The organism is Streptomyces sp. NPDC050549, assembly GCF_040655035.1.
Lineage (GTDB): Bacteria > Actinomycetota > Actinomycetes > Streptomycetales > Streptomycetaceae > Streptomyces.
Genome location: NZ_JBFAJD010000004.1, coordinates 57672 through 111328, shown reverse-complemented (window position 1 = coordinate 111328; position 53657 = coordinate 57672). Strand labels below are relative to the sequence as shown.

66 protein-coding genes (1 of these 66 only partly in view) are annotated in these 53657 nt (G+C 67.6%); 49 read left to right on the top strand and 17 right to left on the bottom strand.

Going from position 1 to position 53657, the window contains the following annotated elements; translation table 11 throughout:
* Positions 1 to 81: 81 nt before the first annotated feature.
* The 6 genes from rpsL to AB0I51_RS08410 all read left to right on the top strand — a co-directional run bounded on the left by rpsL (position 82) and on the right by AB0I51_RS08410 (position 8470).
* On the top strand, positions 82 to 453 hold the full coding sequence (rpsL, locus tag AB0I51_RS08435) for a 30S ribosomal protein S12 (protein WP_003948652.1): 372 nt from the start codon (positions 82 to 84) through the stop codon (positions 451 to 453).
* Positions 454 to 456: 3 nt separating this feature from the next.
* Entirely contained in the window at positions 457 to 927 is a 471-nt protein-coding gene (rpsG, locus tag AB0I51_RS08430) for a 30S ribosomal protein S7 (RefSeq protein ID WP_005481264.1), read from the top strand.
* Positions 928 to 966: 39 nt separating this feature from the next.
* Complete coding sequence (fusA, locus tag AB0I51_RS08425) at positions 967 to 3096, top strand: elongation factor G (protein ID WP_362972684.1); 2130 nt, start codon at positions 967 to 969, stop codon at positions 3094 to 3096.
* Positions 3097 to 3239: 143 nt separating this feature from the next.
* Positions 3240 to 4433, top strand: coding sequence for an elongation factor Tu (gene tuf / locus AB0I51_RS08420; RefSeq protein ID WP_019072299.1), 1194 nt, complete (start codon positions 3240 to 3242; stop codon positions 4431 to 4433).
* A gap of 182 nt (positions 4434 to 4615) precedes the next feature.
* Positions 4616 to 7687: a glycosyl hydrolase 115 family protein gene (locus AB0I51_RS08415; RefSeq protein WP_362972682.1), complete on the top strand. Its 3072-nt coding sequence runs from the start codon at positions 4616 to 4618 to the stop codon at positions 7685 to 7687.
* 312 nt (positions 7688 to 7999) lie between these two features.
* Positions 8000 to 8470, top strand: a complete 471-nt coding sequence (locus AB0I51_RS08410) for a hypothetical protein (protein ID WP_362972680.1) — start codon at positions 8000 to 8002, stop codon at positions 8468 to 8470.
* Between the two features lie 181 nt (positions 8471 to 8651).
* Here AB0I51_RS08410 and AB0I51_RS08405 read toward each other — a convergent pair whose 3' ends face one another.
* The 4 genes from AB0I51_RS08405 to AB0I51_RS08390 form a co-directional block, all read right to left on the bottom strand.
* The gene (locus AB0I51_RS08405; RefSeq protein WP_362972678.1) at positions 8652 to 8786 is read right to left on the bottom strand and encodes a hypothetical protein; all 135 of its coding nucleotides are present in this window, start codon (positions 8784 to 8786) and stop codon (positions 8652 to 8654) included.
* A 43-nt stretch (positions 8787 to 8829) separates the two neighbouring features.
* The gene (locus AB0I51_RS08400) at positions 8830 to 9441 is read right to left on the bottom strand and encodes a Uma2 family endonuclease (protein ID WP_362972676.1); all 612 of its coding nucleotides are present in this window, start codon (positions 9439 to 9441) and stop codon (positions 8830 to 8832) included.
* Positions 9442 to 9493: 52 nt separating this feature from the next.
* Entirely contained in the window at positions 9494 to 10354 is an 861-nt protein-coding gene (locus AB0I51_RS08395) for a helix-turn-helix domain-containing protein (protein WP_362972674.1), read from the bottom strand.
* 206 nt (positions 10355 to 10560) lie between these two features.
* The gene (locus AB0I51_RS08390) at positions 10561 to 11052 is read right to left on the bottom strand and encodes an ATP-binding protein (RefSeq protein WP_362972672.1); all 492 of its coding nucleotides are present in this window, start codon (positions 11050 to 11052) and stop codon (positions 10561 to 10563) included.
* 140 nt (positions 11053 to 11192) lie between these two features.
* Here AB0I51_RS08390 and AB0I51_RS08385 point away from each other — a divergent pair, with 140 nt between their 5' ends.
* Together AB0I51_RS08385 and AB0I51_RS08380 are read left to right on the top strand one after the other, a co-directional pair.
* Positions 11193 to 12062, top strand: coding sequence for a helix-turn-helix transcriptional regulator (locus tag AB0I51_RS08385; protein ID WP_362972670.1), 870 nt, complete (start codon positions 11193 to 11195; stop codon positions 12060 to 12062).
* Entirely contained in the window at positions 12059 to 12244 is a 186-nt protein-coding gene (locus tag AB0I51_RS08380; protein ID WP_362972668.1) for a DUF397 domain-containing protein, read from the top strand. The genes AB0I51_RS08385 and AB0I51_RS08380 overlap by 4 nt, the downstream gene beginning before the upstream one ends.
* 57 nt (positions 12245 to 12301) lie before the next feature.
* On the opposite strand, the gene AB0I51_RS08375 is transcribed toward AB0I51_RS08380, so the two are convergent.
* Positions 12302 to 13474, bottom strand: coding sequence for a right-handed parallel beta-helix repeat-containing protein (locus tag AB0I51_RS08375; RefSeq protein WP_362972666.1), 1173 nt, complete (start codon positions 13472 to 13474; stop codon positions 12302 to 12304).
* Between the two features lie 596 nt (positions 13475 to 14070).
* Between AB0I51_RS08375 and rpsJ the strand changes: the two genes are divergently transcribed.
* The 31 genes from rpsJ (at position 14071) to truA (ending at position 31309) form a co-directional block, all read left to right on the top strand.
* Entirely contained in the window at positions 14071 to 14379 is a 309-nt protein-coding gene (gene rpsJ / locus AB0I51_RS08370) for a 30S ribosomal protein S10 (protein WP_003948644.1), read from the top strand.
* Positions 14380 to 14396: 17 nt separating this feature from the next.
* Positions 14397 to 15041, top strand: coding sequence for a 50S ribosomal protein L3 (gene rplC, locus AB0I51_RS08365; protein WP_019072287.1), 645 nt, complete (start codon positions 14397 to 14399; stop codon positions 15039 to 15041).
* 5 nt (positions 15042 to 15046) lie between these two features.
* Complete coding sequence (gene rplD, locus AB0I51_RS08360; RefSeq protein ID WP_037747970.1) at positions 15047 to 15703, top strand: 50S ribosomal protein L4; 657 nt, start codon at positions 15047 to 15049, stop codon at positions 15701 to 15703.
* The gene (gene rplW, locus AB0I51_RS08355; RefSeq protein ID WP_200681734.1) at positions 15703 to 16122 is read left to right on the top strand and encodes a 50S ribosomal protein L23; all 420 of its coding nucleotides are present in this window, start codon (positions 15703 to 15705) and stop codon (positions 16120 to 16122) included. Before rplD ends, rplW begins: the two co-directional genes overlap by 1 nt.
* 38 nt (positions 16123 to 16160) lie before the next feature.
* Complete coding sequence (gene rplB / locus AB0I51_RS08350; protein WP_007384068.1) at positions 16161 to 16997, top strand: 50S ribosomal protein L2; 837 nt, start codon at positions 16161 to 16163, stop codon at positions 16995 to 16997.
* Between the two features lie 12 nt (positions 16998 to 17009).
* Positions 17010 to 17291, top strand: coding sequence for a 30S ribosomal protein S19 (gene rpsS, locus AB0I51_RS08345; protein WP_019072284.1), 282 nt, complete (start codon positions 17010 to 17012; stop codon positions 17289 to 17291).
* Positions 17292 to 17331: 40 nt separating this feature from the next.
* On the top strand, positions 17332 to 17679 hold the full coding sequence (gene rplV, locus AB0I51_RS08340) for a 50S ribosomal protein L22 (RefSeq protein ID WP_003974262.1): 348 nt from the start codon (positions 17332 to 17334) through the stop codon (positions 17677 to 17679).
* Positions 17679 to 18530 (top strand): 30S ribosomal protein S3, encoded by an 852-nt coding sequence (gene rpsC / locus AB0I51_RS08335; protein WP_019072283.1) that lies wholly within the window; start codon positions 17679 to 17681, stop codon positions 18528 to 18530. Before rplV ends, rpsC begins: the two co-directional genes overlap by 1 nt.
* Positions 18531 to 18535: 5 nt before the next feature.
* Positions 18536 to 18955 carry a 50S ribosomal protein L16 gene (gene rplP / locus AB0I51_RS08330; RefSeq protein ID WP_010986348.1) on the top strand — a complete coding sequence of 140 codons (420 nt, stop codon included), beginning with the start codon at positions 18536 to 18538 and terminating at the stop codon, positions 18953 to 18955.
* Positions 18955 to 19179, top strand: coding sequence for a 50S ribosomal protein L29 (gene rpmC, locus AB0I51_RS08325; protein WP_003998824.1), 225 nt, complete (start codon positions 18955 to 18957; stop codon positions 19177 to 19179). The genes rplP and rpmC overlap by 1 nt, the downstream gene beginning before the upstream one ends.
* The gene (gene rpsQ / locus AB0I51_RS08320) at positions 19179 to 19466 is read left to right on the top strand and encodes a 30S ribosomal protein S17 (protein ID WP_019072282.1); all 288 of its coding nucleotides are present in this window, start codon (positions 19179 to 19181) and stop codon (positions 19464 to 19466) included. The genes rpmC and rpsQ overlap by 1 nt, the downstream gene beginning before the upstream one ends.
* Before the next feature lie 98 nt (positions 19467 to 19564).
* Entirely contained in the window at positions 19565 to 19933 is a 369-nt protein-coding gene (rplN, locus tag AB0I51_RS08315) for a 50S ribosomal protein L14 (RefSeq protein WP_003998823.1), read from the top strand.
* A gap of 2 nt (positions 19934 to 19935) precedes the next feature.
* Positions 19936 to 20259, top strand: coding sequence for a 50S ribosomal protein L24 (gene rplX, locus AB0I51_RS08310; RefSeq protein ID WP_019072281.1), 324 nt, complete (start codon positions 19936 to 19938; stop codon positions 20257 to 20259).
* Positions 20259 to 20816, top strand: a complete 558-nt coding sequence (rplE, locus tag AB0I51_RS08305; RefSeq protein ID WP_019072280.1) for a 50S ribosomal protein L5 — start codon at positions 20259 to 20261, stop codon at positions 20814 to 20816. The genes rplX and rplE overlap by 1 nt, the downstream gene beginning before the upstream one ends.
* A gap of 5 nt (positions 20817 to 20821) precedes the next feature.
* Positions 20822 to 21007: a type Z 30S ribosomal protein S14 gene (locus AB0I51_RS08300; RefSeq protein ID WP_003948630.1), complete on the top strand. Its 186-nt coding sequence runs from the start codon at positions 20822 to 20824 to the stop codon at positions 21005 to 21007.
* A gap of 213 nt (positions 21008 to 21220) precedes the next feature.
* A complete protein-coding gene (gene rpsH, locus AB0I51_RS08295) occupies positions 21221 to 21619 on the top strand; it encodes a 30S ribosomal protein S8 (protein ID WP_013001411.1) in 399 nt (132 codons plus the stop codon).
* 22 nt (positions 21620 to 21641) lie between these two features.
* Positions 21642 to 22181, top strand: coding sequence for a 50S ribosomal protein L6 (rplF, locus tag AB0I51_RS08290; RefSeq protein ID WP_019072279.1), 540 nt, complete (start codon positions 21642 to 21644; stop codon positions 22179 to 22181).
* A 3-nt stretch (positions 22182 to 22184) separates the two neighbouring features.
* Positions 22185 to 22568: a 50S ribosomal protein L18 gene (rplR, locus tag AB0I51_RS08285; protein WP_019055526.1), complete on the top strand. Its 384-nt coding sequence runs from the start codon at positions 22185 to 22187 to the stop codon at positions 22566 to 22568.
* A 37-nt stretch (positions 22569 to 22605) separates the two neighbouring features.
* Positions 22606 to 23211: a 30S ribosomal protein S5 gene (gene rpsE, locus AB0I51_RS08280; RefSeq protein WP_006376045.1), complete on the top strand. Its 606-nt coding sequence runs from the start codon at positions 22606 to 22608 to the stop codon at positions 23209 to 23211.
* Positions 23211 to 23393, top strand: coding sequence for a 50S ribosomal protein L30 (rpmD, locus tag AB0I51_RS08275; protein ID WP_006376032.1), 183 nt, complete (start codon positions 23211 to 23213; stop codon positions 23391 to 23393). Before rpsE ends, rpmD begins: the two co-directional genes overlap by 1 nt.
* A 2-nt stretch (positions 23394 to 23395) precedes the next feature.
* Positions 23396 to 23851 (top strand): 50S ribosomal protein L15, encoded by a 456-nt coding sequence (gene rplO / locus AB0I51_RS08270; RefSeq protein ID WP_043676833.1) that lies wholly within the window; start codon positions 23396 to 23398, stop codon positions 23849 to 23851.
* Between the two features lie 168 nt (positions 23852 to 24019).
* Complete coding sequence (gene secY / locus AB0I51_RS08265; RefSeq protein WP_019072277.1) at positions 24020 to 25333, top strand: preprotein translocase subunit SecY; 1314 nt, start codon at positions 24020 to 24022, stop codon at positions 25331 to 25333.
* Entirely contained in the window at positions 25333 to 25992 is a 660-nt protein-coding gene (locus tag AB0I51_RS08260) for an adenylate kinase (RefSeq protein WP_026179094.1), read from the top strand. Before secY ends, AB0I51_RS08260 begins: the two co-directional genes overlap by 1 nt.
* A gap of 102 nt (positions 25993 to 26094) precedes the next feature.
* Complete coding sequence (map, locus tag AB0I51_RS08255) at positions 26095 to 26931, top strand: type I methionyl aminopeptidase (RefSeq protein WP_362972657.1); 837 nt, start codon at positions 26095 to 26097, stop codon at positions 26929 to 26931.
* A 228-nt stretch (positions 26932 to 27159) separates the two neighbouring features.
* Positions 27160 to 27381 carry a translation initiation factor IF-1 gene (gene infA, locus AB0I51_RS08250; protein WP_003948620.1) on the top strand — a complete coding sequence of 74 codons (222 nt, stop codon included), beginning with the start codon at positions 27160 to 27162 and terminating at the stop codon, positions 27379 to 27381.
* Between the two features lie 59 nt (positions 27382 to 27440).
* Positions 27441 to 27554: a 50S ribosomal protein L36 gene (rpmJ, locus tag AB0I51_RS08245; protein ID WP_003998809.1), complete on the top strand. Its 114-nt coding sequence runs from the start codon at positions 27441 to 27443 to the stop codon at positions 27552 to 27554.
* A gap of 207 nt (positions 27555 to 27761) precedes the next feature.
* Positions 27762 to 28142, top strand: a complete 381-nt coding sequence (gene rpsM / locus AB0I51_RS08240; protein WP_019055531.1) for a 30S ribosomal protein S13 — start codon at positions 27762 to 27764, stop codon at positions 28140 to 28142.
* Between the two features lie 69 nt (positions 28143 to 28211).
* Positions 28212 to 28616, top strand: a complete 405-nt coding sequence (rpsK, locus tag AB0I51_RS08235; RefSeq protein ID WP_003956432.1) for a 30S ribosomal protein S11 — start codon at positions 28212 to 28214, stop codon at positions 28614 to 28616.
* A 116-nt stretch (positions 28617 to 28732) separates the two neighbouring features.
* On the top strand, positions 28733 to 29755 hold the full coding sequence (locus AB0I51_RS08230; RefSeq protein WP_019055532.1) for a DNA-directed RNA polymerase subunit alpha: 1023 nt from the start codon (positions 28733 to 28735) through the stop codon (positions 29753 to 29755).
* Positions 29756 to 29838: 83 nt separating this feature from the next.
* The gene (gene rplQ, locus AB0I51_RS08225; protein ID WP_362972654.1) at positions 29839 to 30339 is read left to right on the top strand and encodes a 50S ribosomal protein L17; all 501 of its coding nucleotides are present in this window, start codon (positions 29839 to 29841) and stop codon (positions 30337 to 30339) included.
* 130 nt (positions 30340 to 30469) lie between these two features.
* Complete coding sequence (truA, locus tag AB0I51_RS08220) at positions 30470 to 31309, top strand: tRNA pseudouridine(38-40) synthase TruA (RefSeq protein ID WP_362972652.1); 840 nt, start codon at positions 30470 to 30472, stop codon at positions 31307 to 31309.
* Between the two features lie 61 nt (positions 31310 to 31370).
* Here truA and AB0I51_RS08215 read toward each other — a convergent pair whose 3' ends face one another.
* The 6 genes from AB0I51_RS08215 to AB0I51_RS08190 all read right to left on the bottom strand — a co-directional run bounded on the left by AB0I51_RS08215 (position 31371) and on the right by AB0I51_RS08190 (position 39890).
* A complete protein-coding gene (locus tag AB0I51_RS08215) occupies positions 31371 to 33404 on the bottom strand; it encodes an acyltransferase family protein (protein ID WP_362972650.1) in 2034 nt (677 codons plus the stop codon).
* A 50-nt stretch (positions 33405 to 33454) separates the two neighbouring features.
* Positions 33455 to 34555: an NDP-sugar synthase gene (locus tag AB0I51_RS08210; RefSeq protein WP_362972648.1), complete on the bottom strand. Its 1101-nt coding sequence runs from the start codon at positions 34553 to 34555 to the stop codon at positions 33455 to 33457.
* A gap of 15 nt (positions 34556 to 34570) precedes the next feature.
* Positions 34571 to 35809: a hypothetical protein gene (locus AB0I51_RS08205; RefSeq protein ID WP_362972646.1), complete on the bottom strand. Its 1239-nt coding sequence runs from the start codon at positions 35807 to 35809 to the stop codon at positions 34571 to 34573.
* A gap of 20 nt (positions 35810 to 35829) precedes the next feature.
* Entirely contained in the window at positions 35830 to 37281 is a 1452-nt protein-coding gene (locus AB0I51_RS08200) for a glycosyltransferase family 2 protein (protein WP_362972644.1), read from the bottom strand.
* Between the two features lie 232 nt (positions 37282 to 37513).
* Positions 37514 to 38887 (bottom strand): glycosyl hydrolase, encoded by a 1374-nt coding sequence (locus tag AB0I51_RS08195; protein ID WP_362972642.1) that lies wholly within the window; start codon positions 38885 to 38887, stop codon positions 37514 to 37516.
* 121 nt (positions 38888 to 39008) lie between these two features.
* Positions 39009 to 39890 carry a hypothetical protein gene (locus tag AB0I51_RS08190; RefSeq protein WP_362972640.1) on the bottom strand — a complete coding sequence of 294 codons (882 nt, stop codon included), beginning with the start codon at positions 39888 to 39890 and terminating at the stop codon, positions 39009 to 39011.
* A gap of 344 nt (positions 39891 to 40234) precedes the next feature.
* Here AB0I51_RS08190 and rplM point away from each other — a divergent pair, with 344 nt between their 5' ends.
* The 3 genes from rplM (at position 40235) to glmM (ending at position 42802) form a co-directional block, all read left to right on the top strand.
* Positions 40235 to 40678, top strand: coding sequence for a 50S ribosomal protein L13 (gene rplM, locus AB0I51_RS08185; protein ID WP_013001400.1), 444 nt, complete (start codon positions 40235 to 40237; stop codon positions 40676 to 40678).
* A 44-nt stretch (positions 40679 to 40722) separates the two neighbouring features.
* A complete protein-coding gene (gene rpsI / locus AB0I51_RS08180; RefSeq protein ID WP_093627302.1) occupies positions 40723 to 41250 on the top strand; it encodes a 30S ribosomal protein S9 in 528 nt (175 codons plus the stop codon).
* 193 nt (positions 41251 to 41443) lie between these two features.
* Positions 41444 to 42802: a phosphoglucosamine mutase gene (gene glmM / locus AB0I51_RS08175; RefSeq protein WP_362972637.1), complete on the top strand. Its 1359-nt coding sequence runs from the start codon at positions 41444 to 41446 to the stop codon at positions 42800 to 42802.
* A 21-nt stretch (positions 42803 to 42823) separates the two neighbouring features.
* Here glmM and AB0I51_RS08170 read toward each other — a convergent pair whose 3' ends face one another.
* The gene (locus tag AB0I51_RS08170) at positions 42824 to 43768 is read right to left on the bottom strand and encodes a DUF389 domain-containing protein (protein ID WP_362972635.1); all 945 of its coding nucleotides are present in this window, start codon (positions 43766 to 43768) and stop codon (positions 42824 to 42826) included.
* Positions 43769 to 43790: 22 nt separating this feature from the next.
* A complete protein-coding gene (coaA, locus tag AB0I51_RS08165) occupies positions 43791 to 44759 on the bottom strand; it encodes a type I pantothenate kinase (protein WP_362972633.1) in 969 nt (322 codons plus the stop codon).
* Between the two features lie 178 nt (positions 44760 to 44937).
* Here coaA and glmS point away from each other — a divergent pair, with 178 nt between their 5' ends.
* Positions 44938 to 46785 (top strand): glutamine--fructose-6-phosphate transaminase (isomerizing), encoded by a 1848-nt coding sequence (gene glmS / locus AB0I51_RS08160; protein ID WP_362972631.1) that lies wholly within the window; start codon positions 44938 to 44940, stop codon positions 46783 to 46785.
* 7 nt (positions 46786 to 46792) lie between these two features.
* Here glmS and AB0I51_RS08155 read toward each other — a convergent pair whose 3' ends face one another.
* The gene (locus AB0I51_RS08155; RefSeq protein ID WP_362972629.1) at positions 46793 to 47152 is read right to left on the bottom strand and encodes a hypothetical protein; all 360 of its coding nucleotides are present in this window, start codon (positions 47150 to 47152) and stop codon (positions 46793 to 46795) included.
* Positions 47153 to 47384: 232 nt separating this feature from the next.
* On the opposite strand from AB0I51_RS08155, the gene AB0I51_RS08150 reads away from it, so the two are divergent.
* Positions 47385 to 47798 carry a hypothetical protein gene (locus tag AB0I51_RS08150; RefSeq protein WP_362972627.1) on the top strand — a complete coding sequence of 138 codons (414 nt, stop codon included), beginning with the start codon at positions 47385 to 47387 and terminating at the stop codon, positions 47796 to 47798.
* A 95-nt stretch (positions 47799 to 47893) separates the two neighbouring features.
* Positions 47894 to 48373 carry a hypothetical protein gene (locus tag AB0I51_RS08145; protein ID WP_362972625.1) on the top strand — a complete coding sequence of 160 codons (480 nt, stop codon included), beginning with the start codon at positions 47894 to 47896 and terminating at the stop codon, positions 48371 to 48373.
* Between the two features lie 9 nt (positions 48374 to 48382).
* Here the strand turns inward: AB0I51_RS08145 and AB0I51_RS08140 are convergent, their stop codons facing one another.
* The 3 genes from AB0I51_RS08140 to AB0I51_RS08130 all read right to left on the bottom strand — a co-directional run bounded on the left by AB0I51_RS08140 (position 48383) and on the right by AB0I51_RS08130 (position 51246).
* Positions 48383 to 49171: a DUF5995 family protein gene (locus AB0I51_RS08140; protein WP_362972623.1), complete on the bottom strand. Its 789-nt coding sequence runs from the start codon at positions 49169 to 49171 to the stop codon at positions 48383 to 48385.
* Positions 49172 to 49280: 109 nt separating this feature from the next.
* Entirely contained in the window at positions 49281 to 50198 is a 918-nt protein-coding gene (locus tag AB0I51_RS08135; protein ID WP_362972621.1) for a phosphotransferase, read from the bottom strand.
* Positions 50199 to 50361: 163 nt separating this feature from the next.
* Positions 50362 to 51246 carry an RNA polymerase sigma factor SigF gene (locus AB0I51_RS08130; RefSeq protein ID WP_362973124.1) on the bottom strand — a complete coding sequence of 295 codons (885 nt, stop codon included), beginning with the start codon at positions 51244 to 51246 and terminating at the stop codon, positions 50362 to 50364.
* Between the two features lie 300 nt (positions 51247 to 51546).
* Between AB0I51_RS08130 and AB0I51_RS08125 the strand changes: the two genes are divergently transcribed.
* From AB0I51_RS08125 to AB0I51_RS08110, 4 genes are all read left to right on the top strand, one after another.
* Positions 51547 to 51918, top strand: coding sequence for an STAS domain-containing protein (locus AB0I51_RS08125; protein WP_019072255.1), 372 nt, complete (start codon positions 51547 to 51549; stop codon positions 51916 to 51918).
* Positions 51919 to 52069: 151 nt separating this feature from the next.
* Positions 52070 to 52597: an ATP-binding protein gene (locus tag AB0I51_RS08120; RefSeq protein WP_362972619.1), complete on the top strand. Its 528-nt coding sequence runs from the start codon at positions 52070 to 52072 to the stop codon at positions 52595 to 52597.
* Between the two features lie 161 nt (positions 52598 to 52758).
* Positions 52759 to 53460, top strand: coding sequence for an LPXTG cell wall anchor domain-containing protein (locus AB0I51_RS08115; RefSeq protein ID WP_362972617.1), 702 nt, complete (start codon positions 52759 to 52761; stop codon positions 53458 to 53460).
* Positions 53461 to 53491: 31 nt separating this feature from the next.
* Positions 53492 to 53657, top strand: partial view of a hypothetical protein gene (locus AB0I51_RS08110; RefSeq protein WP_362972615.1) — the beginning only. 701 nt of this gene lie beyond the right edge of the window; the window shows 166 of its 867 coding nt (coding positions 1-166); its start codon is at positions 53492 to 53494; its stop codon lies off the right edge, out of view.

Here is a 53657-nt window from a genome sequence, read left to right as displayed (position 1 = left end):
CGGGATTCGACACACCCGACCGCGTGGGTCGGCGACGTTCCAGGTTAGCTTCACCATCGGCACACAGAAACCGGAGAAGTAGTGCCTACGATCCAGCAGCTGGTCCGGAAGGGCCGGCAGGACAAGGTCGAGAAGAACAAGACGCCCGCACTCGAGGGTTCCCCTCAGCGTCGCGGCGTCTGCACGCGTGTGTTCACGACCACCCCGAAGAAGCCGAACTCGGCCCTGCGTAAGGTCGCGCGTGTGCGTCTGACCAGCGGGATCGAGGTCACCGCTTACATTCCGGGTGAGGGACACAACCTGCAGGAGCACTCCATCGTGCTCGTGCGTGGCGGTCGTGTGAAGGACCTGCCCGGTGTTCGCTACAAGATCATCCGCGGCTCCCTTGACACCCAGGGTGTCAAGAACCGCAAGCAGGCCCGCAGCCGCTACGGCGCCAAGAAGGAGAAGTAGAAAATGCCTCGTAAGGGCCCCGCCCCGAAGCGCCCGGTCATCATCGACCCGGTCTACGGTTCTCCTCTTGTCACCTCCCTGATCAACAAGGTGCTGCTGAACGGCAAGCGCTCCACCGCCGAGCGCATCGTGTACGGCGCCATGGAGGGCCTGCGCGAGAAGACCAGCAACGACCCGGTCATCACGCTGAAGCGCGCGCTGGAGAACATCAAGCCCACGCTTGAGGTCAAGTCCCGCCGTGTCGGTGGTGCGACGTACCAGGTTCCGATCGAGGTCAAGCCCGGTCGCGCCAACACGCTCGCGCTGCGCTGGCTGGTCGGTTACTCCCGCGCCCGTCGCGAGAAGACCATGACCGAGCGTCTGCTCAACGAACTTCTCGACGCTTCGAACGGCCTCGGCGCGGCCGTCAAGAAGCGCGAGGACACCCACAAGATGGCCGAGTCCAACAAGGCCTTCGCGCACTACCGCTGGTAGTCGCAGACCCCATCGAGACCGAGAGAAGACTGAAGCCTTATGGCTACCACTTCACTTGACCTGGCCAAGGTCCGCAACATCGGGATCATGGCCCACATCGACGCGGGCAAGACGACCACCACTGAGCGGATCCTCTTCTACACCGGCGTCAGCTACAAGATCGGTGAGGTCCACGACGGCGCCGCCACCATGGACTGGATGGAGCAGGAGCAGGAGCGTGGCATCACGATCACCTCTGCTGCCACCACCTGTCACTGGCCGCTTGAGGACAACGACTACACGATCAACATCATCGACACCCCGGGGCACGTCGACTTCACCGTCGAGGTGGAGCGCTCGCTGCGCGTCCTCGACGGTGCCGTCACGGTGTTCGACGGTGTCGCCGGTGTCGAGCCGCAGTCCGAGACGGTGTGGCGTCAGGCCGACCGTTACGGCGTGCCGCGCATCTGCTTCGTGAACAAGCTGGACCGTACCGGCGCCGAGTTCCACCGCTGTGTGGACATGATCTCGGACCGCCTGGGCGCCCAGCCGCTCGTCATGCAGCTGCCGATCGGCGCCGAGATGGACTTCAAGGGCGTTGTGGACCTGGTCCGCATGAAGGCGCTCGTGTGGTCCGCCGAGGCTGCGAAGGGCGAGATGTACGACGTCGTCGACATCCCGGCCACGCACACCGAGGCCGCCGAGGAGTGGCACAACAAGCTCGTCGAGGCCGTCGCGGAGAACGACGAAGAGATCATGGAGCTGTACCTGGAGGGCGTCGAGCCCACCGAGGAGCAGCTGTACGCCGCGATCCGTCGTATCACCATCGCGTCCGGCAAGTCCAAGGACACCACGGTCACCCCGGTGTTCTGCGGTACCGCGTTCAAGAACAAGGGCGTCCAGCCCCTGCTCGACGCGGTCGTGCGCTACCTGCCGACTCCCCTGGACGTCGAGGCCATCGAGGGCCACGACGTGAAGGACCCGGAGCTGGTCGTCAAGCGCAAGCCGTCCGTGGACGAGCCGCTGTCCGCGCTCGCGTTCAAGATCATGAGCGACCCGCACCTGGGCAAGCTCACCTTCGTCCGGGTCTACTCGGGCCGCCTGGAGGCGGGTTCGGCAGTGCTGAACTCGGTCAAGGGCAAGAAGGAGCGCATCGGCAAGATCTACCGCATGCACGCGAACAAGCGTGAGGAGATCGACTCGGTGGGCGCCGGCGACATCGTCGCCGTCATGGGCCTGAAGCAGACCACCACCGGTGAGACGCTGTCCGACGACAAGAACCCGGTGATCCTGGAGTCCATGGACTTCCCGGCGCCGGTCATCCAGGTCGCGATCGAGCCCAAGTCCAAGGGCGACCAGGAGAAGCTGGGTGTCGCCATCCAGCGTCTCGCGGAGGAGGACCCCTCCTTCCAGGTCCACTCGGACGAGGAGACCGGCCAGACGATCATCGGCGGTATGGGCGAGCTGCACCTCGAGGTGCTGGTCGACCGTATGCGCCGTGAGTTCAAGGTCGAGGCCAACGTCGGCAAGCCGCAGGTCGCCTACCGTGAGACGATCCGTAAGGCCGTCGAGCGCGTGGACTACACCCACAAGAAGCAGACCGGTGGTACCGGTCAGTTCGCCAAGGTGCAGATCGCGATCGAACCGATCACCGAGACCGACGGTCCGGCGTACGAGTTCGTGAACAAGGTCACCGGTGGCCGTATCCCGCGGGAGTACATCCCCTCGGTGGACGCCGGTGCGCAGGAGGCCATGCAGTTCGGCATCCTCGCCGGGTACGAGATGACGGGCGTCCGCATCACGCTGCTCGACGGTGCCTACCACGAGGTCGACTCCTCCGAGCTCGCGTTCAAGATCGCCGGTTCACAGGCGTTCAAGGAGGCCGCCCGCAAGGCGTCTCCCGTGCTCCTTGAGCCGATGATGGCCGTCGAGGTCACCACGCCCGAGGACTACATGGGCGAGGTCATCGGCGACATCAACTCCCGCCGTGGCCAGATCCAGGCCATGGAGGAGCGTGCCGGTGCCCGCGTCGTGAGGGGCCTCGTGCCGCTCTCGGAGATGTTCGGCTACGTCGGCGACCTCCGCAGCAAGACCTCGGGTCGCGCAAGCTACTCGATGCAGTTCGACTCCTACGCCGAGGTTCCCCGGAACGTCGCCGAGGAGATCATCGCGAAGGCCAAGGGCGAGTAACACACACCGTTTGCACGCTTTAGGCTTGACACCGACCGCCGGGGCTCACCCGGGAGGGCAGAGCCCGGCGGGCGGCATCCCAGCAAAGATCACCTGGCGCCGATGAGTAAGGCGTACCAGAACCACTCCGCAGGAGGACCCCAGTGGCGAAGGCAAAGTTCGAGCGGACTAAGCCGCACGTCAACATCGGCACCATCGGTCACATCGACCACGGTAAGACGACCCTCACGGCCGCCATTACCAAGGTGCTGCACGACGCGTACCCGGACCTGAACGAGGCCTCGGCCTTCGACCAGATCGACAAGGCTCCCGAGGAGCGCCAGCGCGGTATCACGATCTCGATCGCGCACGTCGAGTACCAGACCGAGACGCGTCACTACGCCCACGTCGACTGCCCCGGTCACGCGGACTACATCAAGAACATGATCACGGGTGCGGCGCAGATGGACGGCGCCATCCTCGTGGTCGCGGCCACCGACGGCCCGATGCCGCAGACCAAGGAGCACGTGCTCCTGGCCCGCCAGGTCGGCGTTCCGTACATCGTCGTCGCCCTGAACAAGGCCGACATGGTGGACGACGAGGAGATCCTGGAGCTCGTCGAGCTCGAGGTCCGTGAGCTCCTCTCCGAGTACGAGTTCCCGGGCGACGACCTTCCGGTCGTCAAGGTCTCGGCGCTCAAGGCTCTCGAGGGCGACAAGGAGTGGGGCCAGACGGTCCTCGACCTGATGGCCGCCGTCGACGAGTCGATCCCGACCCCCGAGCGTGACGTCGACAAGCCGTTCCTCATGCCCGTCGAGGACGTCTTCACGATCACCGGTCGCGGTACGGTCGTCACCGGCCGTATCGAGCGTGGTGTCCTGAAGGTCAACGAGACCGTTGACATCATCGGCATCAAGCAGGAGAAGACCACCACCACGGTCACCGGCATCGAGATGTTCCGCAAGCTGCTCGACGAGGGCCAGGCCGGTGAGAACGTCGGTCTCCTCCTCCGTGGCATCAAGCGCGAGGACGTCGAGCGCGGCCAGGTCATCATCAAGCCCGGCTCGGTCACCCCGCACACGGAGTTCGAGGCCCAGGCGTACATCCTGTCCAAGGACGAGGGTGGCCGTCACACGCCGTTCTTCAACAACTACCGTCCCCAGTTCTACTTCCGCACCACGGACGTGACCGGCGTCGTGACCCTCCCCGAGGGCACCGAGATGGTCATGCCGGGCGACAACACTGAGATGACCGTTTCGCTCATCCAGCCCGTCGCCATGGAAGAGGGCCTGAAGTTCGCCATCCGTGAGGGTGGCCGCACGGTGGGCGCCGGCCAGGTCACCAAGATCAACAAGTAGTTCTGATCTGACCTGGTAGTAGTTTCCGGGGAGGCCCGTACGACTTCGGTCGTACGGGCCTCTTCGTCGTTGCGGGGCCGCTGTTACGAAACTATTCGGCGCGTACGACCCGTTGTCCCCTCTCTCCACTCGCCCCACCATTTGTCATGCCGCTGAGCAAATTCGCTTCGGAGGGATGAGTCATGGGCGAGCGCGTGAGCCGAAGAGCCGTTCTGGGCGCGGGACTTGCCGCGGTGCCGGTGCTGTCGTCGAGGGTCCCGCGGCCCCTGGACGCGGGTGCGTACATCTCCTTCTCGCGTACGGCGGGTGCCTTCCCTCTCGTCGGCGCCCCGGTCGTGGTGGACCCCGGCGATCACCCAGGAGTCGTACGGGTGGCAGGGGATCTGCGGGACGACATCGAACGCGTCACGGGCGTACGCCCCGGAAGCGCGCTCGCGCGGAGGCGTGAGGTGGTGCTGGTCGGCACGATCGGCCGCAGCGCGCTGATCGACGGATTGGTGGCCGCCGGGAAACTGGACGTCTCGGGGGTGCGGGGCAGGTGGGAGACCTCGTTGCAGACGGTGGTCGAGCACCCGATGCCGGGCGTGGACCGGGCGTTCGTCGTCGCGGGCAGCGACCCGCGCGGCACGATCTTCGGCGCCTACGACGTGTCGTACGGCATCGGGATCTCGCCCTGGCACTGGTGGGACGACGTACCCCCGACGCGGCGGAGTGAGGTGTGGGTGCTGCCGGGCCGCTACTCGCAGGGCACGCCGGCCGTGAAGTACCGCGGCTTCTTCATCAACGACGAGAACCCCGCGCTGGGGACCTGGGCGCCGGCGTACTTCGGACCGGGCAAGGCGCCGGGGTATCCGGGCGGCTTCACCGCGGACTTCTACGGCAAGGTCTTCGAGGTGCTGCTGCGGCTGAAGGGGAACTACCTCTGGCCGGCGGTATGGGGGCGGGCCTTCGCGGAGGACGACCCGGAGAACCACCGACGGGCATCGGAGTACGGAATTGTCATGGGCACGTCGCATGAGGCGCCGATGATGCGGGGGATCGAGGAGTGGAACCGGCATGCGGTCGCCGCCGTCCGGGACTCGTCCGGGGCGATCGTGACGCCGGGGCACGATCCGTACGGCGGGACGGGGGAGTGGTCGTACCGGCTCAACTCCCAGGCGATACGCGCCTATTGGCGCGCCGGAGTGCAACGCATGGTCGACCAGGGCTTCGAGGGCGTCGTCACACTCGGCATGCGCGGAAACGGAGACACGAGCCTCCCCGACGGCGACGGCATCGAACTGATGCAGGAGATCATCGCGGCCCAGCGCCAGATCATCGAGGAGGTGACGGGCCGCCCGGCGGCGGAGACCCCGCAGGTGTGGACGCTGTACAAGGAGGTCCAGCGGTACTGGGACCGGGGGTTGAGGGCGCCGGACGATGTCACGGTCGTGCTGACGGACGACAACTGGGGGAACATCCGCAGGCATCCGGATGCGGCGGAGGGCCGGGTTGGTGGTTACGGGCTGTACTACCACTTCGACTACGTGGGCGCCGGGCGGAACTACAAGTGGGTGGACACGGCGAACCTGCGGAACGTGTGGGAGCAGCTGCACGCGGCGCACGCGTACGGGAATCGTGGGTTGTGGGTCGCGAATGTGGGCGACCTGAAGGGGAACGAGCTGCCGACCGAGTTCTTCCTCAACTACGCCTGGAATCCGGAGGGTTGGGATCTGGGGCGCTTGGGGGAGTGGGAACGGCGGTACGCGCGGCAGAACTTCGGAGCGGGGCAGGCCGACGAGATCGCCTCGGTGCTGGCCGTGTACGGGCAGTTGCAGGCGCGCCGCAAGCCGGAACTGTTGAACCGGCGGATCACTCTCGTCGACGGCCAGGTGGTCTACGACGACCAGCAGACGCCGTTCGCCTTCGGGCACCGGGAGTTGGAGCGGGTCACGGAGGAGTGGCGGGAGCTGGGGCGACGGGCCGAGCGGATCGGACGGCGGTTGCCGGGCGGCGGGGTGCGGGACGCGTGGTTCGAACTCGTCGGGTACGAGGTGCTGGCGACCGCCAACCTGTACGAGCTGCGGTCGGCCGAGTTCACGAACCTGCTCTACGCGGCGCAGGGCCGGGCCGCGACGAACGACCTCGCGGAGGCGGCGGAGACGGGGTTGGCGACGGACTTCGCGTTGGCCGACCGCTTCAACTCGGCGGTGGCGGGCGGGAAATGGCGCGGCTTCCAGACGCAGCCGCACATCGACTACGGGGATGTGGAGCGGTACGGGCCCAACGCCGGGTGGCAGCAGCCGGAGAAGGACAACGTGGCGTTGCCGGATGTGCTGTTTCCGGCGGTGCGGCGGATTGAGGTGCCGGTGGGGGCGGGGTTGGGGGTGGCGGTGGATGGGTCGGAGGACGTGTGGCCCGGTGGGACGGGGGCGGCTACCGGTGCTGTGTTGCCGGTGTTCAGTCCGTATCAGACGCGGCCGCAGCAGTTCGTCGAGGTGTTCAACCGGGGGCGTACGCCCTTCGATTACCGGATCGATACGTCGTCGGTGCCGTGGTTGGTGGTGGAGCGGTCGCGGGGGCGGGTGGAGCGGCAGGTGCGGGTCGAGGTGGGGGTGGACTGGGCCCGGGTGCCGGTCGGGCGTGCGGAGGGGGTGTTGACGGTGACCGGTGCGGGGGCGTCGGTGACTGTCACCTGCGTCGCGGAGAAGCCGTCGGCCCGGGAACTGCGAGGGCTGCGGGGGTTCGTGGAGGCGAGCGGTTATGTGGCGATCGACGCGGAGCACTATGACCGTGCGGTCGGCGGGTGGCGCCGTATCGACGGCATCGGGCGGACGGGGGCGGGGGTGACGCCGTGGCCCGTGACGCTGCCCAGGCAGATGCCGGGTGGGGCGGGTTCGCCGCGGCTGGAGTACGAGGTGAGCCTGTTGGGGGCGGTTTCCGGGGGTGAGGTGACGGTGTGGGCGTACCTGTCCCCTCGTAACCCTGCGTTGCCGACGGGCGGGCTGCGCTACGGCGTCTCCCTGGACGACGGCCCGATCGAGACCGTCGACATCAACGTCGGTGCTGATGACGGGTTGTTGAACACGGTGTGGGCCCGCAACACCTCCGACAACGTCAACGCGACGTCGACGAAACACTCCCTGACGAAGGCCGGGGTCCACCGGTTGAAGTTCTGGATGGTGGACCCGACGGTGGTGCTGCAGCGGCTCGTGATCGACACGGGGGGTCTGCCGGCGCTGTACCTGGGGCCGTTGGAGAGCCGGCGGGTGTAGCGAAGGGGTCTCAGTGGGCGTGCCGAGTGGGTCGAGTGTGCCAAGTGTGTTGAGTGTGCTGGGCGTGTCGGGTGTGCCGAGGGAGTTGGGCGTCTCGGCTCCGTGGAGGTGGGCCAGGACCTGGATCGTCCGGTCCGGTGTCGTCCGGTGTCCTCTGGACAGTTCCGGTCGTTGGATCCGTGGTGGTGCTCGCCGTGCGCCGATGAACGCGCGGGCCTGCATGAGCTGATCAGCGGGCAGTGGCGGGGCTCCGCGTGATCAAGCCTCGTCCCCGTTGATCAGTTGACGATCGAGTAAGAAAGGTACGGGGGAATGGCCTGGGAAGAGTGGGAGCAGCTCAAGGCCGACGCGGCCCGGAGAGGTTCCGCGCACATGCGGCTCGACCAACTCCCCGCTGGCGGGGGCGGTGTCGGCGGTGACCTGGTGGTGCACCAGGACGACCTCGGTGCCGTAGGGCATGAGGCGTACATCCTTCACGACCAGTTGCGGCAGCGCGTGGACATCGCCGGTGCGGGATCGGGCAGGAGTGGATCCGGCTCGACGACGCAGGCCGGTGAGGAGTTGAAGGGCAGCGGCTTTGCGATGGGTCCCGCCCTCGTGACCACGGTCTCGGTCTGGACCTCGCAGGTCAAGTCGGTGCTTCAGGCCGTCGCGCACATTTCGAACCACCTGGACTACAGCAAGAAGCTGCACGCTCAGGACGACACGCAGATCTCCGCCGAGATCCGTGGCCGGGATGGTTCCGCGATGTCCGTGTCCAGCCTCAGCCGTTACTTCCACTGAGAGAGACGAACCGCGGTGCCACTCAAGTACACGGACCTGCTCGACGTAGATCTCGGGAAACTCGGTGCGGCCGTCGACGACTGGAAACGAGCGGTTTCGTGGCGCTGCTCGCCGTAGGCCTGCTGGCGGTTCTCCGTCGGGCCGCGACAGGTCAGGGCCAGGGGGAGGCGCCCGGTGGTCTTCAGGTGATCGCGGCCGTCATGGGGCTCGCGGTGGTTGCGGTCGCGGTGTGGTTGGTCGTCCGGGCCCGGCGCGTCCAGAGGTGGCTGCCGCTGTTGATCGCATGCGGGGGCTGTGTCGGCTGGATGGCCGTCATGGCCCTCGTGGCGCGGATTTAGCCAGGGGTTTCCTGTCCCCCCTCAGGACTCTGGGCTGCCAGACGCCGCATAGCGCGGCAAGCCCTCCGTCGAGATGGTCCACTCGGCGATGGTGACGTCCTCGCCGTAGACGAAGTCCTTGCGGGTGGCGTAGCGGGGGCCGTCGGGGGTGGCGTGGATGTCGGTGAGGACGGCGCCGGTACCGGTGCGGGGGTCGAAGACGGCGTAGGTGGGGATCCCGATCAGGGGATAGTCGCGCATCTTGCTGACCCAGTCGTTGTCCGGGTTGGAGCGGGAGACCACTTCGATGGCGGCGATGAGGGTGTGCGGGTCGATGGAGGCTTCGGTGTCCAGGTCGGTCCAGGCGATCACCATCACGTCGGGGTGACGCATGATCCCCTCGGGCTCGTCCTCCACATCGGGGGTCCCGTTGTGAGCCAGCAACTCGTCCGGCATGACTTTTTCAAGTCGCCGGCTGATGTGTGCTGCCGTGACTTCGTGCGGTCCTCCCGGCGACATCATGTCGTGGACGATCCCTTCCTTGGTGATCTCGAACTTGCCGGGAAGGGTGTCGTCCATGGCCTGCAGGACGTCCCTCATGGCCCGGTACTGGTGGGTGGCGCCCTGCTGCGCGTTGTCCGAGGCGATGGTCATGGCGCTCGCTCCTCGTGGTCTGTGCCCGGGGGCAAGGATCGTCCCCTTCATGCTAGGCGGCCATCGGAAGGTCGGTTCGGCAGTCGCGGCAGCGGCCTGGTTCGGGCGCGCGGAAGGCGTGGTCGCAGCCGTCGCAGTTCTGGAGTGGGTGCCGTACGGCTGGTGGTGGTGCCGGGGCGCGGAATGGTGGCGGGGGCGGCAACTGCGCGGCTAGGCGGTGGCCCAGGAGGGCTGCGGGGCGGCGTAGGGGATCGGGTGGCAGGTCGGTGATCAGTGCGTGTCGTACGGCGGTGGGGCTGATGTCGCGCTCCAGCCAGGCCGCGACGCCGGGCGCGAGGTGGGCCGTGTCGCATGCGGAGAGGAGCAGGCGGGGGTCGTGGCGGCGGAGGTCTGCGAGGAGGTCTGTGGCCGTCTGGAGGAGGGCGGGGGCCGGGTAGGACGGGCGCGGTACGGCGGGGAGGGGCTTGCGGGGTGTGCGTTTCTTCGGCGTCGCCGGGGTGTGCGCGGGGGCTGTCTCGCGGTGGTGGCCGGGCTGGTTGCACGAAATCGTGCGGGTGACGATGCGGCCGTCGGGCACGCGGTGGCGTTCGCGGCGGAGGTAGCCGTGGGTCTCCAACTCCCGTAGGGCGGCGGCGATTCGCGTCGTGCCCTCGGGGAAGCGGGCGGCGAGGGTTTTGATGTCGACGCGGGCGCCTGCGGGGAGGGACTGGATGTGGACGCCGAGTCCGATCGCGAGACCCGACAGCTCCGGGTGCTGGGCGAGGTGGTTGCCGATCACCGTGAAGCGGGCGGTGTGGCGGGCGTTGTCGTGCGTGAGCCCACCGCCGGGTGCGCGGTGCCGCTGGTTCGGGTGTTTGTCGGCGGTGTGCCGGGACCGGGCGTGCGGGGGCGCGGTAATGTCGCGTGTATCCATCGGGAAGCTGTTCTCTTCCTTGGTGGTCAGGCCCTCGCCTTGGGATGCCAGTCCCGGCGAGGGCCGTCGTATGTCTGGGGTTGTTTGCGCTGAGCGTAGATCACGCAACCCGCTCGGAATCCAGCCCAGTTGGTGATGTTCACCCACATGGGTGAGCGGCGGGCTGTGCTGCCGGGAGGGTGGGGTGGGGCTTGGTGGGGGTTCTTTCACCGTCGTGGTTCTTGGGAAAGAGCGCCCCTCGCACCGGAGCACGAGAACCCGTGCTCCGGTTCCGGTGCGAGGTCCAGTTCCGCCCAGATCGTCTTGCGTGGGCGCGGTCCCCGGGCGACGCCCCAGCGGTCGGCTAGCGCCTCGACGAGGAGGAGTCCTCTGCCGGATTCGGCTTCCACGGCTGGGTGTTGGGGGCGGGGCAGGCGGTCGCCGCAGGTGTCGGTGACCTCGATGCGCAGGGTGCCGCCCACCACGTAGAGCGTGAGCCCGAAGTCCCGGCCCGGTACGCGGCCGTGCGTGGCCGCGTTGGCCGCCAGTTCGGCCACGAGATGCTCCGCCGGGTCCAACGGGAGGCCCCAGTCGCGGAGTTGCCGCACCGCGAGCAGGCGGGCCTGGCGGGCTCCGTGGGGTGTGGGTGACAGGCGCGCGCTGAAGTTGCGGACGGGGTTGGCGAGTTGGATCTCAGGCTGAGTGGTTTCTTGGTTCATGTCACTCAGCGTGGCCGACCGTGTTTGCCTTGACGTGCGATGACGCCTGTACGTATCCGCGCTGTCCCGTCGTTGTCTCGCGTTGTCTCGGCTGTCTCGGACGACCTACGGGTACGGGTGCGCGTTGGAGGTGGGTGGCCATGAGTGACGAAAGCGTGAGCAACGAGAACGAAGGCGTGGACGAGGCCGGCTGGGACCTCGAACCCGGCGATGAGAGCGCGCCGTTGGTGGAGGCGGTGGGGCGACTCGTCAGGTTCTGTCGGGAGCAAGCCCGGATGACGGTGGCCGAATTCGCCCAAGTCATGGGCTACGGCGAGGACATGATCCGCAAGATCGAGCGCGGGGCGCGGATTCCTCGGGTGGAGTTCCTGGACCGTGCCGACGATGTCCTGAACGCGGGTGGGCATCTGCGGGCGTTCAGGGAGGATGTGGAGAAGGCCCAGTACCCGAAGAAGGTGCGGGACCTGAAAAAGATGGAGGACATGGCGGTCGAGCTTCAGCTGTACAGCAACCACAACATCCATGGGTTGTTGCAGACACCGGAGTTCGCACGGGCGCTCCTCGGGACATGGCGGCCCAAGCTGTCCACGGAGGCGTTGGAGCGGGCGGTCGCTGCACGCATGGCTCGACAGGTCATCTTCGAGCGGGAGCCCGCTCCGGAACTCAGCTTCGTCCAGGAGCAGGTGACTCTGGAACGCCCCATCGGCGGGACGATGGTGCTGCGCCGACAGCTCGAACACCTGCTGGGGGTGGCCCGGTTGCCGAACGTCGAGTTCCAAGTGATGCCGACCGCACGCGCGGATCACCCAGGAACAAGTGGTCGCATTCAGGTGCTTAAGTTCAAAGACGGCAAGGGAGCGGGGCGCACCGACGACGAGTTCGGCGGCCGCCCTGTTGATAGCCCACGCCAGCTCCGAATCCTCGAACTGCGGTATGGCATTATCCGGGCTCAGGCTCTCTCGCCAGGGGAGTCGCTGGCCTTCATCGAGCAAGCGCTGGGAGCACTATGAGCACCCCCGAACTCCACTGGTTCAAGAGCAGCTACAGCGACAGCAGCAACCCCAGCGACTGCGTCGAAATAGCCACCACCCCCCACACCATCCACGTCCGCGACTCCAAGAACACCCAGGGTCCCCGCCTCACCCTCGCCCCCACCGCCTGGACCGACTTCGTGGCGTACGCGGCCGAGTAGCGCCAAGCAGGCCGGTCCAGGTAGCTAGGTAGGCAGGCAGTCGGAGGGGGCCGTCCCTTACGGGTTCACCACCTTGCCGCCGAACGTCACCGCGAGGCTGCCGCCCGAGGTGAAGGACCAGCCCAGGGTCCCGGAATAGGACGAGCACCGCGCCCCGTTCGCCCCCGTCCAGAACTGGTTCGAACTGTCCGCGTCGCCCACCGTCTTGTCGTTCGAGCCGCTGACCGCGAACCGGCACGACGTGTTCGTACGGAACACCGAAGTCCCCGTGTCGAACGAGAAGTTGCGTTCCGCGTTGTCGATGCCGACGTTGTTCGAGATCGTCATCGTGCCCGGGTTGCTGTTGTAGGTGAACCCGTGATGGCCGTTGCCGTAGGCGATGTCGTGCCGGACCACGTGGTTGACGGCGATGTCGTCGCCGCCGAGTTTGTAGCCGTTGCGGTCGCCGTTCGCGTTCTGGGTGCCGTCGGTGAGGGTGCCGTTGCCGTAGGAGAGTGAGTACTCGATGGTCACCGGGCCGATCGCGCCCGTGTCCGTCTTGGTGTAGAGGTCCCAGCCGTCGTCGATGTTGTTGTGGGAGACGTCGTAGCGGAAGACGTTCCCGGTGCCGGTGGTGAGCTTCGAGGCGAAGCCGTCGGCGTTCTCGCCGCCGGAGTCCTCGTTGTCGTGCGATTCCGAGCTCACGATCAGGTTGTTCGAGGGCCACTGGGAGCTCGGCGTGCTGGAGGAGATGCGGCCCAGTTGGAGGCCCGTGTCGCGGTTGTACGACGTCACCGTGCGCTCGATGACGTTGTTGCTGCCTCCGACGTAGATCCCGTTGTCCCCCGCGTGCGACACCGTGAGGCCGTAGACATGCCAGTAGTTGGCGTTCAGCTGGAGCCCGCGGTTCGACGAACTCTCGCTCTGCGCCGAGAAGTTGAGGACCGGGGTCTCGCCGGAGTAGGCGGTCAGGGTGGTCCGCGCGCTCGACGTGCCGTCGCTGCCCACGGGGACGGTGACGGTCGACGAGTAGTTGTACGTCCCGCCGCGCAGGTAGATCGTGCCGCCGGACGCGATGCGGCTGATCGCCGTGGCGAGGGTGGTGGGGGCGGAGAGGGTGCCGGCCGCGCTCGCGGTGCCGGTGGGTGACACGTACTGGGTGGCGCTCGCGGCCTGCGCCGGGGTGCCGGAGAGTGCTACGAGCGTGCCGGCCACCAGGCCGACACACGCCATGACTGGTCTCGCTTGCATCGTTCTGCCTCCAGGGTCGTCCCATGACCAGGGGTGCCGTGCAAGGGAAAGCGCTTTCCCGCGTTCTCGTGAGGGACCGTAAGCGCTTGCTGTGGACGCGTCAATGGACGTGTGCTTGATTCTTATTCACAGAGATGAACGGCGGTGGGGGCTGGGCGGGGCGCCCGTCTGGCGCGCGTGTTTGACCTGCGTCACTCCAGGGGTAATCTCTACGCCCCGATTGGCCAGCCCCCTGCCCCATATGGCAGACTGTCCGAGTTGCTCGGTCGAGTGTTGATGCTGCGCGCCTCCCGTCGGGAGGACCGGAAGCGAGTCCCACGGTACTCGTCGTCCCAACTGCCTTATGGCAGCGCTGGGGCGGACGTACGGGAATCTTTCGGGAAGTGTCAGTGCGGCGCCGACCAGGCACCCGGTGGGCTTCTTCGCCCTCGGCCTGCGGTTCCGGAAGGGCCGTGCTTTCCCAGTAGGGAAGTTCCGAACCTTGGGACTTCTGTGTCGGTGAGAGCGCGACACACCCGACCGCGTGGGTCGGAGGAAGAGCAAGAAGGGCCTGCCGGGGTGCAGAGCGTTACTAGAGACAGGACTACTGAGTAGCCATGGCGGGACAGAAGATCCGCATCCGGCTCAAGGCCTACGACCACGAGGTCATCGACAGCTCGGCGAAGAAGATCGTCGAGACGGTGACCCGCACTGGTGCGTCGGTCGCGGGCCCGGTGCCGCTGCCCACTGAGAAGAACGTGTACTGCGTCATCAAGTCGCCGCACAAGTACAAGGACTCTCGCGAGCACTTCGAGATGCGCACGCACAAGCGCCTGATCGACATCCTCGACCCCACCCCCAAGACCGTTGACTCTCTGATGCGACTCGACCTCCCGGCCGGTGTCGACATCGAGATCAAGCTCTAGGGGTCGGTGAGCTGAAGATGGCAAAGCAGATCAAGGGCATCCTGGGCGAGAAGCTCGGCATGACGCAGGTGTGGGACGAGAACAACCGTGTTGTTCCGGTCACCGTCGTCAAGGCCGGCCCCAACGTCGTGACCCAGGTCCGTACGAACGACAGTGACGGCTACGAGTCGGTCCAGATCGCCTTCGGCGAGATCGACCCGCGCAAGGTGAACAAGCCCCTCAAGGGCCACTTCGCCAAGGCCGACGTCACGCCCCGCCGCCACCTCGTCGAGATCCGTACCGCTGACGCCAGCGAGTACACCCTCGGCCAGGAGATCACCGCCGCGACCTTCGAGGCCGGCGTCAAGGTGGACGTGACCGGCAAGAGCAAGGGCAAGGGCTTCGCCGGTGTCATGAAGCGTCACAACTTCAAGGGCCTCGGCGCCGGACACGGCACCCAGCGCAAGCACCGCTCTCCCGGCTCCATCGGTGGCTGCGCCACCCCGGGTCGTGTGTTCAAGGGCCTCCGCATGGCGGGTCGTATGGGCAACGAGCGGGTCACCACCCAGAACCTGACCGTTCACGCCGTTGACGCGGAGAAGGGCCTGCTCCTCATCAAGGGCGCGGTTCCTGGTCCGAACGGCGGCCTCGTCCTGGTCCGCACCGCGGCCAAGGGGGCCTGAGGACTATGAGCACCATTGACATTCTGTCGCCCTCCGGCGACACCGCCGGGACCGTAGAGCTCCCGGCCGAGATCTTCGACGTAGAGAAGATCAGCATCCCGCTGCTTCACCAGGTCGTCGTCGCACAGCTGGCCGCCGCCCGTCAGGGCACGCACAAGGTCAAGCGTCGTGGCGAGGTCCGCGGTGGCGGTAAGAAGCCGTACCGCCAGAAGGGCACCGGCCGCGCCCGTCAGGGTTCGACCCGTGCGCCGCAGTTCGCCGGCGGTGGCGTCGTCCACGGCCCCACGCCGCGCGACTACTCGCAGCGGACCCCGAAGAAGATGAAGGCCGCGGCCCTGCGCCACGCCCTCACCGACCGGGCCCGCAACGCTCGCATCCACGTCATCACCGGCGTGATCGAGGGCGAGACCCCCTCCACCAAGGCCGCCAAGAGCTTCCTCGGCAAGGTCAGCGAGCGCAAGAACGTGCTCCTGGTCATCGAGCGCTCCGACGAGGCCGCGCTGCTTTCCGCGCGCAACCTGCCCCAGGTCCACATCCTGGAGCCGGGCCAGCTGAACACGTACGACGTTCTCGTCTCGGACGACGTGGTCTTCACCCAGGCCGCTTTCGAGTCCTTCGTGTCTGGCCCCCAGGCCGCTGACACCGAAGGGAGCGAAGCCTGATGGCTACGCGTCACCCGAGCATCGCCTCCAAGGCCGCCAAGGCCAAGAAGGTCGCGCGCATCGCCAAGGCGAAGCGTCACGAGACCGAGGGCAAGAACACTGTCGAGACGCCGATCAGCAAGTCGTTCACGGACCCCCGTGACGTGCTGCTGAAGCCGGTCGTCTCGGAGAAGAGCTACGCGCTCCTCGACGAGGGCAAGTACACCTTCATCGTCGCCCCGGGCGCCAACAAGACCCAGATCAAGCAGGCCGTCCAGGCGGTCTTCTCGGTCAAGGTCACCGGGGTCAACACGATCAACCGCCAGGGCAAGCGCAAGCGCACCAAGACCGGTTTCGGTCAGCGCGCGGGCTCCAAGCGCGCGATCGTGACCCTCGCTGAGGGCGACCGTATCGACATCTTCGGCGGTCCGGCCGCGTAAGCGGGTCGGATCGTCCGATATCGGACGAGGACTGAGAAATGGGAATCCGCAAGTACAAGCCGACTACGCCGGGCCGTCGTGGCTCCAGCGTCGCCGACTTCGTCGAGGTCACGCGGTCCACGCCGGAGAAGTCGCTGGTCCGCCCGCTGCACAGCAAGGGCGGCCGTAACAACGCCGGTCGTGTGACCGTTCGCCACCAGGGTGGCGGACACAAGCGCGCCTACCGAGTCATCGACTTCCGTCGCCATGACAAGGACGGCGTGCCGGCGAAGGTCGCGCACATCGAGTACGACCCCAACCGCACCGCGCGCATCGCGCTGCTGCACTACGCGGACGGCGAGAAGCGCTACATCCTCGCCCCGCGCAACCTGCAGCAGGGCGACCGCGTGGAGAACGGTCCCGGGGCCGACATCAAGCCGGGCAACAACCTGGCGCTCCGCAACATTCCGGTCGGTACCACGATCCACGCGATCGAACTCCGTCCCGGTGGCGGCGCCAAGTTCGCCCGCTCCGCCGGTGCCTCCGTGCAGCTGCTGGCGAAGGAGGGCACCATGGCCCACCTTCGTATGCCCTCCGGTGAGATCCGCCTGGTCGACCAGCGCTGCCGCGCCACGGTCGGCGAGGTCGGCAACGCCGAGCAGAGCAACATCAACTGGGGCAAGGCCGGCCGCAAGCGCTGGCTGGGCGTCCGCCCGACCGTCCGCGGTGTGGCGATGAACCCGGTCGACCACCCGCACGGTGGTGGTGAGGGCAAGACCTCCGGTGGTCGCCACCCGGTCAGCCCGTGGGGTCAGAAGGAGGGTCGTACTCGTTCGCCGAAGAAGGCTTCGAACAAGTACATCGTCCGCCGCCGCAAGACGAACAAGAAGCGCTAGGAGCGGGTTTAGATGCCGCGCAGTCTCAAGAAGGGGCCCTTCGTCGACGGACACCTCATCAAGAAGGTGGACGCCCAGAACGAAGCCGGTTCCAAGAACGTCATCAAGACCTGGTCCCGCCGCTCGATGATCGTCCCGGCCATGCTCGGCCACACGATCGCGGTGCACAACGGCAAGACCCACATCCCGGTGTTTGTCACCGAGTCGATGGTCGGCCACAAGCTCGGCGAGTTCTCGCCGACGCGCACCTTCCGGGGTCACGTCAAGGACGACCGGAAGTCGAAGCGCCGCTAGCGCGGGGTGAACGACCATGACAAACACTGAAGGGACAACCATGGAAGCCAGGGCCCAGGCGCGGTACATCCGCGTCACGCCCATGAAGGCCCGCCGCGTGGTGGACCTCATCCGTGGCATGGACGCCACGGAGGCTCAGGCGGTCCTGCGTTTCGCCCCGCAGGCCGCGAGCGTGCCGGTCGGCAAGGTGCTGGACAGCGCCATTGCCAACGCCGCGCACAACTACGACCACACCGACGCCGACAGCCTCTTCATTTCCGAGGCCTACGTCGACGAGGGCCCGACCCTGAAGCGGTTCCGTCCGCGTGCCCAGGGCCGCGCCTACCGGATCCGCAAGCGGACCAGCCACATCACCGTGGTCGTCAGCAGCAAGGAAGGAACCCGGTAATGGGCCAGAAGGTTAACCCGCACGGGTTCCGGCTCGGCATCACCACGGACTTCAAGTCCCGGTGGTACGCCGACAAGCTGTACAAGGACTACGTCAAGGAAGACGTCGCCATCCGTCGGATGATGACGTCCGGCATGGAGCGCGCCGGCATCTCGAAGGTTGAGATCGAGCGCACCCGTGACCGCGTCCGTGTGGACATCCACACCGCGCGCCCGGGCATCGTCATCGGCCGCCGCGGCGCCGAGGCCGACCGCATCCGCGGTGACCTGGAGAAGCTGACCGGCAAGCAGGTCCAGCTGAACATCCTCGAGGTCAAGAACCCGGAGACGGACGCTCAGCTGGTGGCCCAGGCCGTCGCCGAGCAGCTGTCCTCCCGCGTCTCCTTCCGCCGTGCCATGCGCAAGAGCATGCAGTCGGCGATGAAGGCCGGCGCCAAGGGCATCAAGATCCAGTGCGGTGGCCGCCTCGGCGGCGCCGAGATGTCCCGCTCGGAGTTCTACCGCGAGGGCCGTGTGCCCCTGCACACGCTCCGCGCGAACGTCGACTACGGCTTCTTCGAGGCCAAGACGACCTTCGGCCGTATCGGTGTGAAGGTCTGGATCTACAAGGGCGACGTCAAGAACATCGCCGAGGTCCGCGCCGAGAACGCCGCTGCCCGTGCGGGTAACCGCCCGGCTCGCGGTGGCGGCCCGGGCGGCGACCGCCCGGCCCGTGGCGGTGGCCGCGGTGGCGAGCGTGGCGGCCGCGGCCGCAAGCCGCAGCAGCAGTCCGCGCCGGCTGCCGAGGCCCCCAAGGCCGAGGCTCCCGCCGCCGCTGCCGCTCCGGCTGAGAGCACCGGAACGGAGGCCTGACCGAAATGCTGATCCCCCGTAGGGTCAAGCACCGCAAGCAGCACCACCCCAAGCGCCGTGGTCAGGCCAAGGGCGGTACGCAGGTTTCGTTCGGCGAGTACGGCATTCAGGCCCTCACGCCGGCGTACGTGACGAACCGCCAGATCGAGGCCGCCCGTATCGCGATGACCCGCCACATCAAGCGTGGCGGCAAGGTCTGGATCAACATCTACCCGGACCGCCCGCTCACGAAGAAGCCTGCCGAGACCCGCATGGGTTCCGGTAAGGGTTCTCCCGAGTGGTGGATCGCGAACGTGCACCCGGGACGGGTCATGTTCGAGCTGTCCTACCCCAACGAGAAGATCGCCCGTGAGGCCCTCACTCGCGCAGCCCACAAGCTGCCGATGAAGTGCCGGATCGTCAAGCGCGAGGCAGGTGAAGCGTGATGTCGGCCGGTACCAAGGCGTCCGAGCTGCGCGAACTGGGTGACGAGGAGCTTCTCGCGAAGCTCCGCGAAGCCAAGGAAGAGCTGTTCAACCTCCGCTTCCAGGCGGCGACCGGTCAGCTCGAGAACCACGGTCGGCTGAAGGCCGTCCGGAAGGACATCGCGCGGATCTACACCCTGATGCGTGAGCGCGAGCTGGGCATCGAGACGGTGGAGAGCGCCTGATGAGCGAGAGCAACGTGACTGAAGAGCAGACCGCTTCCCGCGGCTTCCGCAAGACCCGTGAGGGTCTCGTCGTCAGCGACAAGATGGACAAGACCGTCGTCGTCGCCGTCGAGGACCGCGTGAAGCACGCGCTGTACGGCAAGGTCATCCGCCGTACGAACAAGCTCAAGGCCCACGACGAGCAGAACGCCGCAGGCGTCGGCGACCGCGTCCTCCTCATGGAGACGCGTCCGCTGTCCGCGACGAAGCGCTGGCGCATCGTCGAGATCCTCGAGAAGGCCAAGTAATTCCTGCGGGCAAAATTCCGCAGGACAGTTCCGCCAGGCTCCAACGGGGCTGAGAAATCAGCCCCGTTGGGGAACCGGCAGACGATCAGGAGATAGACGTGATCCAGCAGGAGTCGCGACTGCGCGTCGCCGACAACACTGGTGCGAAGGAAATCCTTTGCATCCGTGTGCTCGGTGGCTCCGGTCGCCGCTACGCGGGCATCGGTGACGTCATCGTCGCCACCGTCAAGGACGCGATCCCCGGTGGCAACGTGAAGAAGGGTGACGTCGTCAAGGCCGTCATCGTTCGCACCGTCAAGGAGCGCCGCCGTCCGGACGGCTCGTACATCCGCTTCGACGAGAACGCCGCCGTCATTCTGAAGAACGACGGCGACCCTCGTGGTACCCGCATCTTCGGCCCGGTCGGGCGCGAGCTGCGCGAGAAGAAGTTCATGAAGATCATCTCGCTGGCTCCGGAGGTGCTGTAAGCATGAAGATCAAGAAGGGTGACACGGTTCAGGTCATCACCGGCAAGGACAAGGGCAAGCAGGGCAAGGTCATTGCCGCTTACCCGCGCGACGAGCGCGTCCTGGTCGAGGGTGTCAACCGGGTCAAGAAGCACACCAAGGCCGGCCCCACCGCCAAGGGCTCGCAGGCCGGTGGCATCGTCACGACCGAGGCGCCGATCCACGTCTCCAACGTCCAGCTGGTCGTTGAGAAGGACGGCAACAAGGTCGTCACGCGTGTCGGCTACCGCTTCGACGACGAGGGCAACAAGGTTCGCGTTGCCAAGCGGACGGGTGAGGACATCTGATGACTACCACCACCACTCCGCGTCTCAAGACGAAGTACCGCGAGGAGATCGCGGGCAAGCTGCGTGAGGAGTTCTCCTACGAGAACGTCATGCAGATCCCCGGCCTCGTCAAGATCGTGGTGAACATGGGTGTCGGCGACGCCGCCCGTGACTCCAAGCTCATGGACGGTGCCGTCCGTGACCTGACCACGATCACCGGTCAGAAGCCGGCCATCACCAAGGCCCGCAAGTCCATCGCGCAGTTCAAGCTGCGCGAGGGTCAGCCGATCGGTGCCCACGTCACGCTCCGTGGCGACCGCATGTGGGAGTTCCTGGACCGCACCCTGTCGCTCGCGCTTCCGCGCATCCGCGACTTCCGTGGTCTGTCTCCCAAGCAGTTCGACGGTCGTGGCAACTACACCTTCGGTCTCACCGAGCAGGTCATGTTCCACGAGATCGACCAGGACAAGATCGACCGCGTCCGGGGTATGGACATCACCGTGGTGACCACGGCGACCAACGACGCCGAAGGCCGTGCCCTTCTCCGTCACCTCGGCTTCCCCTTCAAGGAGGCGTAAGCGAGATGGCGAAGAAGGCTCTGATTGCCAAGGCTGCTCGTAAGCCCAAGTTCGGTGTGCGTGGCTACACCCGCTGCCAGCGCTGCGGCCGCCCGCACTCCGTGTACCGCAAGTTCGGCCTCTGCCGCGTGTGCCTTCGTGAGATGGCTCACCGTGGCGAGCTGCCGGGCGTGACCAAGAGCTCCTGGTAGTCCGGTACTCCCGGACTCCCGAAGCTCTCGGTAAGCAGAGGGCACGGTCAGGTGCCCACCCCTCCATGGCTTAGGCTAGGGGGGTTGGGCGCCTGATTGCCGCCCATACGACTTACTACGCCGTAGGTCCACCGCACCGCACCCGCCTCGTCTCGGATCGAGGAGAGGGATGGGCACCTGGAAACCCCGGCGAGAGAGGCCGAAGGCCAATTCATGACCATGACTGATCCGATCGCAGACATGCTTACGCGTCTGCGGAACGCGAACTCGGCATACCACGACTCCGTGACGATGCCGGCGTCCAAGATCAAGTCTCACATCGCGGAGATCCTCCAGCAGGAGGGCTTCATCACGGGCTGGAAGGTCGAGGACGCCGAGGTCGGCAAGAACCTCGTTCTCGAGCTGAAGTTCGGCCCGAACCGTGAGCGCTCCATCGCGGGCATCAAGCGGATCTCCAAGCCCGGTCTCCGGGTTTACGCGAAGTCCACCTCCCTGCCCAAGGTGCTCGGTGGCCTCGGCGTGGCGATCATCTCCACGTCGCACGGTCTCCTCACCGACAAGCAGGCCGGCAAGAAGGGCGTAGGCGGAGAAGTTCTCGCCTACGTCTGGTAGCGGAAAGGAATCGGAAGAAGCTATGTCGCGTATTGGCAAGCTCCCCATCACGGTTCCCGCCGGCGTGGACGTCACCATCGACGGCCGTACGGTCTCGGTCAAGGGCCCCAAGGGCACCCTGACCCACACCGTTGCTTCGCCGATCGACATCGCCAAGGGTGAGGACGGCGTTCTCAACGTCACCCGCCCCAACGACGAGCGTCAGAACAAGGCCCTGCACGGCCTGTCCCGCACGCTGGTGGCGAACATGATCACCGGCGTGACCGAGGGTTACGTGAAGAAGCTCGAGATCAGCGGTGTCGGTTACCGCGTTGCGGCCAAGGGATCGAACCTCGAGTTCGCGCTCGGCTACAGCCACTCGATCACGGTCGAGGCGCCCGAGGGCATCTCGTTCAAGGTCGAGAACCCGACCCACTTCTCGGTCGAGGGCATCGACAAGCAGAAGGTCGGCGAGGTTGCGGCCAACATCCGCAAGCTGCGCAAGCCCGACCCGTACAAGGCCAAGGGCGTCAAGTACGAGGGCGAAGTCATCCGGCGCAAGGTCGGAAAGGCGGGTAAGTAAGCCATGGCATACGGTACGAAGATCGCTAAGGGCGACGCTTACAAGCGTGCTGCCATCAAGCGTCGTCACATCCGCATCCGGAAGCACATTTCCGGTACGGCTGAGCGTCCGCGCCTGGTCGTGACCCGCTCCAACCGCCACATCGTGGCCCAGGTCATCGACGACATCAAGGGTCACACCCTGGCGTCGGCGTCGACCCTGGACACCTCGATCCGCGGCGGCGAGAGCGACAAGTCCGCGCAGGCCAAGTCGGTCGGCGCCCTGGTCGCCGAGCGCGCCAAGGCCGCCGGTGTCGAGGCTGTCGTATTCGACCGCGGTGGCAATCAGTACGCGGGGCGCATCGCCGCCCTGGCGGACGCCGCCCGCGAAGCCGGACTGAAGTTCTAGTCGCTTCCGTAGCTAGCGGAAAGAGAGAGGTAATCCAATGGCTGGACCCCAGCGCCGTGGAAGCGGTGCCGGTGGCGGCGAGCGGCGGGACCGGAAGGGCCGTGACGGCGGCGCTGCTGCCGCCGAGAAGACCGCGTACGTTGAGCGCGTAGTCGCGATCAACCGCGTCGCCAAGGTTGTCAAGGGTGGTCGTCGCTTCAGCTTCACCGCGCTCGTCGTGGTGGGCGACGGTGACGGCACCGTGGGTGTCGGTTACGGCAAGGCCAAGGAGGTGCCGGCCGCCATCGCCAAGGGTGTTGAGGAGGCCAAGAAGCACTTCTTCAAGGTCCCCCGTATCCAGGGCACCATCCCGCACCCGATCACGGGCGAGAAGGCCGCGGGCGTCGTCCTGCTCAAGCCTGCTTCCCCCGGTACCGGCGTTATCGCCGGTGGCCCGGTGCGAGCTGTCCTGGAGTGCGCCGGCGTTCACGACATCCTGTCGAAGTCGCTCGGCTCGTCCAACGCGATCAACATCGTGCACGCGACCGTGGCGGCCCTCAAGGGCCTGCAGCGTCCCGAGGAGATCGCGGCCCGCCGCGGTCTGCCCCTCGAGGACGTCGCCCCCGCGGCTCTCCTTCGTGCACGTGCCGGGGCGGGTGCGTAATGGCTCGCCTCAAGGTCACGCAGACGAAGTCGTACATCGGCAGCAAGCAGAACCACCGTGACACGCTGCGGTCTCTTGGTCTCAAGGGGATCAACACCGTGGTCGTCAAGGAGGACCGCCCCGAGTTCCGCGGAATGGTGCACACCGTCCGCCACCTCGTGACGGTTGAGGAGGTCGACTGATCATGGCGGAGAACAACCCGCTCAAGATCCACAACCTCCGTCCCGCCCCGGGCGCCAAGACCGCCAAGACCCGTGTGGGTCGTGGTGAGGCGTCGAAGGGTAAGACGGCCGGTCGTGGAACCAAGGGTACGAAGGCCCGTTACCAGGTTCCGGAGCGCTTCGAGGGTGGCCAGATGCCCCTCCACATGCGTCTTCCGAAGCTCAAGGGCTTCCGCAACCCGTTCAAGACCGAGTACCAGGTCGTGAACCTCGACAAGCTGGCGTCCCTGTACCCGGAAGGTGGCGAGGTCACCGTAGAGGGTCTCGTCGCCAACGGTGCCGTTCGCAAGAACAGCCTCGTCAAGGTCCTCGGCCAGGGCGAGATCTCCGTGGCGCTGCAGGTGACGGTGGACGCCGTCTCCGGCTCGGCCAAGGAGAAGATCACCGCCGCCGGCGGTACCGTCACCGAGCTCGTCTGAGCGCGATGACATAAGCGATCCCGACCGGGGATACCCCATAACGGGGTATCCCCGGTTGGTCGTTCCACGGGGGCAGAGTCGCCGGTAAGGTGGCCTGCACTGTTCTTATTCGTCGAACCTCAAGACCGTCACCCTTGACGCACTGGCGCGGGGGTCGCAGGAGGCACCGTGCTCACCGCGTTCGCCCGGGCGTTCAGGACGCCCGACCTGCGCAAGAAGCTGCTCTTCACGCTGGGCATCATCGTGGTCTACCGGGTCGGTACCCACGTCCCGATCCCCGGCGTCAACTACACGGCCGTACAGCAGTGTGTGACCGAGGCCTCCGGCAACCAGGGCCTCTTCGGTCTGGTCAACATGTTCTCCGGCGGTGCGCTGCTGCAGATCACGGTCTTCGCGCTCGGCATCATGCCGTACATCACGGCGAGCATCATTCTGCAGCTGCTGACCGTGGTGATCCCGCGTCTGGAGGCCCTCAAGAAGGAGGGCCAGGCCGGTACGGCGAAGATCACGCAGTACACGCGCTATCTGACCGTGGCGCTCGCCATCCTGCAGGGCACCGGCCTGGTGGCCACCGCCCGCAGCGGCGCCCTCTTCTCCGGCTGCACGGTCGCGACGAGCATCGTCCCCGACCGCGCCATCTTCACGACCATCACCATGGTCGTCACCATGACCGCCGGCACCGGCGTCGTGATGTGGCTCGGCGAGCTCATCACCGACCGCGGCATCGGCAACGGCATGTCGATCCTGATGTTCATCTCGATCGCGGCCACCTTCCCGTCCGCGCTGTGGGCCATCAAGAAGCAGGGCACGCTGGCCGACGGCTGGATCGAGTTCGGCACCGTCATCCTCGTCGGCCTGGTCATGGTCGGCCTGGTGGTCTTCGTCGAACAGGCCCAGCGCCGCATCCCGGTCCAGTACGCGAAGCGCATGATCGGCCGCCGTTCCTACGGCGGTACGTCGACCTACATCCCGCTGAAGGTCAATCAGGCGGGTGTGATTCCCGTCATCTTCGCGTCCTCGCTGCTCTACATTCCGGCTCTGGTCGCGCAGTTCTCCAGCGGAGACTCCGCCTGGAAGACCTGGGTGACACAGAACCTGACCAAGGGTGACCACCCGATCTACCTGGTCAGCTACTTCCTGCTGATCGTTTTCTTCGCGTTCTTCTACGTGGCGATCTCGTTCAACCCCGAGGAAGTCGCCGACAACATGAAGAAGTATGGTGGCTTCATCCCGGGCATCCGGGCTGGCCGGCCCACCGCTGAGTACCTGAGCTACGTACTCAACCGGATCACCTGGCCGGGTTCGCTGTATCTGGGTCTGATCGCTCTCGTACCGACGATGGCGTTGGTCGGTTTCAACGCAAGCGGCAACTTCCCGTTCGGCGGGACCAGCATCCTCATCATCGTGGGTGTCGGTCTCGAGACGGTGAAGCAGATCGAGAGCCAGCTCCAGCAGCGCAATTACGAAGGGTTCCTCCGCTGATGCGAATCGTCCTCGTCGGGCCGCCGGGCGCCGGTAAGGGAACGCAGGCTGTGCGACTGGCCAAGACGCTGCACATCCCGCACATCTCCACCGGCGATCTCTTCCGTGCCAACATCAGTCAGGCCACGGAACTCGGCAAACTGGCGAAGTCCTACATGGACGCGGGCAACCTGGTCCCGGACGAGGTCACCATCGCGATGGCCAAGGACCGCATGGAGCAGCCGGACGCTGTGAACGGCTTTCTCCTGGACGGTTTCCCGCGCAATGTGTCGCAGGCCGAGGCGCTGGACGAGCTGCTGAAGACCGAGGGCATCAAGCTGGACGCGGTGCTGGACCTGGAGGTCTCCGAGGAAGAGGTGGTCAAGCGCATCGCCGGCCGCCGCATCTGCCGGAAGGACTCCAGCCACGTCTTCCACGTGACGTACAGCCCGCCCAAGCAGGACGGTGTCTGTGACACCTGCGGCGGCGAGCTGTACCAGCGCGACGACGACTCCGAGGACACGGTCCGCACCCGGCTGGAGGTCTACCACACGCAGACCGAGCCGATCATCGACTACTACAAGGCCCAGGGCCTGGTGGTCACGATCTCCTCGCTCGGCCCGGTGGACGAGATCACCCAGCGCGCGCTGGACGCGCTGAAGCGCGACGACGACAAGTAGTGCCCGGCAGATCCGGCCGCGGTGCCCCCAGGGGCGTCGCGGCCGTACTGTTGTGTACAGCCATATCCCATGTGACGCGGAAGACGGAGAGCGCAGGCCCCCATGGTGCAGATCAAGACCCCCGAGCAGATCTCCAAGATGCGCGAGGCGGGGCTGGTCGTAGCCGCGATCCACGCGGCCACGCGTGAAGCGGCCGTACCCGGCGCGAGCACGAAGGATCTGGACGAGGTCGCCCGCAAGGTCCTCGCCGACCACAACGCGAAGCCCAACTTCCTCGGCTACGGCGGCTTCCCGGCCACCATCTGCACCTCGGTGAACGAGGTCGTCGTCCACGGCATCCCCTCCGACGAGGTGGTGTTGAAGGACGGCGACATCATCTCCATCGACTGCGGCGCGATCATCGACGGCTGGCACGGCGACGCGGCGTACACAGCGTTCGTCGGCTCCGGCCACGCCCCGGAACTGATCGAGCTCTCCCGGGTGACCGAGGAGTCGATGTGGGCCGGCATCGCCGCGATGAAGCTGGGGAACCGGCTCGTCGACATCTCCCGCGCCATCGAGACGTACATCCGCCGCCAGCCGAAGCCGGGCGGCGGCAAGTACGGAATCGTCGAGGACTACGGCGGTCACGGCATCGGCACCGAGATGCACATGGACCCGCATCTGCTGAACTACGTGGAGAAGCGGCGGGGCAAGGGGCCCAAGCTGATCCCCGGTTTCTGCCTGGCCATCGAGCCGATGGTGTCGCTCGGTACGCCGAAGACCGAGGTGCTTTCCGACGACTGGACGGTCATCACGACCGACGGGACGTGGTCCTCGCACTGGGAGCACTCGGTTGCTCTCACCGAGGAGGGGCCGCTGGTGCTGACGGCTCCCGACGGGGGCAAGGCGAAGCTGGCCGAGCACGGGATCACGGCTGCGCCGGATCCGCTCGCGTAGGTGTCCGGCCGACCGCCGGTGGGGGCTGGTCGCGCAGTTCCCCGCGCCCCTAAAAACACTCTCCTCGCGCTTAGCGATCTTCGCCCCGGGGCATCCTCCATCGATTCGTCTTTCCGAGGGCCCTGACGTAGACTGACTCGTCGGCTCTCGTGCACCCGCATGTCCGCATGCACCCCGCAAGGGGAACGCACCCGAGTCGATCAAGGTAGTCGATTCGAAGGGCGAAGCGTGGCCAAGAAGCAAGGTGCCATCGAGATCGAGGGCACTGTCGTCGAGTCTCTTCCGAACGCCATGTTCAAGGTCGAGCTCCAGAACGGCCACCAGGTCCTGGCACACATCAGCGGCAAGATGCGTATGCACTACATCCGTATCCTCCCTGACGACCGGGTCGTGGTGGAGCTGTCTCCGTACGACCTCACGCGTGGCCGGATCGTCTACCGCTACAAGTAGATCTTGCCCAGGTTCCGCGCAAGCGGCGCCGCAGGCAACTGACCCGGAGAACCTCACCAATGAAGGTCAAGCCGAGCGTCAAGAAGATCTGCGACAAGTGCAGGGTGATCCGCCGTCATGGTCGGGTCATGGTCATCTGCGAGAACCCGCGCCACAAGCAGCGCCAGGGCTGACGCACGACCTTCCCTCTGCATTCTTTTCGCAGAGATTCGCGCGACGCGAGCAATACATGTTCATACGCAGGACCCGGGCGTAGTAGGCGCCCGATACCCCCGGCTCGGAGGCTGGGGACCCACGCCGTACCAAATCTTCGAACGAAGAGGCCGGCGGCTGGGATCCGGTTCTGCGGAAGACCTCCGAAGATCAACTGGAGCCATTGAATGGCACGCGTTTCCGGTGTCGACATCCCGCGCGAAAAGCGCGTGGAGGTCGCCCTCACCTACGTGTTCGGCATTGGTCGGACCCTTTCCCAGCTGACGCTGGCCGAGACCGGCATCGACCCCAACACCCGCGTTCGCGACCTCTCGGAAGAGCAGCTCGTCGCGATTCGTGAGTACGTCGACGCCAACATCAAGACCGAGGGTGACCTCCGTCGCGAGATCCAGGCCGACATCCGCCGCAAGGTGGAGATCGGCTGCTACCAGGGTCTCCGTCACCGTCGTGGTCTGCCCGTTCGCGGTCAGCGCACCAGCACGAACGCTCGTACCCGCAAGGGTCCGCGTCGCGCCATCGCCGGCAAGAAGAAGCCGGGCAAGAAGTAGTCCGCAGCGGACAACGCTTCACCAGCGGTCTTCGCTGTAGGACCGACCACCTCCCCGTAGGAGTAATAGATGCCCCCCAAGGGTCGTCAGGGCGCTGCCAAGAAGGTGCGCCGCAAGGAAAAGAAGAACGTCGCTCACGGCCACGCGCACATCAAGAGCACGTTCAACAACACGATCGTCTCGATCACGGACCCCTCGGGCAACGTGATCTCCTGGGCCTCCGCCGGCCACGTCGGCTTCAAGGGCTCGCGCAAGTCCACCCCCTTCGCCGCGCAGATGGCCGCCGAGTCGGCCGCCCGCCGCGCGCAGGAGCACGGCATGCGCAAGGTCGACGTCTTCGTGAAGGGCCCGGGCTCCGGTCGCGAGACCGCGATCCGCTCCCTCCAGGCCACCGGTCTTGAGGTCGGCTCCATCCAGGACGTCACCCCCACCCCGCACAACGGCTGCCGTCCGCCGAAGCGCCGCCGCGTCTGACGCACGGTTGTCTTGAGGATTCGGGCGGTACGGCACTTCGGTGCCGTATCGCCCGTACCCTTGTAGTAACAGCAGGACATCAAATAGTGGGTGTCCATGACTGAAGGAATCACCTCATGCTGATCGCTCAGCGTCCGTCTCTGACCGAAGAGGTCGTTGACGAGTTCCGTTCCCGGTTCGTGATCGAGCCGCTGGAGCCCGGCTTCGGCTACACCCTCGGCAACTCCCTCCGCCGTACGCTCCTCTCCTCGATCCCCGGTGCCGCTGTCACCAGCATCCGGATCGACGGCGTTCTGCACGAGTTCACCACCGTGCCGGGCGTCAAGGAGGACGTCACCGACCTGATCCTCAACATCAAGCAGCTGGTCGTGTCGTCCGAGCACGACGAGCCCGTGGTGATGTACCTGCGCAAGCAGGGTCCGGGTCTGGTCACCGCCGCCGACATCGCGCCTCCGGCCGGTGTCGAGGTGCACAACCCCGACCTGGTCCTGGCCACGCTGAACGGCAAGGGCAAGCTGGAGATGGAGCTCACGGTCGAGCGTGGCCGCGGTTACGTCTCCGCCGTGCAGAACAAGCAGGTGGGTCAGGAGATCGGCCGGATCCCGGTCGACTCGATCTACTCGCCGGTGCTGAAGGTCACGTACAAGGTCGAGGCGACGCGTGTCGAGCAGCGCACCGACTTCGACAAGCTGATCGTCGACGTCGAGACCAAGCAGGCGATGCGTCCCCGTGACGCGATGGCGTCGGCCGGCAAGACCCTGGTGGAGCTGTTCGGTCTCGCGCGCGAGCTGAACATCGACGCCGAGGGCATCGACATGGGCCCGTCCCCCACGGACGCCGCCCTGGCCGCCGACCTCGCCCTGCCGATCGAGGAGCTGGAACTCACCGTCCGCTCCTACAACTGCCTCAAGCGCGAGGGCATCCACTCCGTGGGTGAGCTCGTGGCTCGTTCCGAGGCCGACCTCCTGGACATCCGCAACTTCGGTGCGAAGTCCATCGACGAGGTCAAGGCGAAGCTGGCCGGTATGGGCCTGGCCCTGAAGGACAGCCCGCCCGGATTCGACCCGACCGCAGCCGCCGACGCCTTCGGCGCCGACGACGACGTGGACGCGGGTTTTGTGGAGACCGAGCAGTACTGATCGGTTGTTGCCGGTGAGCGTCCGCTCGCCGGGTCCTGACCCCGGTACCTGATACGGCCGGGGCAGATACCAAGGAGAAAGAAATGCCGAAGCCCACCAAGGGTGCCCGTCTGGGCGGCAGTGCCGCGCACGAGAAGCTGCTCATCGCGAACCTCGCGAAGTCGCTCTTCGAGCACGGCCGTATCACCACCACCGAGGCGAAGGCCCGCAAGCTGCGGCCCTACGCCGAGCGTCTGGTCACCAAGGCGAAGAAGGGCGACCTTCACAACCGCCGTCAGGTGCTCCAGGTGATCACGGACAAGAGCGTCGTCCACACGCTCTTCACCGAGATCGGTCCGCGCTACGAGAACCGTCCCGGTGGCTACACCCGTATCACCAAGATCGGTAACCGTCGTGGCGACAACGCGCCCATGGCTGTCATCGAGCTCGTCGAGGCCCTGACCGTCGCGCAGGCTGCGACCGGCGAGGCCGAGGCGGCGACGAAGCGTGCCGCGAAGGACGCCGAGGCTGCTGCCCCGGCCGAGGTCGTCGAGGACGCCAAGCCGGCCGAGGTTGAGGCCGACGAAGAGGCCAAGGACGCGTAACACCGTTTTTGGCTGCCGGTCCGTCGTGGCTGGTCGCGCAGTTCCCCGCGCCCCTGAAAAACGGGGCGTGCTGGCGGGCCCGTTCCTTTCGAGGGGCGGGCCCGCTTTTGTGTCCTGAGAGGATCTCCGTGTGAGTGATGACGTAGAGGCTGGCTTCGTACGGGTGCGGCTTGATCTCTCCTACGACGGGACCCTGTTCTCCGGGTGGGCCAAGCAGGCCGGGGGACGGCGGACCGTGCAGGGGGAGGTCGAGGACGCGTTGCGGACCGTGACGCGGTCGGGGGCCGCGGCCTACGACCTGACCGTGGCGGGGCGGACCGATGCCGGGGTGCATGCGCGGGGGCAGGTGGCGCATGTCGATCTGCCGGTGGAGGTGTGGGGGGAGCACCGGGAGAAGCTGTTGAAGCGGCTCGCGGGGCGGCTGCCGAAGGATGTGCGGGTGTGGGGGGTCGCGGAGGCTCCCGAGGGCTTCAACGCGCGGTTCGCGGCGCTGTGGCGGCGCTACGTCTACCGGGTCGGGGACCGGCCCGGGGGAGTGGACCCGCTGCTGCGGAACCATGTGCTGTGGCACGACTGGGAGTTGGACGTCGACGTGATGGACACCGCCGCCAAGTCCCTTGTGGGGGAGCATGACTTCGCGGCGTACGCGAAGAAGCGTGAAGGCGCGACAACGATCCGGGAGATTCTCGACTTCGGGGTGCGGCGGCGGGGTGACGGTGTCGTCGAGATCGAGGTCCGTGCCGATGCCTTCTGCCACAACCAGGTGCGGTCCATGGTCGGCGCGTTGCTGTTCGTCGGCGACGGGCACCGGGGCGCGGACTGGCCGCGGAAGGTGCTGGACGCCGGGGTGCGGGACAGCGCCGTGCATGTCGTACGGCCGCACGGGCTGACGTTGGAGGAGGTCGCGTACCCGGCGGACGGGCTGCTGGCGGAGCGGCAGCGGGTGGCGCGGGCTGTGCGGGTGCGTTGACAGCTCCGCCCCGGGCGGGGAAGCCCGGCCGAGGCGGAGTGTCACAGGTGGGGCGGGCCGCCTACATCGCGTCGAGGATCTGCTTGACGAGCGGCTCCATGTAAGGCTTCACGGTCTTCGAGTACGAGGCCGTGACATGGCTGTTGTCGTAGTAGACGACCTGGTCGCCGATGACTGAGGGGCAGACGCCGCTCGCGCAGAACGCGTCGGCGGTGTCGATGACCTTCGCACCGTACTTCTCGGCCACGTCCTTCTCCATGGCGCGGAAGTCCGTGTACTCCAGGGCCTGCCAGTCGGGACGGTTGCAGGCCGTCGCGTTGTCCAGGTGGGTGGCGAGGCAGTCGGGCACGTTCTGGCCGGGCTGCGGGGTGTCCGTCATGTAGACGAGCTGGGAACCGGTCTTCTGGAGCACCTTCCAGGCGGCCACGGCGCCCGCCCGCCCCGCCTCCTGCCGGACCCGGTCGGCGACGACGATGACGTCGGGCTTCGACTTGGTGAGTGCCGCGAAGACCGACTCGCGCCAGGAGTCGCACTCCCGGTACTCGCGGTTCACCTCGGGATTGAGGATCCGGTACACCTGCGGCGAGCAGCCGGCCTTCGACACGACCGTGATCCGGACGCCGAGGTCCTGGCCGATCGCGTCGTACAGGTCCATCCACTGCCAGGCGTGCGAGTCACCGAAGAGTGCCATGGTCGTCCTGCCGTCGGGGTCGCCCACCACGCATTTGTCGAGGGGCTGGTATCGCGTGACCTCGATGGTGGCGATGCAGTCGCGGTCGGTGGTGTCGTCGGGGGCCTTGAGCAGCGTGGACTGGGTGAGTGCCGAGATCTTCGTGACCGTGACGGCCTTCTGGACGGTGGCCCGGTTCTTGTAGCCGGTGGGGACCTCGCCCGAGGAGACGGTCGCCAGGTTCAGCGGCACGCTCGTGGCGGCGACCATCGCGCCGGCCGTGACGCCGGTGAGGACGAATCCGGTCAGGACGCCCTTCCACGGCCGGGCCACCAACTGCGTGTTCCGCTTGAACCGGCGTTCCACCGCGTAGTGCATGAGGACGGCCAGCAGGAAGGACAGCACCGCCACCCGGAACCGGTCGGACATGGTGAACTCGCGGTCCACGATGTACGGCCAGAGCACCAGCAGCGGCCAGTGCAGCAGGTACCAGCCGTAGCTGGCGTTGCCGACGAAGTCGAGCACGGGGTTGTCGAGCAGCCGTTCCGCGCCGAGCCTGGGGTTGGCGCAGCCGCCCGCGATGACCAGCAGGGCGCCCGTGACAGGACCGGCCACCGCGTAGCCGGGCAGCGGGGTCGCGTCGGATATGAGCATGGCCGTGACCAGCGTGATGCCCAGACCGAGCCAGGTGAGGACGGCCGCGAGTCCGCTGTTCATGCGGGAGACCAGCGGGGCGGCGAGGGCGAGCAGGACGCCGGTGGTGATCTCCCAGATCCGGGTGTGGGTGGCGAAGTAGGCGAGCGGCTGGTTCTCCGACGTCTTCGTCAAGCCCAGGTAGAAGGAGCCCGCGATGACGGCCAGCAGCCCCAGGACCACCAGGAACCGGTTACGGAAGATCTTGCGGCTGAGCCATGCCGCGACGACCAGCAGGATCGGGGCCGCGACGTAGAACTGCTCCTCGATGCCCAGCGACCAGAAGTGCTGGTACGGCGACTGGCTGCCGTCGTTGGCGAAGTAGTCGGTGCCGTTCTCGACCAGGCGCCAGTTCAGAAAGCTGAGGGAGGCGCTGAGACCGTCGGCCACGTAGTCGCGGAAACGCAGCGGGCTGCCGAAGATCCATGCGGCGGTTGCGGTGCCGATGATGGTGATGGCCATGGGCGGGGCGAGCCGCTTGAACCGGCGTGCCCAGAACTTGGTCAGGGAGACCTTGCCCGTCTTGTCGATCTCGGCGAGGAGCTGGCCGCCGATGAGGAAGCCGCTCAGCACGAAGCTCACGTCCACGCCACCGTGGATGTCGAGTATGCCGCAGTGCATGCTGACCACCATCATGATGGCTACGGCACGCAGGCCCTGAATGTCCGGCCGGTACTTGCGAAGACGCTCTGTCTCCGGGGCCGTTGCACGATGGCGGGTGAGGGTCGTCACGGTTCTCCAGTAACTGTCCGGTCGGGCCCGGTGGGGGCCGGCCGGTGAATTCAGTGGGCCGTCAGGCAGGCGGCGGCCGTGCCGCTGACGCGGACGCCCTGGGCGGGAATGCGGATGCCGCACGACAGCCGCAACTGGGCGGGCAGTTCGTTCTGTGCGCCGACGTGCGAGTGGCAGCCCACCACGACCTCGCGAAGAATCGATTCGCTGCCGATCGAGGAGTCGTGGTCCACCACGGACTCGTGGATCTGGGCGCCCTCGGCCACGGTCACGCTCCCGCCGATGATGGAGCGGTTGACGACCACGCGCGCGCCGATGACGGCGTGCGGACCGATCGTCGAGCCGCCCGTGACGCGGGCGGTCGGGTCGATCACGGCCGTGGGATGGATCAGGGCATCCGTCGGCCGGTCCACGAGGGGGGAGGCCACCTTGCCGGCGACCAGGTCGGCGGAGCCGTGGACGAAGGCCAGCGGCGTGCCGAGGTCACGCCAGTAGTCCTCCGTGGTGTGGCCGAACACGCGCCGCCCCGCGGCCACGAGCTGCGGGAAGGTCTCCTGCTCGACGGAGACCTCGCGGTCGGCCGGGATGGCGTCGAGGACGGACCTGCGGAAGACGTAGCAGCCGGCGTTGATCTGGTCGGTGACGCATTCCTCGGTGGTCTTGGGCTTCTCCAGGAAGGACAGCACCCGGCCCGCCTCGTCGGTGGGGACGAGACCGAAGGCGCGGGGGTCCGGAACCCGGGTGAGATGCAGGGTCACATCCGCTTCCCGGGACTCGTGGAGTTCCACGATGCCGCCCAGGTCGACGCCGGACAGGATGTCGCCGTTGAGGACGAGGACCGGGGCGTCGGCCGAATCGCCGCGCAGCAGACGGCCGGCGTTGCGGATCGCGCCGCCCGTGCCGAGCGGCACCTCCTCGACGGCGTAGGAGATCGCCAGGTCCTGGGAGAAGTCCTTGAACTCCTCCTCGAAGAGGCTGGCGAGGTACGAGGTGGCGAACACCACGTGCTCGACGCCGGCGTCCATCAGCTTGGCGATCTGGTGCCGGATGAAGGAGGAACCCGCGACGTTCAGCAGCGGCTTCGGGGTGTGGTTCGTCAGTGGGCGCAGGCGGGTTCCCTTGCCGCCCACCAGAATGATGGCTTCTTGCATGATGGCCTCGCTCGGTCAGCTGGCGGTCGTGGTCCCGGGGCCCGCGTAGTCAGAGGTGAAACAGGACTTGATGGCCTTCTCGGAGAGGGGGCGTCCGGCGAAGTCGAGCCGCGAGGCGACCTTGTCGTCGGGCTTGGTGTTCGGGTCGTCGTCGAACCAGAGCGACCACCAGTAGATGCCCTGCATCTTCCGGTCCTGGACGACCTCGCAGACCGCCTTGTACCAGTTGGCCTGCACCTGGGGGTTGACGGTCCGCTTGACGTAGAAGTCGCCGGGAGCGTGGTAGGCGCCGTTCATCGCGCCGATGCCGGTCTCCGAGACGAGGATGTTCGGCAGCGGGCCGGTGGCCTTCTTGTCCAGCCACTTGTTCCAGCCGGCGACCAGGTCCGAGACGGGCGCGGTGTCCGGCACCTTGATGGGGAAGTAGGCGTCGACGCCGAGGTGGTTGACCGGCATGTTGATGCGGCCGGTGACGTAGTTGTCCCAGTTGGCGTCGTAGGAGATCTCGCCGGAGAAGGTCTTCTCGGCGGAGGCGACCACCTTGTCCCAGCCGGCGTCGCCCTCCAGGGAGTTGAGCTCGGTGCCGATCACGAAGGTGTTCGCCTTCGCCTTCTCGGCGGCTTCGAGATACGGGGTGACGAGCTTCTCGTACGAGGCGAACCAGGCGGAGCGTGAGGCGGGGTCGATGTTGCCGCGCCAGCCGTTCGACTGCTTCAGCGTCCCCTCGTCCATGATCGGGCGGAGCGTGGTGCGGAAACCGGCGTCCTTGAAGACCTTCAGCACCTTCTGGAGGCGCTCGGGGGACGGTGTCCTGGCGCCGGTCGAGAGCACGTTGGCCGTGGAGTTCTTGATGTAGTACGGGAAGGAGACGGACACCGAGTTCGCGCCCAGGCCGATCAGGTACTTGGCGTGCTTGCGGGCTTGCTTCTCGATGAACGCGTCCGAGCGCTTGGGGGTCTCCTCCTCCCAGTAGAGCTGTACGCCCCACTGCGCCATGCCCTTCTTCCAGGGCTCGGCGACCTGGAGGGCCGTGGTGGAGGAGGACGGGGAATCGGACGAGGAGGACGCCGGCGTAGAACCGGATTTGATGTCCGACGGGGTCGGGGAGTTCTCCGAGCCGCCCACGACGAGTCTGGGCAGGACCGAGCCGGAGTCCCAGCGCACCGGGTGGTTGCCGAGGACGAAGGGGGCGCCGAGCACGATGGTGAGAACGGTGACCGGGAAAATGGCAAGCAGTGGCAGACGTGAACGCATGTGAGTGGTCTTCCGGGAGGTCAGGCGGGCTTGGCGATCACGACGAACTTGTTCTCCTCGCGCCGGACGAACTTCATGAAGCCCTTGAAGCCGCCGAGCCCTTCCAGCACCGAGAAGACGGGGATGAGCGCGACCACCACGATCGGCTCCCACCACTTGCGCCGGCCGCTGGCCGACGCGAGCGCGTTCAGCCGCAGCCCTTCCCAGTAGGTCCAGATGACGTAGGCGAAGTTGAAGGCCCAGAGGATGACCACGGACTGGGTCACGGGCGAGGTGTTCATGTCGTTGATGAGCCAGCCCACGAGCAGCACGGCGGTGATGTGCTGGAGCGGGCCGAGGATCCAGGTGACGACACAGATCGACAGGAACCAGCGGTAGCGCATGGGCACGGCCCTGTTGAAGCAGAGCGCCACCAGACCCCAGGCCCACCGGTCGCGCTGCTTGACGAAGTCGGCGGCGGTGGCGGGGGAGGCGCCGTAGCAGCGGCCGTTGAACCAGTCGCTGCGGCCCGGGTACTTGCGGCAGAAGGTGAGGGCGAGGCGGGCGTCCTCGACGATCTCCTTGGGGCCGAAGTCCCAGCCGATCTCGGCCTCGATGGAGGCGCGCAGCACCAGCAGTTCGCCGTGCACGCCGGCGGCCGGGGTGCCCATGCCGGTCAGCGCGCGGAAGCGGGCGATGTCGTCGGCGGGGCGTACGGCGTCCGCGAGCCAGGTGAAGAGGTTGACCGCGTTCTCGCGCGGGTACGTCAGGATGCCCTGCGCCATGTGCTTGACCTTGTCGGGGGTCGCGCGGCGCTGGCGGTTGACGAACTGGGCGAGCGCGGAGGCGGTGTCGGGACCGACGCCGGTGTCGTCGTCCATGTGCAGCACCCAGACGTAGTCGAGGGCCTCGCCCTCCTCGATACGCAGCTCGTGGGCGTAGTGGTTGGCGCGGGCCTTGAAGCGGGTGCCGTTGGCCGGGACGTACTCCTTCGGAACGGTGATCACCCGGATCAGCGGGTGGGAGTCGGCGAGCCGGTCGATGTCCGCCGCCGCCTCGCAGCCCTCCTCGGTGAGGATGTCGACGCGCATGTACGGGAAGTACTCGGGCAGGTGCTCGACGTACGAGAGGATCGAACGTTCCAGCGCCGGGTAGGTGTCGTGCCGTCCGATGGTCGGGCAGAGGGCGATCAGGAAGTCCTGCTCGGCCGGTGCGGGAGGGACCATCCGGTCGCTCTTGCGGACCCGGCGGCGGAGCAGCACGGCACCCTGGAGACCGACCATCACACCGACGACCGGCAGCGACCAGACAATGGTCAGGATCCAGCTCAGCGGCGACGAACTGGGTTTGTAGCTCCACAGCCCGAACACGACCAGGAGAACGAACGGCACCAGAAACGGGAGGATGCCCGGCTTCCAGCGTGCGGTGCGCTTGGCGAGCTTCTGATTGTGCCGCGAGTGCGGCATACCCCCGTCGACCAGTGTCGTTGTCACGACTGCGGAACCCCCATGAGATCGGTGGTGCGTCGGGGCAGCAGCAGATCTCAGCACGGCACGCTACGCGCGTCGCGCTCACATACTTCGGGTTCTGCCCCCAACGCCTTCATTGGCGTCTCGGCCACTCAGAAGCCCCCCCGGGCGCCCAAAAACGCTGGCCGAACAGCTGCACGATCCTTGCACACTTGCTTCACGCAAGGAATGCGGGTGTGAAAGGTGTAGTCAAAAGTTAATCAAGCTGGCTCTTGTGCAGTGATCTCCATGTAGGGGCCGAAGCCGTGATCACCTGCGTGGAAGCGTAGGTTCCGCGGACGTCGGCCACCGTGTTCTTGCCCGTCGGCGCGGAGACGTTGGCGTACGACAGCGCCTGCCCCCACACGCTCCACAGCACCCAGGGCGTCCGGCTCAGCGTGTGCGGCTGGGCCGCGTTCAGCGGGACATGGAAGGACTCGGCCATGGCCCGGGGCCTGCGGTACCGCTCCAGACCCCGGTACCAGACCTCCGTCCAGGCGCCCGGCCCGTACGGCTTCTCCGGGGAGCCGCTGTAGTCGTCGACACCGACCACGTCCACGTAGGCGCCGCCGGGGTAGTAGGCATGCGGCGACCGGCCGTAGGAGCCGTCCCAGGAGTTGGGCGCCCAGACGAAGATCAGATTGTGCAGGCCGCGCCGGGTGACGAGATGGTCGTATGTCGTACGCCACAGTTTTTGGTATACGGCCGGATCCTGCCCCGACCACCAGAAGCCGTGGCCCGGTGCCGTGTTCATCTCGTGGTACGGCCGCAGCAGCACCGGTACGCCGCGATCGGCCAGGTAGCCGAGGTGGTCCGCGAGATAGTCGAGGTCGTGCAGCAGGTCCCGGTGCTCGTCGGTGCCCTCGGTGACGACCCGGGTGAACCAGTCGGGGTCCTTCGCGGCCGGTGAGTTGCTGTTCAGGGTCTGCGGGAAGCCCTTGATCCCGCTGCCCGGGTACGGCTGGTGGAAGGAGAAGCCGACGATCCCGGCCGGTGCGCCCCCGTTGTGCGGCAGTGAGATCTCCGCGCCGCCCGCACCGCAGTCCGTGTGCGTGCCGGAGGGCCGGTACGAGCCGTCGGCGGCCCGGGGCAGACCCGCCCACACCCCGACCGCGAGATCCACCGCGTCCTCGGCGTACCCCCACAGCCGCCGGCAACCCGGCCAGGCGCGGGAGTACGAGCGGGACTCACCCACCGCCCAGCCCGGCTGGTCGTACCCGGGTCCCAGGTCCAGCTCCACGAAACCGGGCAGCCGGCCCGTGATGTCCTGGGCCTTCTTGTAGTAGTAGCCCGGCTGCTTCAGGCCCCGGTAGTCGCCGTACGCCACGTTGTAGCGCTCGTTCTGCAGCTCCACGTGCTGGCCGATGACCGTCCGGGAGGCCTCGCCGCGCCGGGCCCTGTTCTCCAGGCCGGCCAGCAGCGCGTAGACGTTCCGGGCGGCGGTCGTCGCCTTCGGGTCGCGGTCGCGCAGGTCCGTGGGGACCTCGCCCGGCTCCTGCCCGGCGGACTCGTGCCGCGTCGCCCACCAGGCCAGCGGGGCGAGCGCAGCGGCGGACACCCCCGCCCCGATGAGCTGAACCCGCCCGCGCATCCGCATGATCCCCGACCCCTCCCCGACCGACCCTGAGGTGATTCTGCCTCGGAACGGACGAGTCCCGACGAGTCGCCGTGAACGGGACGGGAGGGTACGGGCCCGGGGACGGGCCGGACGGCTATCCGGCCGCGGCCGCCGCCGAGGCCTGTGCCTCGCCCCGTCGGCCGATCTGGCGGAACGCGAACTCGGCCAGGTCGTCGCCGATGGTGAAGACCTTGGTGTCCTTCGTCGTCACGTCCGTGCCGTTGGTGAAGCCGGCGATCGTGAAGTAGGCGTAGCGGCCGTAGGAGTTGGTGGTCGTGCGGCACACCGCGCCGTCGCAGAACGGCTTGACGCCCTTGCCGGACAGCGACCGGATGATGGCCTTCTTGTCCGCCTGGGCCTTGACCTTCGTCGCCTGGGCCTCGGAGTCGAAGACGGCCACGCCGACCGTCACCGCGACGTTGTCCTTGGTGTAGGTGACGCGCATCAGGCGGGTGCAGCTGTTGGCCGTGAGGACCTTCGGGAGGGTCGACTGGGCGGCCGAGGCGCAGTTCGTGGTGTCGGCCGTCGGGCCCTTCTTGTACACGGTCGAGCCCATGGTCAACTGCGTGCCGGGGAACAGGAGTTCCGCACTGAGCGGCGCGGTGTCCTTGGCCTTGCTGGAGATGAACTCCTTCGGGTCCAGCGGCGGCGGCGCGCTGGTCGGCGCGAAGGACGGCGAGGTGGCGCCGACGCTCGGCAGGGACCCGCTCGCGGGCAGGTTCGTCGGCTTCCCGGACGCCGTGTCGTCGCCGTTCGCCGACATCACGGCCATGGCGACGGCTGTCCCGACGGCTATCGTCGCGACCGCGCCGCCGCCTATGAGCAGCACTCTCTTGCGCCGGTTGCGCGTCTCCGCCCGGTCGGCGAGCGCGGCCCAGTCCGGGGTCTCGTCGTCGACGTTGCCGCCCCACGGCTGCTGCGATTGCGGTTTCCAGGGATCCCACTGGGACTGGGGTCCCCCCTGCCCAAAGCTCATGGGTCGCATCCTAGACGGGGCAACGCCCGTGCACGTGCGTCTCAATGAGCCCTGGAGCAACTGGCGTTGGGGCCGTCACGTTATGTGCCGGATCACTCGCCGTGAGCTTCCGCCCGGAGTGCTCCGGCCCCGTTTTGACCCGTCCGGGGCGGCCCGAGTACTCTTACGGTTTGTTATGCGTATCGGCTGGTCGTTCTCATGCGAGAGGCCCTTGCGTAGGTTCCCTGGAGCAGTTACCAGTGGGCGGCATACGGGCGCTGGACCCGGCAGTGTCGTCCCCAGCTGCACGATCGCTTCAGTGATGCCAATTTCAGCACCCATCCACTGAAGAAGAAGGCTGCGAAGTGCGTACGTACAGCCCCAAGCCCGGCGATGTGACTCGCCAGTGGCACGTCATTGACGCCCAGGACATCGTCCTCGGCCGTCTGGCTACCACTGCCGCGAACCTCCTCCGCGGCAAGCACAAGCCGACCTATGCCCCGCACATGGACATGGGCGACTTCGTCATCATCATCAACGCCGACAAGGTTCACCTGTCCGGCAACAAGAAGACCCAGAAGCTGGCGTACCGCCACTCCGGCTACCCGGGTGGTCTGCGCTCCGTCCGCTACGACGAGCTGCTGGCGAAGAACCCCGAGAAGGCCGTCGAGAAGGCCATCAAGGGCATGATCCCCAAGAACACCCTGGGCCGTCAGATGATCAGCAAGCTGAAGGTCTACTCGGGCGACCAGCACCCGCACGCTGCCCAGCAGCCGGTGCCGTTCGAGATCACCCAGGTCGCGCAGTAGTTCCGGCCACACCCCCTAAGACAGAAAAGAATCTGAGGAGAACCGTGGCCGAGACCACCGTTGAGCAGCCGGTCGAAGACACCGAGACCGAGCTCGTCGACATCGAGAGCTACACCACCGAGTCCGAGGTGCCCGTCGAGGGCGAGTACACCTCGGAGTCGCTCGCCGGCCGCTTCGGCGACCCGCAGCCGGCCGCCGGCCTGGGCCGCCGCAAGAACGCCATCGCGCGCGTTCGCATCGTGCCCGGCACCGGCAAGTGGAAGGTCAACGGGCGCACGCTCGAGGACTACTTCCCGAACAAGGTCCACCAGCAGGAAGTCAACGAGCCCTTCAAGGTGCTCGAGCTCGACGGCCGCTACGACGTCATCGCCCGTATCTCGGGTGGCGGCGTCTCCGGTCAGGCCGGTGCCCTGCGCCTCGGCGTGGCCCGCGCGCTGAACGAGGCCGACGTGGACAACAACCGCGGCGCCCTGAAGAAGGCCGGTTACCTCCGTCGCGACGACCGTGCGGTCGAGCGCAAGAAGGCCGGTCTCAAGAAGGCCCGCAAGGCCCCGCAGTACAGCAAGCGCTAAATCGCGCCTGCTGTCTGTACTCCGAACGCCCCGGCGGCACGCCAGTCGTGCCGCCGGGGCGTTCGTTTATCACATCGCGGGGCGTATAACGGCACAAGGCGCTCAAAGACTTGTGTGATCGGATGAACAGGCATCCTATGCCTGGATGCAGGACTTTCGCCCTGCAGAACTTTCGCCTTCCTCAGGAGGACAAGTGGGACGACTCTTCGGCACGGACGGCGTGCGCGGTGTCGCCAACGCGGATCTGACGGCCGAGCTGGCCCTCGGCCTCTCCGTCGCGGCGGCGCATGTGCTCGCCGAGGCGGGCACGTTCGCAGGCCACCGGGCAACGGCCGTGGTCGGGCGGGACCCGCGCGCGTCCGGGGAGTTCCTGGAGGCCGCCGTGGTCGCCGGCCTCGCCAGCTCGGGAGTGGACGTACTGCTCGTCGGTGTGCTGCCCACCCCCGCGGTGGCGTATCTCACCGGTGTGCTGGGCGCCGACCTCGGTGTGGTGCTCTCCGCGAGCCACAACGCCATGCCCGACAACGGCCTCAAGTTCCTCGCGCGCGGCGGGCACAAGCTCGACGACGAGTTGGAGGACCGGATCGAGAAGGTCTACGAGGAGCACCGCACCGGCGCCCCCTGGGACCGCCCGACCGGCTCGGGCGTCGGCCGGGTCCGGCACTACAACGAAGGCTTCGATCAGTACGTCGCCCACCTCATCGGCGTGCTCCCGAACCGGCTCGACGGGCTGAAGATCGTCCTCGACGAGGCGCACGGCGCCGCCGCGCGCGTCTCCCCGGAGGCCTTCTCCCGGGCCGGCGCCGAGATCATCACCATCGGCACCGACCCCAACGGCCTCAACATCAACGACGGCTGCGGCTCCACCCACCTCGGGCTGCTCAAGGCCGCCGTCGTCGAGCACGGCGCCGACTTCGGCATCGCGCACGACGGTGACGCCGACCGCTGCCTGGCCGTGGACCACACCGGCGAAGAGGTCGACGGGGACCAGATCATGGCCGTACTCGCGCTGGCGATGCGGGAGCGTTCCGCACTGCGCTCCGACACCGTCGTCGCGACCGTCATGTCGAACCTCGGCTTCAAACTGGCCATGGAACGCGAGGGCCTGACACTCGTCCAGACCGCGGTCGGCGACCGCTACGTCCTGGAGGAGATGAAGGAGCACGGCTACGCGCTGGGCGGCGAGCAGTCCGGGCACGTCATCATCCTGGACCACGCCACCACCGGCGACGGCACGCTGACCGGCCTGATGCTGGCGGCCCGGGTCGCCGACACCGGCCGTACGCTCAAGGACCTCGCGTCCGTGATGGTGCGGCTGCCGCAGGTGCTCATCAATGTGCCGGACGTGGACCGCACCCGGGTCGGCACCTCCGCGGACCTCGCTGCGGCGGTCGCCGAGGCGGAGCGTGAACTCGGGTCCACGGGGCGGGTGTTGCTGCGGCCGTCCGGTACCGAGCCGTTGGTACGGGTGATGGTCGAGGCCGCCGACATCGACCAGGCGCGGTCGGTGGCGGGGCGGTTGGCGGATGCGGTGAAGTCGGCGCTCGGCTGAGCGAGTTGAGCCGGCGTCCGGTCAGGTGAGTCGAGCGGCTGTGCGCTCGCGCTGCCAGGCCCAGAACGTCTTCTGGGCCAGCAGCGTGAGTGTGCCCGCCAGCACGATGCCACCCAGGTTGGCGAGCAACTGCCAAGTGGAGCCCCACGTCTGGGAGTAGTCCGTGTAACTGAGGGCCACGGCGGCGTTCGCGGCGGCCGGTACGGTCGTCACCGAGATCGCCACCCCGATCAGCGCACCGGACTTGGCGGACGTCAGCGACAGCGTGCCCGCGATACCGGCCAGGAAGGCCACGACGAAGGACATCCAGTCGGGCTTCCAGATGAAGGCAGTGTTGGGCCGGGCCGCCTCCACCATGGACTTCTCGAACAGTCCGAAGGCGTCCAGCAGCCAACTGAAGCCCGCCGTCAGCACCATGGCCGCCGCGAACCCGGCGAGCAGCGCCCACAGGGACCGCCACACCAGCCGCGGCGCCTTCCGCACCAGCGCGGTGGAGATCCCCGCGAGCGGCCCGAACTCCGGTCCCACGGCCATCGCGCCCACGATCAGGATCGCGTTGTCCAGCATCACACCGCAGGCCGCGAGCATCGTGGCGACGGCCAGGAACGCGACGTAGGTGACGGTGAGCGTCGACTCCTCGTGCGTCGCGTCCGCCAGGTGCTCCCACAGCACCGCGTCCGCACCCTCGCCGGGCGCCTCGTCCTGAGCGGTGTCCGCCCGCTCCGACAACGACAGGTCGATGTTCTCGACGGCGATCGAACCGGTCCGGTCGACCCCCAACTCCCTCAGCCCGGCGATGAGTTCGTCACCGGCCTCGCGGGCGACATCGCACATCACGACATCGCCGGTCGGGTTGCGGGCGGCGCCGGTCAGGACGACGAGGTGTGTGGTGCCGACGGTCGTCTCGACCAGCCGGACGACGTCGTCGGTCCGGTCGGCGGGAGTGATCAGGCGCAGGTGCAGCATGACGCACTTCTATCAGGCGGCTCTACAGCTTCCGCAGGCTGAGTCGCCGAACCTTGTGGTCGGGGCCCTTGCGGACGACGAGGGCGGCGCGGCCCCGGGTGGGGGCGATGTTCTCCACCAGGTTGGGCTTGTTGATGGTGCGCCAGAGGGTGCGGGCGTAGTCGACGGCCTCGTCCTCGGAGACCTGGGTGTACTTGCGGAAGTACGAGTCCGGGTTCTGGAACGCGGTGGCCCGCAGCTTGCGGAACCGGTTCAGGTACCAGCGCTCGATGTCCTCGGTGCTCGCGTCGACGTACACACTGAAGTCGAAGTAGTCGGCGAGACCGACCCGCGTACGGCCGTCCTTGCCGGGGAGCGCGGGCTGCAGCACGTTCAGCCCCTCCACGATCAGGATGTCGGGCCGCCGGACCGTGAGCCGCTGATCGGGCACGATGTCATAAATGAGGTGGGAGTACACGGGCGCGGTGACCTCGTCCTTGCCCGCCTTGATGTCGGCGACGAAGCGGGTGAGCGCCCGGCGGTCGTACGACTCCGGGAAGCCCTTCCGCGACATCAGCCCGCGCGCCTGCAGCTCCCGCGTGGGCAGCAGGAACCCGTCGGTGGTGACCAGCTCCACGCGCGGATGCTCGGGCCAGCGGGAGAGCAGCGCCTGGAGGAGGCGCGCGACGGTCGACTTCCCCACGGCCACCGACCCCGCGACGCCTATGACGAACGGGGTGCCGGACTGGGAGCCCTGTTCGCCCAGGAAGGTGTTCAGCGCGTTTCTCAGGCCGTCCGTGGCGCCGACGTAGAGGTTGAGGAGTCTGGACAGCGGGAGGTAGATGTCCCGCACCTCGTCGAGGTCGATGACATCACCGAGGCCGCGCAGCTTCTCGACCTCGTCGGCGGTGAGCGGCAGCGGCGTCTTGTCGCGCAGCGCGCTCCACTCGGCTCGGGTGAGGTCGACGTAGGGAGTCGCCTCCGGCTTGTGCCGGTGGGCGCTCCGGGGCATCGGGGAGACCGGAGAGATCACAGTCCATTGTTAACGGAGTTTGAACGGGGTGGTGGGTGGGGTGCGTCACCCCGGGTGTCCGGAAGCCATAGCAGGCGCTTCTGCCGGTGGCTGGAATTTCCGAAATCGGGCACGAAGTGCCGTGTTCGGGCGGGCCTCGGCGCCTAGGCTGCCGCGCATGTGCGGAATCGTGGGATACGTGGGGTCGCAGTCGGCGCTTGATGTGGTGATGGCCGGACTGAAGCGACTGGAGTACCGGGGCTACGACTCGGCGGGCGTCGCCGTGCTCGCCGACGGCGGGCTGGCGGCGGCCAAGAAGGCCGGGAAACTCGTCAATCTGGAGAAGGAACTGGTTGATCGGCCGCTGCCGGCGGGGTCGACCGGCATCGGGCACACCCGCTGGGCCACACACGGCGGCCCGACGGACGCCAACGCCCACCCGCACCTCGACAACGCGGGCCGGGTCGCCGTCGTCCACAACGGCATCATCGAGAACTTCGCCTGTCTGCGGGCCGAGCTGACCGAGCGCGGGCACGACCTCGCCTCCGACACGGACACCGAGGTGGTCGCGCATCTGCTGGCCGAGGAGTTCTCTGCGTGCGCGGACCTCGCGGAGGCGATGCGGCAGGTGTGCCGGCGCCTGGAGGGCGCGTTCACTTTGGTCGCCGTACACGCGGACGAGCCGGACGTCGTCGTCGGCGCGCGCCGCAACTCGCCGCTCGTGGTCGGCGTCGGCGAGGGCGAGGCCTTCCTCGCCTCCGACGTCGCAGCGTTCATCGCCCACACCCGGTCCGCGATCGAACTGGGCCAGGACCAGGTGGTCGAGCTGCGCCGCGACGGGGTGACGGTCACCGGTTTCGACGGCGCTCCGGCCGAGGTCCGCTCCTACCACGTCGACTGGGACGCCTCCGCCGCCGAGAAGGGCGGCTACGACTACTTCATGCTCAAGGAGATCGCCGAGCAGCCGAAGGCGGTCGCCGACACCCTGCTCGGCCGGATCGACGCGGCGGGCCTGCTCACGCTGGACGAGGTCCGCATCCCCGTCCACGAACTCCGCGAGGTCGACAAGGTCGTCATCGTCGCCTGCGGTACGGCCTTCCACGCCGGGCTGATCGCCAAGTACGCCATCGAGCACTGGACGCGTATCCCGTGCGAGGTGGAGCTCGCGAGCGAGTTCCGCTACCGGGACCCGATCCTGGGCGCGCGCTCCCTGGTCATCGCCATCTCGCAGTCCGGCGAGACGATGGACACGCTGATGGCGCTGCGGCACGCCCGTGAGCAGGGCTCGAAGGTCCTCGCCATCTGCAACACCAACGGCTCGACGATCCCCCGTGAGTCGGACGCTGTGCTGTACACGCACGCCGGCCCGGAGGTCGCCGTGGCGTCGACGAAGGCGTTCCTGACGCAGCTGGTGGCGTGCTACCTGGTCGCCCTGTATCTCGGCCAGGTGCGGGGCACCAAGTGGGGCGACGAGATCCAGGCCGTGATCCGCGACCTCGCGCAGATCTCCGGCGAGGTCGAACGGGTGCTGGAAACCATGGAGCCGGTACGGGAGTTGGCCCGGTCGGTGGCCGCCAAGAACACCGTGCTCTTCCTGGGACGCCACGTCGGCTATCCGGTCGCTCTCGAAGGCGCCCTGAAACTCAAGGAGTTGGCGTACATGCACGCCGAGGGCTTCGCGGCGGGGGAGTTGAAGCACGGGCCGATCGCGCTGATCGAGGAGGGCATGCCGGTGGTGGTCGTCGTTCCTTCCTCGCGCGGCCGTTCCGTCCTCCACGACAAGATCGTGTCCAACATCCAGGAGATCCGGGCACGGGGCGCGATGACCATCGTGATCGCGGAGGAGGGCGACGAGACGGTCGTCCCGTACGCCGACCACCTGATCCGGATCCCCGCCACCCCCACTCTGCTGCAACCCCTCGTCGCCACCGTCCCGTTGCAGGTCTTCGCCTGCGAACTCGCCACGGCCCGCGGCAACGAGGTGGACCAGCCGCGGAACCTGGCGAAGTCGGTGACGGTGGAGTGAGCGGCCTTCAGTCAACTGCCAGGAATTCAGCGAGACTTACGGCGGGACAGCCGAGCATGCCGGCCAGCGCGCGACGCTGACGCGGCGTCAGAGGGGTCACGAAGACCGCCGCCCCGGCGGCGGTCTTCTCACAGAGCAGCGCTGCTTCCCGGACCTTCCCGTAGGTCAGCAGAGTGCGCGCGGAATACGGCAGCGCCATCTTCCTCACCCCGCCGTCCGAGACACCGCGCCGTTGCACGATCCGGCCCACGACTCGCGCACCGCGTGTCTCCAACTCCCGGGCCGCCGCGTCCATCAGAGCAGCGAAGTCCTTCTGCCTGCCGGAGAAACAGCCGGCGATCACGACATCGGCCCCGGCAACAGCCAAGACCGGAGCCGGGCGCCGGGCCGCTTCCGCCGCCGCGCGATGTGCTGGACGCCGGTCGCGCCGTCGACCCTGATGCATGGCCCACAGGCTAGGCGCACACCATCTGCGGCGACACCTGTTTTGTGCGCTGAAAGCGAGGTGAGGGCGTCATGAAACCGGCCGGCCGCAGGCTCTGTTCCACAAGGCCAGAAGGCCAGAAGGAAGGCCGGCCCACTCCAAGGAGCACACCACCATGGCTGTCACCGTCACCCTCGCCGACCAGGACAAGGCCACCCTGCGCACCGCCGCGTACGGCGCCGTCTCGCTCATGGCGGCGGCCGGTGCGACCGGCTCCCCGCACCGGATCGCCACCCGGGGCAGCATCGCGCTGTCCTCCGCGACCGGTCGGGTCGGCCACGTCCTCGCCGAGAAGTCGAAGATCGGGGGCCTGAACGGCAGGTCCGTGGCCGAACTCGCCGACCAGGTCCTGCCGGCCCTGACGGCAACCATGCGTCTGCTCGGCCGACAGGACCCGACCGAGGCCGACAACTTCCGCGCCACCGTCACCCTCGCCGTGGAAGAGTCCGTCCGGAAGGTCAAGGGCGGCCCCGGGCCCGTCATGACCGAGATGGTCCGCAAGATCACGGGAGCACTGGACGCCGCGTGACCGGGCGGCGTGAGGGGTGGGGGTGAGGAGTGAGGATGCCGAGTGCGGTGCGGGTGGCCGGTCGGACGGCCGGCCGGTACCGAGGTGACTGCCACGTGCACTCGGTGTCCTCGAACGGCGGTGAGCTTACGCCGGAGCTTCTCGCCGACGAGGCCCGTGCGGCGGGGCTGGATCTTCTGGCGGCCACGGAGCACAACAACGTGGATACGCACGGCGCTTGGGGCCGTTGTGCCGGTGACGATCTACTGGTGGTTCCGGGGCAGGAGGTCACCACCCGCACCGGCCACTGGCTCGCGCCGGGTGTCCGGCCGGGGCAGGTGGTCGACTGGCGGTACGGCGTGCGGGACGAAGCCATCGGCCGGTGGCTGGACGAAGTCCATCGGGGCGGTGGGCTGTGGCGCGCCGAAGGGTGGGCCGAGGCCATTCTGCGCACCCTCCGGCGGCGTCACGCCGACGTACCCGACGGCGTCCGCGACCGTATCCTCGCCTCCACCGACATCGACGAACTCGGCACCTGGCTCGACCGCTCCCAACAGGTCACCGACGCGCGGGAGTTGTTCACCGAGGGGTCTTGAAGCGGGGCCTCACCCCGTCCCCTTCTGTGCGGAGGCTCGCTCCATCGCACTGTCCAGGTGGGCGATGACAGCCGCCACGTCGTTGTTCTCGGTGTGGCGGATCAGTTCCAGGGCGGGGCGGACCAGGGCGCCCGGGCGGGCGATCAGGCGGGCCAGTACGGCGGCCCGGATGTCGAGGCGGTCGATGGTGGCCTCGCGTTCCTTTTCGTTCTGGCCGGACAGGACGACGGTGTTGTGCCAGGCCTCCTGGCGGGACTGGACGATGCTGAAGTCGAGGATCTGCTCGTCGGTGCGGCCGCCGACCCTGTCCAGGAGTGACAGGAGCGGGGAAAGGGCGTCCACCGAGTCCTGTACCGCCAGCACCACCCGCGCGAGGATGTCGTTGATCAGCAGGTAGTCGTGCTGGAGGGCGTGGATGTCCGCGCCGGGGCTGGTCCGTGCCGCGGCGACGGCCAGGTCCAGGTTGATGTGCGCGTTCACGCCGAGGATCAGGTGCTGGACGATGACGGTGTCGCGGTCGTCCAGCAGTCCGAACGTCTCGCGCCAGCAGCGCGGTCCGCCGCGGTCGCGGAGCCAGGCGTCGTGGGCCTCGAAGTAGCGGTTGCCGAAGAGTGTGTCGAAACGGTCCATCCGGGGGCCGTCCTCGAACCGACCGGCGTGGATCGCCCTACGGATCTCGACGGTCACCTGCCGGTACAGGGCCGCGAAGTAACCGATCCGGTCACCGGTGCGGGTCGCCTCCCGCACGATCTCGGCGAGCCCGTCCACCACCTCGTCGATGTTCTGTGCTGCCGCCATGTCCAACTCCCTTTCCCTGGTGCCCAGTTCGGTCCGTGACATCGCCCACGGCCCCGTCCTATCACCGCGCACCGGAGACCGGGCCCCTTTTCCCGGCCTCCGGTGCCGATCACCTGTCGACCGACGCGGTGAGGCGTCGTAGCGCGGCCCTGGCGGGCGGGCCCCAGGTGGGTTTGCCTCCGGGGCGGCCGTGGTCGCCGGCGTGGCCGATGTGGAGGCCGGCCAGCGCGCGCAGCACGGCGCAGCCACGCGCGCGGCGCAGGGTCGCGGCGTCCGGGGCGGGACGGTAGGCCTCGTGGAAGAGGTCCGTGGCGCCGTCCGGCAGCAGGATCCAGGCGGCGGCGAGATCGTAGGCGGGGTCGCCCGCGCAGAGGTCGCCGAAGTCGATCACGCCGGAGAGAGTGCTGTTCGTGGTGAGGACGTTGGCCGGGTGCAGGTCGCCGTGGAGCCACAGTGCCGGGCCCGTCCAGTGGGGTGCCGCGACGGCGTCCTCCCAGACTGCCTCGACGGCGGCCGGGTCGGGGATCAGCCCCAGTTCGGTGGCCGAGGCGAGGCCTCGCGCCATGCCTTCGGTGTGGTCGGCCAGCGGGCCACCGCGGTACCGGCCCGTGGGCGCCCCCTCGGGGGCGGGGCGGTGCAGTGCGGTCAGGAATTCCGCGAGTGCTGCGGCCGCGTCCGCGGCGCGGGTCGCGGGGGCGCGGTCGGCCGGCTCGCCGGGGACCCAGGTGGTGACCAGCCAGGGCCGGGGGAAGCGTTCGGAGGGTTCACCGAGGCGCTGCGGGACCGGGACCGGGAGGGGAAGATGCGGGGCCAGGCCCGGCAGCCAGGCGTGTTCCTTGCGCAGCAGCGCGTCCGCGGACTCCGTCGCCCACGGCAGGCGGACGGCGAGGTCGTCGCCGAGCCGCCACACCTGGTTGTCCCAGCCGAGCGCGCCGAGTTTCACGGGGAGGTGCGCCAGGTCGGGACACTGCTCGCGCAACAGGTCCCGGACGAGGTCTTCGGTGATGTCCGACTCGGTGGCTGTCATGGGCAACAACCGTAGCGGGGCGGCGAGTTGGCCGGGGGACCTGGGAACCGTACGACCCGGCAACGGCCTGAGCGCGGCGCACGCACACGCGCGCCGCGCTCAGCACAGGCAACCGGCAACCAACAGGCAGGGAGGTCGACTCCCCCGAAGGGGCGGCCGAAGGTCACTCCTCGACCGTCAGTCCCTTCCGCAGCTTCACCAGCGTCCGCGACAGCAGCCGCGACACATGCATCTGTGAGATGCCCAGTTCGTCGCCGATCTCCGACTGCGTCATGTTGGCGACGAAGCGCAGGGAGAGGATCTGCCGGTCCCGCTGCGGGAGTTCGGCGATCAGCGGCTTCAACGACTCGACGTACTCGATGCCTTCGAGCCCGTGGTCCTCGTAGCCGATGCGGTCCGCGAGCGCGCCCTCGGAGTCGTCCTCCTCGGGCTGGGCGTCGAGCGAGCTGGCGGTGTAGGCGTTCGACGCCGCCATGCCCTCGACGACCTCGTCGCGGGAGAGCTTCAGGCGCTCCGCCAGCTCGGCCACGGTGGGGGCGCGGTCGAGTTGCTGGGCCAGTTCGTCGCCGGCCTTGGCCAGGTCGAGCCGGAGTTCCTGCAGCCGGCGCGGGACGCGCACGGACCACGAGGTGTCGCGGAAGAAGCGCTTGATCTCACCGACGATGGTTGGCATCGCGAAGGTGGGGAACTCGACGCCGCGACTGAGTTCGAAGCGGTCGATCGCCTTGATCAGGCCGATCGTGCCGACCTGGATGATGTCCTCCATCGGCTCGCTGCGCGAACGGAAGCGGGAGGCGGCGAACTTGACCAGCGCGAGGTTGAGTTCGACGAGCGTGTTGCGGACGTACGAGTACTCGTACGTCCCTTCCTCGAGCGACTCCAGCCGTTCGAAGAGAGTCTTGGAAAGGGCCCGTGCGTCGACGGCGCCGATCTCGTCGTACGGGGGGATCTCCGGGAGCCCCTCGATGATGGGATTGGGATCCAGTTGTGCCGGTGGGGGTGTCGACGTCGCTGTCGGGGTAGGCGATGCGTCGAGCCGGGGTGACATGGTGTCCTCCATCGTTCTCGGCATATGGCTGCCGGAGCCGGTGCGTGCACTGCGGAGTGCGGCGCCTCCAAAGCCGGTCGTGTCGGTCGTGTCGGTCGGATCGGTTGGGTCGATCGGTCGTAATCGCATGTCCAAAAACTTGTCTCTACTAGCCCTACCCGTTTTCCGGAGCCCGCCGCAAGTGCGGTGCGTAACCATATGTCCACTTATGGGCGGTTGTTCGGGTGTCGGAGAGTGTGAGGAAGGCGTAGTGTTCCAGGGCGAACGTCAACAGCCACGACCTCGGGAGAGAGAGACGGCATGGACCGCGGGACGGTCGGCAGCGCACAGTCTGGCCGGCTTCTGGTCGAGGTGCGGAAACAGGGCCTCAGCGCCGTCGTGACACCGGCAGGTGAGTTGGATCACCACACAGCCGATCTGTTGCGCGAACCGCTGGACGACCTGCTCGCCCATGGGTACGCACGGCTCGTCGTGGACTGCTCACGGCTGGAGTTCTGCGACTCCACGGGCCTGAACGTACTGCTCGGCGCGCGCCTGAAGGCGGAAGCCGCGGACGGCGGAGTGCACCTCGCGGGGATGAAGCCCGCAGTAGCACGCGTATTCGAGATCACCGGGGCGGATGCGGTCTTCACCGTCCACGACACCCTTGAGGCTGCTCTCGCCGACGAATAAAGGGTGTTTTGCCGGTTCGCCCGGGCAGGAGAACATCTGAACCTGTCGGCGATCGGAGCGACGAAAACGTCCATGGCCCACGTACTACTGACTGTTGAACACGTACCGACTCTTGACTCGTGAACCGGTGAATCGGTGAGGTGAAGCGCTGATGAGCACCACCCGGCCCTACTCGCCGGGCGACCGCCCGGAGCCCGGTGGCGCTACGGGGGCGCCCGCGGGGGGCGCTTCCGTGCCGTCCGCCGGGGACGACACCGAACCGGCCGTGGGCCGGCAGACCCGCAGACTCAGTTTCGCGGGCGAGAGCGGGGTCGTCCCCCTCGCCCGCGACTTCGCCCGCCAGGCTCTGTACGCCTGGGGCTGGCTGCCCGCCGAGGGCGCCGACCGGCGCGCCGCCGCCGAGGACGTGCTCCTCGTCGTCTCCGAGCTGGTCACCAACGCCTGTCTGCACGCCGAAGGGCCGGACGAGATGTGGATCACCTGCGAGAACAAGGTGATCCGGGTCGAGGTTTCCGACCGCGGCACCGGCCAGCCCGCCCCCAGAACCCCGCACCGCGCCGGCCGCCCCGGCGGCCACGGCATGTTCATCGTGCAGCGGCTGTGCCTGGACTGGGGAGTCGTACGGACTCCTGGGGTCACCGGAAAGACCGTGTGGGCGGAGCTGGGAGCACCCGCTTAGCGCGGACTCGGCACGGACGAGGGCCCCACAAGAAAATCGTTTCCCCGACAACTGACGCACGCCGGATCGTCACAACTCCGGCGTGCGCTTTGCCTTCCCTCCTCACGACCCCGGGCGTACCTTGACGGCCGATCTGATGTGCCGTCAGGAATGAGGGGACCGTGTCGTACCAGAAACGAACCGCAGCGCTCGCGTCCGTCGCGGCCCTGGCCGGCTCGGCGGTATTCATGGCCGCCCCAGCAGCCCGGGCCGACGTGGTCGACGTCAACTACAAGTGCCAGACACCGATCGGCGTCAAGACCGCCGTCTCGCCCATCGACATCAAGGGCGTCAAGAGCGGCAGCAGCTACAAGCTCACCATGTCCTGGCAGAAGGGCGTCTCCTCCAGCCCCGTCGAACTCGGCAAGGGCGCGATGAGCCCGAGCGCCACCATCAAGGTGGGCGGCGCCGACAGCGGCACGGTCTCCGTGTCGGGCCCCGCCAACGCCGCCGCCATTCCCGCCAACACCCCCATCAAAATCAACGACCTGACCGGCACGTACACCCCGAAGGCGAGCGGCAAGGTCACCTTCACGGCGGCCATTCTCACCATCAAGGCCCTCGGTACGACGACCACGTGCACCCCCACCAACAGCCCCGGCCCGTCCCTCACGCTGGACGTCACGGCGGCGGGCGGATCGTCGGGATCCAGCGGCTCGACCGGGAGCGACACCGGTACGGACTCCGGCGGCACGCTCCCCAAGACCGGCCCGGACGACTCGGTCATCGCCCTCGGCACCCTCGGCGGCACGGTGCTGCTCGCGGGCGCGGCGGGCACCCTGTGGCTGACCCGGCGCAACCAGACGGCCCGCGCCCGCCGTTGACAGCCCCCGCACGTCCGCCGTGGAGCCGCCCATGCTGTCGACCGCCCGCGTCCTGCGCCTGTCCCGCCTTCCCAGTCTGTCCCTCCTCGCCCTCCTGGCGGCCGCGCCGACCGCGACGGCCGCCGAGGGATGGTCCCTCGCGCCCGCGGGCGGCGGACGCCCGGCCTGCTACGCCGAGGGCGAGCCCGGTACGACCC

Coding starts and splice junctions, on each gene's coding strand:
- rpsG (WP_005481264.1), top strand. CDS start 457: ATGCCTCGTAAGGGCCCCGCCCCGAAGCGCCCGGTCATCATCGACCCG.
- fusA (WP_362972684.1), top strand. CDS start 967: ATGGCTACCACTTCACTTGACCTGGCCAAGGTCCGCAACATCGGGATC.
- AB0I51_RS08415 (WP_362972682.1), top strand. CDS start 4,616: ATGGGCGAGCGCGTGAGCCGAAGAGCCGTTCTGGGCGCGGGACTTGCC.
- AB0I51_RS08410 (WP_362972680.1), top strand. CDS start 8,000: ATGGCCTGGGAAGAGTGGGAGCAGCTCAAGGCCGACGCGGCCCGGAGA.
- AB0I51_RS08405 (WP_362972678.1), bottom strand. CDS start 8,786: ATGACGGCCATCCAGCCGACACAGCCCCCGCATGCGATCAACAGCGGC.
- AB0I51_RS08400 (WP_362972676.1), bottom strand. CDS start 9,441: ATGACCATCGCCTCGGACAACGCGCAGCAGGGCGCCACCCACCAGTAC.
- AB0I51_RS08395 (WP_362972674.1), bottom strand. CDS start 10,354: ATGGATACACGCGACATTACCGCGCCCCCGCACGCCCGGTCCCGGCAC.
- AB0I51_RS08390 (WP_362972672.1), bottom strand. CDS start 11,052: ATGAACCAAGAAACCACTCAGCCTGAGATCCAACTCGCCAACCCCGTC.
- AB0I51_RS08385 (WP_362972670.1), top strand. CDS start 11,193: ATGAGTGACGAAAGCGTGAGCAACGAGAACGAAGGCGTGGACGAGGCC.
- AB0I51_RS08380 (WP_362972668.1), top strand. CDS start 12,059: ATGAGCACCCCCGAACTCCACTGGTTCAAGAGCAGCTACAGCGACAGC.
- AB0I51_RS08375 (WP_362972666.1), bottom strand. CDS start 13,474: ATGCAAGCGAGACCAGTCATGGCGTGTGTCGGCCTGGTGGCCGGCACG.
- rpsJ (WP_003948644.1), top strand. CDS start 14,071: ATGGCGGGACAGAAGATCCGCATCCGGCTCAAGGCCTACGACCACGAG.
- rplC (WP_019072287.1), top strand. CDS start 14,397: ATGGCAAAGCAGATCAAGGGCATCCTGGGCGAGAAGCTCGGCATGACG.
- rplD (WP_037747970.1), top strand. CDS start 15,047: ATGAGCACCATTGACATTCTGTCGCCCTCCGGCGACACCGCCGGGACC.
- rplW (WP_200681734.1), top strand. CDS start 15,703: ATGGCTACGCGTCACCCGAGCATCGCCTCCAAGGCCGCCAAGGCCAAG.
- rplB (WP_007384068.1), top strand. CDS start 16,161: ATGGGAATCCGCAAGTACAAGCCGACTACGCCGGGCCGTCGTGGCTCC.
- rpsS (WP_019072284.1), top strand. CDS start 17,010: ATGCCGCGCAGTCTCAAGAAGGGGCCCTTCGTCGACGGACACCTCATC.
- rplV (WP_003974262.1), top strand. CDS start 17,332: ATGGAAGCCAGGGCCCAGGCGCGGTACATCCGCGTCACGCCCATGAAG.
- rpsC (WP_019072283.1), top strand. CDS start 17,679: ATGGGCCAGAAGGTTAACCCGCACGGGTTCCGGCTCGGCATCACCACG.
- rplP (WP_010986348.1), top strand. CDS start 18,536: ATGCTGATCCCCCGTAGGGTCAAGCACCGCAAGCAGCACCACCCCAAG.
- rpmC (WP_003998824.1), top strand. CDS start 18,955: ATGTCGGCCGGTACCAAGGCGTCCGAGCTGCGCGAACTGGGTGACGAG.
- rpsQ (WP_019072282.1), top strand. CDS start 19,179: ATGAGCGAGAGCAACGTGACTGAAGAGCAGACCGCTTCCCGCGGCTTC.
- rplX (WP_019072281.1), top strand. CDS start 19,936: ATGAAGATCAAGAAGGGTGACACGGTTCAGGTCATCACCGGCAAGGAC.
- rplE (WP_019072280.1), top strand. CDS start 20,259: ATGACTACCACCACCACTCCGCGTCTCAAGACGAAGTACCGCGAGGAG.
- AB0I51_RS08300 (WP_003948630.1), top strand. CDS start 20,822: ATGGCGAAGAAGGCTCTGATTGCCAAGGCTGCTCGTAAGCCCAAGTTC.
- rpsH (WP_013001411.1), top strand. CDS start 21,221: ATGACCATGACTGATCCGATCGCAGACATGCTTACGCGTCTGCGGAAC.
- rplF (WP_019072279.1), top strand. CDS start 21,642: ATGTCGCGTATTGGCAAGCTCCCCATCACGGTTCCCGCCGGCGTGGAC.
- rplR (WP_019055526.1), top strand. CDS start 22,185: ATGGCATACGGTACGAAGATCGCTAAGGGCGACGCTTACAAGCGTGCT.
- rpsE (WP_006376045.1), top strand. CDS start 22,606: ATGGCTGGACCCCAGCGCCGTGGAAGCGGTGCCGGTGGCGGCGAGCGG.
- rpmD (WP_006376032.1), top strand. CDS start 23,211: ATGGCTCGCCTCAAGGTCACGCAGACGAAGTCGTACATCGGCAGCAAG.
- rplO (WP_043676833.1), top strand. CDS start 23,396: ATGGCGGAGAACAACCCGCTCAAGATCCACAACCTCCGTCCCGCCCCG.
- AB0I51_RS08260 (WP_026179094.1), top strand. CDS start 25,333: ATGCGAATCGTCCTCGTCGGGCCGCCGGGCGCCGGTAAGGGAACGCAG.
- map (WP_362972657.1), top strand. CDS start 26,095: ATGGTGCAGATCAAGACCCCCGAGCAGATCTCCAAGATGCGCGAGGCG.
- rpmJ (WP_003998809.1), top strand. CDS start 27,441: ATGAAGGTCAAGCCGAGCGTCAAGAAGATCTGCGACAAGTGCAGGGTG.
- rpsM (WP_019055531.1), top strand. CDS start 27,762: ATGGCACGCGTTTCCGGTGTCGACATCCCGCGCGAAAAGCGCGTGGAG.
- rpsK (WP_003956432.1), top strand. CDS start 28,212: ATGCCCCCCAAGGGTCGTCAGGGCGCTGCCAAGAAGGTGCGCCGCAAG.
- AB0I51_RS08230 (WP_019055532.1), top strand. CDS start 28,733: ATGCTGATCGCTCAGCGTCCGTCTCTGACCGAAGAGGTCGTTGACGAG.
- rplQ (WP_362972654.1), top strand. CDS start 29,839: ATGCCGAAGCCCACCAAGGGTGCCCGTCTGGGCGGCAGTGCCGCGCAC.
- AB0I51_RS08210 (WP_362972648.1), bottom strand. CDS start 34,555: ATGCAAGAAGCCATCATTCTGGTGGGCGGCAAGGGAACCCGCCTGCGC.
- AB0I51_RS08205 (WP_362972646.1), bottom strand. CDS start 35,809: ATGCGTTCACGTCTGCCACTGCTTGCCATTTTCCCGGTCACCGTTCTC.
- AB0I51_RS08195 (WP_362972642.1), bottom strand. CDS start 38,887: ATGCGCGGGCGGGTTCAGCTCATCGGGGCGGGGGTGTCCGCCGCTGCG.
- AB0I51_RS08190 (WP_362972640.1), bottom strand. CDS start 39,890: ATGAGCTTTGGGCAGGGGGGACCCCAGTCCCAGTGGGATCCCTGGAAA.
- AB0I51_RS08170 (WP_362972635.1), bottom strand. CDS start 43,768: ATGCTGCACCTGCGCCTGATCACTCCCGCCGACCGGACCGACGACGTC.
- coaA (WP_362972633.1), bottom strand. CDS start 44,759: ATGCCCCGGAGCGCCCACCGGCACAAGCCGGAGGCGACTCCCTACGTC.
- glmS (WP_362972631.1), top strand. CDS start 44,938: ATGTGCGGAATCGTGGGATACGTGGGGTCGCAGTCGGCGCTTGATGTG.
- AB0I51_RS08150 (WP_362972627.1), top strand. CDS start 47,385: ATGGCTGTCACCGTCACCCTCGCCGACCAGGACAAGGCCACCCTGCGC.
- AB0I51_RS08140 (WP_362972623.1), bottom strand. CDS start 49,171: ATGGCGGCAGCACAGAACATCGACGAGGTGGTGGACGGGCTCGCCGAG.
- AB0I51_RS08135 (WP_362972621.1), bottom strand. CDS start 50,198: ATGACAGCCACCGAGTCGGACATCACCGAAGACCTCGTCCGGGACCTG.
- AB0I51_RS08130 (WP_362973124.1), bottom strand. CDS start 51,246: ATGTCACCCCGGCTCGACGCATCGCCTACCCCGACAGCGACGTCGACA.
- AB0I51_RS08125 (WP_019072255.1), top strand. CDS start 51,547: ATGGACCGCGGGACGGTCGGCAGCGCACAGTCTGGCCGGCTTCTGGTC.
- AB0I51_RS08120 (WP_362972619.1), top strand. CDS start 52,070: ATGAGCACCACCCGGCCCTACTCGCCGGGCGACCGCCCGGAGCCCGGT.